Source organism: Mycetocola zhadangensis (genome assembly GCF_003668565.1).
In the GTDB taxonomy this organism is placed as follows: Bacteria; Actinomycetota; Actinomycetes; order Actinomycetales; family Microbacteriaceae; genus Mycetocola_A; species Mycetocola_A zhadangensis.
This window is the reverse complement of the sequence record NZ_RCWJ01000002.1, coordinates 399,218-456,888: the sequence shown is the minus strand read 5'-3', so window position 1 is coordinate 456,888 and position 57,671 is coordinate 399,218. Positions and strand designations below refer to the sequence as shown.

The following is a 57,671-nucleotide window of genomic DNA, read 5'->3' as shown; positions in this document are numbered from 1 at the left end:
GGGCGTCCCGCTCGAGCGTCGACAGAGGGTCAGCTGTGACGTGCCGCTCGGTGAGGCGGACGCAGCCAACGTCCATGGAGAACGCGGAGACCGGGCTCGTTCCGCCGAGCACCAGCTCGGTCGAACCGCCGCCGAGGTCAATAACGAGCCTCAGCTCCCTCTCTGTTGCGCTCGGGTCGAGCACACTGAGCGCGCCGCGGAACGACAGCTCGGCCTCCTCGCGCCCCTCGAGCACCTCGGGTTCGACACCGAGCATCTCGCGAACCGGACCGAGAAAGTCGCCGCGATTCGTGGCATCCCGCGTCGCACTTGTCGCCACGAATCGCAGCCGCTCAACTCCGTGTTCCGTGCAGAGGTCGGCGTAACGACGGGTCACCGCCAGGGTGCGGGCCAGCGCATCGGGTGCGAACCGGCCGGTGCGGTCGACGCCCTGCCCAAGCCGGACCACTTCGAGGGTGCGCACAACGTCCGTCAGCCGCCCCTCGGTCACATCGGCGATGAGCAGGCGGATCGAGTTCGTTCCACAGTCGATGGCGGCGACTCGGGTCATGGGCAGCTCCAGGGTTGGCGGAAGTACGAGGGTATCGCGGGCCCGTGCGAGAACCGTCGTGGCTGGAAAGGTCGGCGGTTAGGCTTAGCTGGATCTCCCATGACCGCCGCACACGCCCAGAACGCCCTCGATGACCAGACTCGACGCCTGGTCGGCGCGCTGCGTGGGCGCGTGCTCGAGATCGGGGCCGGGTATGGCGAAAACTTCGACCTGCTTCCGGCCGACATCGACTACGTGGGGCTTGAACCGAACCCGAAGCGCATCGACGAGCTCGCGTACGAGGCCGATCGCAACGGGCACCCGGCTCCTCCGCTCGCCGCGAAAGCCGAGAACATTCCGCTTGCGGATGCCAGTGTCGACGCCGTTCTCGGAACCCTCGTTCTCTGTTCGGTCACCGACATCAACCGCGTGATGGCCGAGCTCGCGCGCGTGCTGAAGCCCGGCGGGCAGTTCGTCTTCGTCGAACACGTCGGCGCACTGCGCGGAACCTGGCGCCGGGCCGCCCAGCGGATCGCGGCCCCGTTCATGAAAGTGACCGCTGGCGGCTGCGACCCCGTGCGCGACACCGAGTCGCACATCCGCGCCTCTGCGCTCACGATCGCCGAGATCGAGCACTACACCCTGCCTGGGGCGCTCGGGGTGTCCGTGCCGTTCATCGCCGGTGTCGCCATCAAATCGGCGCCGAGCGGCGAGGACCCTGTCGACCTTTAGCAGCCGGGCTGGCGTTTGTCTTGCCCTTTCTTCTGCAGTGCTCGGCCGTTAGCGTGAACTCATGACTGATAACGAGCACGCCAAGCCCAAGGACCGCTCCGCACACAGCGAGGGCGAACCAACGCAGCCCGCCGAGGACCTGCCAGACGGTTCAGGCTCGGACAACCCGAACAAGGACGACACCGACCGCGACACAGTTTCGGGCGGCCCCGCAGACTAGGTGCCGCTTGTTCCGGTCGCGCGATTACGTCGAATAACGCACCATTCGACGTAAATGCGCGACCGGAACGAGGAATTTACCCACCGACTAAGCGCGAGCGTCTTTCGGATGCCGCAAACTCGCGGGGAACGCGATGTTGCGGCACTGGAACGGTGAGATGAGGCGGCTGGTGGTCACCTCGGTTCCCCGCCGTCAGCGAACGGATGCTCCCTGGCACGCGCGCGGGCGGCTCGCTGTCAGTGGCGCGTGAGATCATTGGAATATGTCGTCGACCGCAACTCCCCTGGTCGATGTGACCGACATCATCCGTCTCGTCGGCAACTCCGCCTTCAACCGTGCGGCCGTGTATGCCCGCAACGGCGCCGTCCTCAAGGTCAACTGGAACTCAGACACGAGTCGCCTGACCGGCACCGTCCAGGGCACAGACTTTGAGCCGTACCTCTGCAAGGTGAACCTGACCCAGGGCACCAAGAACTACAGCCGCCCCACCTCGAGCACCTGCACCTGCCCCATCGGCGGTGCGTGCAAACACGTGGCTGCGATCCTCCTGGCAAGCAACGCCGCTCGAGTGAAGCAGCTCAACGCCGGCTCAGCGGCGAGCGCACGCACCAGTGATGAGACCTGGGCAGACGAGTCCGCCTCGGTCACCGACGCCTGGCTCGAACGCCAGATGCGACAGGCAGACGAGTGGGCGGGCATCGAACACCGACCATTACGGCCTGAGCCGAAAGCGCCGGTCGGTCCGCCGCAACCCGCGTGGAAGACCGCGGTGAGCGCGCTGACCGGCGACGCGACAGCATCCGCCCCCCTTGCCCACACGATGATGGGCCTGCAATTCGAACTGCGCGAGCAGACACCGCGCACGAAGCACCGGTGGAACGGCCCGACAGCGCGCACGGCGAAGTCGACGACTGAGCTCAGCGAATACCGGCTCGGAGTGCGACCGGTGATTCGCAACGGCAAGGGCAACTGGGTGCGCACCAATGTGGGCTGGAACACGTTCAGCTACCAGGTCAACCGGCTCGGGCTCCACCCAGACCAGCACCGCTGGTTCGGCCAGTTCTCGGCGCTGCACCGCGCCACCCGTGAGGTTTACGTCGGCGGGCAGGAGCTCGACTGGCTCTACCTCGACGACTTCCACAGCCCGCTGCTCTGGACCCTGCTTGCCGAGGGTCGGCGGCTCGGTATCGCGTTGCTCGGGTCGAAGAAGGACGCGACAGTCACGATCGGCAGCGAAGCCAGCGTCACCCTCGACGCGCGCACAGACAGCGACGACCTCCGGCTCGAGACCACTCTGGTCATCGACGGCAGCGAGCACTCCGCGACGGACGCCGGAAGCATCGGCAACCACGGCATCTACAGCTACGCGCTCGAACCCGTGCCGTCGTTCATCCTCGCACCGACGAAGTCTCCGCTGACCGACGAGCAGCGCCGCCTCATCGGCAAACCGTCGACCGTCGTCGTTCCAGCCGACGACATCGGCGAGTTCCTCACCGAGTTCTACCCGAAGCTGCGCCGCTCGATCGCGATCACCTCGTCCAACGACACTGTCGCGTTCCCTGAGGTATTGCCGCCGACACTCGTGCTCACCGCGAGCTTCGGTGCAAAGCACACCCTGAGCCTCGACTGGGGCTGGGAGTACGCCGAGGGAAGTTCGGTGAGACGGATGCCACTGGCCGCCTCGCCCGCCGACTCCAGCGTGCGCGATACGGAGGCCGAACTCGCTCTTGCTGCGACGGCCACCCGAATCCTGCGGCCGGCTCCGCTCGCTCCCGTCGCGCTGCAGGGTCTCGACGCCGCCGAATTCACCGACAAGGTGCTGCCAGAGATCGAGGCCGCCGACGGCACCCGGGTCGACGTCATCGGCGAACGTCCCGACTATCGTGAGCTCACCGAGACGCCCATGCTCAAGGTCACCACGGTGGAGACCGACCAGCGTGACTGGTTCGATCTCGGTGTTGTTGTCACGATCGACGGCAAGAACATCCCGTTCGGGCCGCTGTTCAAGGCGCTGTCGAAGGGGCAGAAGAAACTACTGCTCGTCGACAACAGCTACCTCTCGCTCGAACAGCCCGAATTCCAGCAACTGCACGACCTGATCGAGGAAGCGCGATCACTCGCCGAGTGGGACACCGGCCTCAGGATCAGCCGCTACCAGTCGAGCCTCTGGGAAGATCTCGAGGACCTCGCGGACGAGAGTGAACAGGCCGCGTCGTGGAAGGCATCCGTCACCGGGCTCCGCGAACTGACGAGTGTGGAGCAGACCCCGCTGCCGACCGGGCTGAACGCGACGCTGCGCCCGTACCAGCACGACGGGTTCAACTGGCTCGCGTTCCTCTGGAAGCACTCACTCGGCGGAGTGCTCGCCGACGACATGGGGCTCGGCAAGACCCTGCAGGCCCTCGCGCTCATCGCCCATGCCAAGGAGACCGCAGCTCCAGGCACACACCGGCCGTTCCTTGTTGTGGCCCCGACAAGTGTCGTGTCGAACTGGCACGCCGAGGCCCAGCGGTTCGCGCCAGGCCTCAAGGTCGCCACCGTCACGGCCACCCGGGCGAAACACCGCAAGAGCGTTCCGTTCGCCGACGTCGACATTGTGCTCACCTCGTACACCCTGATGCGGCTCGACTTTGAGGCGTACTCCGATCACGAGTGGGCCGGGCTCATCTTCGACGAGGCCCAGTTCGTCAAGAACCGCACCTCCCGGGTGCACCAGGCCGCCCGAGACCTCCGTGCCCCGTTCAAACTGGCGATCACCGGAACGCCGATGGAGAACAACCTCCTCGAACTCTGGAGCCTGTTCGCGATCGTCGCACCAGGCCTCTTCCCCTCCGCCAAGAAGTTCACCGATTCATACGCAAAACCGATCGAAAGTGGCTCAAACGCAGACCTCCTGCCTCGCTTGCGCCGTCGCATCCGCCCCCTGATGATGCGTCGCACGAAGGAACTCGTTGCGAGCGACCTGCCGGCGAAGCAGGAGCAGGTGCTCGCGATCGACCTCAACCCGAAACACCGCAAGCTCTACGACACCTTCCTGCAACGCGAACGGCAGAAACTGCTCGGGCTGCTCGGCGATATGGACAAGAACCGGTTCATCGTGTTCCGCTCGCTCACCCTGCTGCGCATGCTCTCGCTCGACGCGTCGCTGGTCGACGAGCAGTACGCGAACGTGCCGTCGTCAAAGCTTGACGCCCTATTCGAACAGCTCGAAGACGTCGTCGCCGAGGGCCATCGCTCGCTGATCTTCAGCCAGTTCACGTCGTTCCTGCAGAAAGCTGCAGCACGGCTCGATGCGCAGGGAATCCCCTATGCCTATCTCGACGGTTCAACCACAAAGCGAGCGGATGTCATCGCTCGCTTTAAGAACGGAGAGGCACCTGTCTTCCTGATCAGTTTGAAGGCCGGTGGTTTCGGCCTCAATCTCACCGAAGCTGACTACGTCTTCCTGCTTGACCCCTGGTGGAACCCGGCCAGTGAGGCGCAGGCCGTCGACCGCACCCACCGAATCGGGCAAACCAAGAACGTCATGGTCTACCGGATGGTCGCCAACGGCACCATCGAGGAGAAGGTCATGAAGCTCAAGGAGCAGAAGGCCAAGCTGTTCAGTTCGGTGATGGACGACGATGCTGTGTTCAGTTCGGCCCTCACCGCTGACGACATCCGTGGGCTGCTTGAAGAGCCCGAGGAACCGCCGACGGCGCTGGAGCGTGCCGCCGAGGAGTTCGCGGTCGCCGACGCTGAGCGTCGCTCCCGCTGGGTCACCGTCGACTGATCGAAGCTTCATGTCAGTGTCACCCTCTCGGGGGGATATGCGCTCGATACTTCGATGCCTAGAATTGCCCAATGTTGGACCCGGAACGGATGGGTTCGGTCTCAAAGACCGTTCGTGAACGCATCGTCGATGCGTCCTATCCCATGTTCGTTCGGTCGGGTATCCGCGAGGTGACGCCGGAGCAGGTGCAACAGGCAGCAGGAGTCACAGCCGAAGAGTTCGATCGGGAGTTCGCTTCCCGCGACGATCTCGGCGCCGCAGCCCTGGTGAAGCGCGAAACCGACTGGACATACGGCATCGTCGTGACCGGGGCCCGCGCCCGCGGGACGACGCCCGAAACCCAGCTGCTCGCCATCTTCGAGGTATTCGATGAGTGGTTCCAGCGCGACGACTACGAAGCGTGCACCTTCATCAACGTCCTCCTGGAAATGGGGCCAGAGCATCCGCTCGGCCGCGCAAGCATCGTGCACCTTGACCATATCCGCGCGTTCGTTCAGGATCTCGCGGTGCAGGCTGGGCTCGTCGATGTCGAGGAGTTCGCGCTGTCGTGGCACATCCTCATGAAGGGCGCCATCATCAACGCGGCTGAGGGCGACGCCAGAGCCGCGTCCCGTGCTGGTGACATGGCGCGCGACCTGATTGCTCGGTTCTCGCCGGATGCTGCGCGCAACGCTCAGCCAGACCCCACGGCATACGAGGACTTCGACTGGGAATACGACGACGCCGTGCAGAGGCGGGCACCGAACGTGGACTCGAGCCTGTCGTTCGACGACTACCACTGAGCGCAATCGGTTCAAAGCGCCGCGCGGACGCTGCCTCCCTACTTGCGGCAGGGCGCCGAGGGATCGTCCTCCCCCGGGTCTGCCGCATCTCCACGTGCGTGGTCGACGGGCGGCGTGCCGGTTCGCACGTCGAAGAGCGGCGTCGCCCCTTCGCACGGCACCGCGATCAGGTCGCCGGTTGTGAGGTCGTGCGGCAGTCGTACGAGCCCTCGGCTGTCGCCCGAGACGGGGTGCAGCAGCATCCGCGGGTGCCGATGCGCGCTCACGCGCCCGACCAGGCGTGCAGCGGCAAAGTTGGGGCGGCACTTGTCGAACCTGGCATCGACCCACACGTCCAATCGGGAACTGTGGGGGACCGTGTCGATGCGGACCACTCGCGTGAGGAGCACCGTGATGAACCGCTGCGGTGACCTGGTTTGTGCGGGCCACGCGGCGGATGCCTCTCCAATTCGGACGAGCGGCGTTGGTTCGACAAGCGCCGCGTGGGTCAGGAATGCGCCGTTGAGAATCACGTCCGTGTCGGTATGCACCGCGCCCGCTGGCCACAACTGAGCGGCGAAGCGTAACGCCAGGGCGTGGTGAGCCCAGAGACTGTGCACGAGGGTCACCGTTCTGGCCCGGTCATGCGAGGGACCCTAGCCAGACCGGCTCCGAACCCGTTGCCTCTGGGCCGTCAGCGAACGGACTGGTGCGTAGCGGCTGAGGCCGCACCTCGCGGAGGGTGACCATGCCGGCGCAGGGCACGACCAGCCGGTCTCCTTCACGGAGGTCAGCTGGCAGGGGCACAACGTGTCGGCCCGTGCACGGAACCTCGTGTGACTCACCGGAGAGGAGAACGGCCGTGGTCGCTTTGGCCGTGGAGGCACGACCAATCAACCGGGTTTCCTCCCACACGGCTGGCACGCTGTCGAGGCACGCATCGATGAGCACCACCCGCTCGGCGTCGAAGTACTGCAGAACTGCAGAAATGCGGACGACCACAACGGCGGCGTCCCTGGCGAGTGCCGGCGCCTGCCGCCACTCGGGCATCATGGCGTCTCCTGTGTGAACGCACGGTGTTCCGCACAGTTCCGCCAGGCGAAGCATAGAAATTCCGGCAACGGTGAGATCGGTCGTCGTAGCTTTCGTGTGCGCTGGCCACGAGCTGGCGCGCAGCGGATCGGGGATGCTTCGACGCAGGGTTGGGATTAGAGCGGTGAGTGTCAACGGAAGTTCCTCAGATCGAAGGAGGAGGGCTCAGGAGGCTCCGATGCTGAGGCGTAGGAATCTGTCATGGTTCAGTCCTAGTCCCGCGAGGGCCTACCGATCGGCAGCTCTAACGGAACGCATGCGGAAATGCTCCGGATCCCGACGGAATTCCCATGTGTGCGCGTGCTCGACCGGGTTCTTCGCGGGCGTCGGGAAGGGAACCCAAACCTGGCGCACGAAGCACTATCGACAACCACATCCCGGTGTGCCGTAGGAGTGTTGTTAGGTTTCCCCGCCGGACTGTTGGGATTCCGTTAGGACGAGGATTTGGCTCCGGTCGAGGGGTGTCTAATCAAATGTCGCGCCCACGGAGGGCGGCCGCATCGCCCACCCGGGGCGCTGCGCGAGACGTCTTGAGAAGGAACCAACGTGCTTGACTTCGTCTACGTGCTCGGCAGCATTGCCGTGTTCGTGCTTGTCGGTCTGATCGGCAAGGGGGTCGAGAAACTGTGATCGTTTTCTCCCTCCTGGCCGCAGGCCTCGGTATCGCCGCCATCGCGTACCTTGTGTACGCCCTCGTGAAGCCGGAGCGATTCTGACATGGACGTTCTTACAGCTGTCATCCAATTCGGCACTCTCGCGCTCATCCTCGCGCTGCTGTATCGCCCACTCGGTGAGTACATGGCTCGCATCTTCACCTCGAGAAAAGACCTGAAAATCGAGCGCGGCTTTTACCGGCTCATCGGCGTTGATTCCTCAACCGAGCAGTCCTGGCAGTCCTACCTTCGCGGTGTGCTGTGGTTCTCCGGCGTCGGACTGATCTTCGTTTACCTGCTCCAGCGTTTGCAGACAGTTCTGCCGTATTCGCTCGGGCTCCCCGCCGTCCCCGAAGGTCTCTCCTTTAACACGGCTGCATCGTTCGTCGGAAACACGAACTGGCAGTCATACTCGCCAGAACTGACCATGGGCTACACGGTTCAGATCGCCGGCCTCGCCGTGCAGAACTTCGTGTCGGCCGCGGTCGGCATCGCGGTTGCGATCGCCCTGGTTCGGGGTATCGCCCGCAGCCGGTCCGGCACAATCGGTAACTTCTGGGTGGACCTGACCCGAGGCACGCTCCGCCTGCTCCTCCCCATCTCGGCGCTTGGCGCGATCATCCTGATGGCGGGAGGTGTGATTCAGAACTTTAATGGTTTCACCGAAATCTCGACTCTGAGCGGTGGCACCCAGAACCTGCCGGGCGGCCCTGTCGCTTCGCAGGAGGCCATCAAGAACCTCGGCACCAACGGAGGCGGGTTCTTCAACGCTAACGCGGCGCACCCGTTTGAGAACCCCACAGCTTGGACCAGCCTGTTCCAGAACGTCCTGATGCTGATGATTCCGTTCGCTCTCCCCCGTACGTTCGGACGGATGGTCGGCGACAAACGCCAGGGGTACGCGATCCTCGCCGTCATGGCCACTTTCTACGTGGCTTCACTGGTGATTCTGTCCTCGCTCGAGCGAGCCGGCCGCGGCACGGCTCCCGAACTCGCTGGCGCTGCTTTGGAAGGCAAGGAGCAACGTTTCGGCATCTTCGGTTCGACCCTGTTCGGTTCGACGAGCACGCTGACGTCCACCGGCGCAGTGAACTCAATGCACGATTCGTACACAGCCCTCGGCGGCATGATGCCGATGCTCAACATGATGCTCGGTGAGGTCGCTCCCGGCGGTGTTGGCTCAGGTCTCTACGGACTCCTGATCCTGGCGATTATTGCCGTGTTTGTCGCCGGGCTCCTGGTCGGTCGCACACCTGAATACCTCGGTAAGAAAATCGGTCCGACACAGATCAAACTGGCCAGCCTGTACATCCTCGTGATGCCGACGCTCGTTCTCGTTGGAACCGCGTTGAGCTTCGCCATCCCCGGCATCAGGGACGACGTGACGAGCACCTCGATTTGGAACCCGGGAAATCACGGGCTCTCCGAAGTGCTCTATGCGTTCACCTCCGCGGCCAACAACAACGGCTCGGCTTTCGCGGGCCTGACCGCCAACACACCGTGGCTGAACACAACGCTCGGCCTGGCCATCCTCCTCGGTCGCTTCATTCCAATCGTTTTCGTGCTCGCACTGGCCGGGTCGCTCGCCGCCCAGGACAAAGTCCCGGCGACCGCTGGAACCATGCCAACCCACCGACCGTTGTTCGTCGGTCTCCTCATCGGTGTGACGCTCATCGTGACCGCTCTCACCTTTTTCCCGGTTCTCACACTGGGTCCGCTCGCAGAAGGGCTGCTGTAACCATGTCCACCATCACGACACCATCGCCGACCCAGCAGGCGCCCGCACCACAACCACCGAGCAAGCGTCGCTCGACTTTCACCCTGGCCGCGCTGGTTGAAGCCCTCCCAGGCGCTTTCCGCAAGCTCGACCCCCGGCTGATGTGGCGCAATCCCGTCATGTTCATCGTCGAGGTGGGGGCGGCTCTGACCACCGTCATTGCCATCGCTGAGCCGTTCCTCGGCGGCCCCGAGTCGTCCGGCGGCTCAGCCATCCCCTCCACCTTCACCTGGGGTATCGCGGTATGGCTGTGGCTGACCGTCCTCTTCGCGAACCTGGCCGAGTCCGTCGCTGAAGGTCGAGGTAAGGCACAAGCTGACAGCCTGAGAAAAACACGCACAAGCACAAAGGCATACCGCGTCACCAACTACGACGCGGCCGCAGACCCGGCAGCGACCCAATCGGAGATCACCGAGCTGTCATCGGCAGAACTCGAACTCGGAAACACAGTGGTGGTCACGGCCGGAGAACTCGTGCCGGGTGACGGCGATATCGTCTGGGGCATTGCGTCGATCGACGAGTCAGCCATCACCGGCGAATCTGCGCCGGTTGTTCGCGAATCCGGCGGAGACCGCAGCGCCGTTACCGGTGGAACCCGCGTGCTCTCGGACCGCATCGTCGTACGGATCACGTCGAAGCCAGGCGAAACCTTCGTCGACCGGATGATCAGCCTTGTTGAGGGAGCCTCGCGCCAGAAGACTCCGAACGAAATCGCGCTGAATGTCCTGCTGTCGAGCCTCTCGATCATCTTTGTTGTGGTCACCCTTACGATCAACCCGATCGCGTCATACGTCGGCGCTGAGGCAAGCGTGCCCGTCCTCATCGCGTTGCTGGTGTGCCTCATCCCGACGACCATCGGGGCCCTGCTGTCTGCGATTGGTATCGCCGGCATGGACAGGCTTGTCCAGCACAATGTTTTGGCGATGTCGGGGCGAGCGGTCGAAGCGGCTGGTGACGTCACCACACTGCTGCTCGACAAGACCGGCACCATCACCTACGGAAACCGCCAGGCGGCGGAGTTCGTGCGGTTGGCCGGAGTGTCCGAACAAGACCTCGTTCGCGCTGCGGCCCTGTCGTCCATGGCCGACCCAACGCCAGAGGGCAAGTCCATCGTTGACCTCGCTGCCGAGCAAGGCGTTCACGTCGGGGATTTCGCCGTTGGTGAGGTCGTCCCGTTCACCGCGCAAACCCGAATGTCCGGGCTCGACCAGCCGGACGGCACTCAGATTCGGAAGGGTGCAGGTTCGGCGGTCATCGCCTGGATCGAACAGGACGCTCGAGCGGCCAGTTCTGTGCTTGCCGATGTCGACGAACAGGTCGAACGGATCTCTCAAAGCGGCGGTACCCCCCTGGTGGTCGCTATGAAGTCGCCGGGGCAGGGCGGAGCGATTCTCGGTGTTGTTCACCTGAAGGACGTCGTCAAGGACGGGCTCAAGGAGCGGTTCGCTGAACTCCGGTCGATGGGTATTCGCACCGTCATGATCACCGGTGATAACCCGCTCACAGCCAAGGCAATCGCCGCGGAAGCGGGCGTCGATGACTTCCTGGCGGAAGCCACTCCGGAAGACAAGATGGAGCTGATCAAGAAAGAACAGTCAGGCGGCAACCTCGTGGCCATGACCGGTGACGGCACCAATGATGCCCCGGCGCTTGCGCAGGCAGACGTCGGCGTTGCTATGAACACGGGCACCTCGGCGGCGAAGGAAGCCGGGAACATGGTCGACCTCGACTCGGACCCGACCAAACTCATCGACATCGTTGCCATCGGCAAGCAGCTGCTGATCACTCGGGGCGCACTGACGACGTTCTCCATCGCGAACGACATCGCCAAGTACTTCGCCATCATTCCGGCGATGTTCGCCGGTGTGTTCCCGGGTTTGGCGGTGCTCAACGTGATGGGCCTGCAGTCACCGGCATCCGCAGTGCTCTCGGCGATCATCTTCAACGCGATCGTCATCATCGTGCTGATCCCGCTTGCTCTTCGTGGCGTGAAATACCGTCCACTGAGCGCCTCGAAGGTGCTGAGCAGGAATTTGCTCGTTTACGGCGTGGGCGGCGTCGTCGCTCCTTTCGTAGGAATCAAGCTGATCGACCTCGTCGTCAGCCTGATCCCCGGCTTCTGATCCGCTGATTTCACACGAGAAAGTAGACACACACCATGAGTGCATCACGCACCAACCTTCGCAGCGCGGGCGTCGCCCTCCGATCGATGCTCGTTCTCACAGCCGTGCTTGGCGTGGGCTATCCGCTTGTCATCACCGGTATCGGGCAGCTCGCTCTCCCCGGTCAAGCAAACGGCACCACCGTAAGCGTCGACGGTGAGACCGTTGGATCCGCTCTCATCGGCCAGTCGTTCGTCGACACGGAAGGAAATCCACTCCCTGAGTGGTTCCAACCGAGGCCATCGGCTGCCGGTGACGGTTATGACGCAGGCGCGTCAAGTGGGTCCAACCTCGGGCCGGAGAATCCTGATCTGATTGCGGCGATCGAAGAACGCCGGACCCAGGTCGCTGAGTTCAACGAAGTGGAAGAGACCGAGGTTCCCTCAGATGCGCTGACCGCCTCCTCGTCGGGTCTCGACCCTCACATCAGCCCGGAGTACGCCCTGTTGCAGGTGACGCGGGTCGCGGCTGAGCGCGGTCTTCCTGAGAACCAGGTCCGGTCGGTGGTTGAGGCTAACATCCAAGGCAGGGACATCGGTTTTCTGGGCGAGACAACCGTCAACGTGCTCCGACTGAACGTTGCGCTTGACGCACTGAAAGGCTAAATCATGAAGCGAGGGCGGCTGCGAGTCCTGCTCGGCGCCGCCCCAGGCGTTGGAAAGACCTACACGATGCTCGAGGAAGGCAAACGTCTTCAGAGCGAAGGTCAGGACGTGGTTGTCGCGGTCGTGGAAACCCACGGCCGCGCGGCCACGTCCGCCATGACGGATGGCCTGGAGATCCTGCCTCGCGCCACCGTGTCACATCGCGGGGTGGAGCTGACCGAGATGGATCTGGGCGCTGTGCTCGCGCGCAAGCCGGACGTGGCCCTCGTTGATGAGCTTGCTCATACGAACGCTCCCGGCTCCACGCACGAGAAACGATGGCAGGACGTCGAAGAGCTGCTGGCAGCGGGGATCAACGTGATGTCCACGGTCAATATTCAGCACATCGAATCTCTCAACGACGTCGTACAGCAAATCACTGGTGTCCCCCAGCGGGAAACGATCCCGGATGAAGTGCTCCGCTCCGCAGACCAGATCGAGGTCGTGGATCTCGCCCCGCAAGCGCTCCGCGACCGTTTAGCCACGGGGCGCGTCTATCCGGCCGAACGCATCGATGCGGCGCTGTCGAACTACTTTCGACTCGGAAACCTCACAGCGCTGCGTGAACTGGCGCTGTTGTGGCTGGCCGACGAGGTCGACAGCGCTCTCAAAAACTACCGAGCTGAACACGGCATCGACAGCAAGTGGGAAGCACGCGAGCGGGTGGTGGTCAGCCTCACCGGCGGTCCGGAAGGTGAAACACTGCTGCGACGTGGCGCCAGAATTGCCGCCCGATCCGCAGGCGGAGAACTGCTGGCCGTCCACATCACGAACCAGGACGGCTTGCGAGCGCCGAACCCCGAAGCGTTGGCCGCCCAGCGCGCATTGGTCGAAAAGCTCGGTGGCAGCTATCACCAGGTCGTCGGCGACGACATCCCCCGAGCGCTTGTGGAGTTTGCGCGCAGCGTCAACGCCACACAGCTTGTCATCGGCGTCAGCCGCCGGAGCCGTCTCATGGCTGCCCTCACTGGGCCCGGTATCGGGGCCACAGTTACGCGCGAGGCTGGCAGCATCGACGTTCACATAGTGAACCACGAGGCAGCCGGAGGGCGCTTTTCTCTGCCCCGGATCGGTGGAGCGCTCACCCACAGGCGGCGCCTGGCCGGGCTTGTTTTTGCCCTGGTTGGCGGACCTCTCCTCACGTGGCTGCTTGTGACCTTTCGAAGCGCTGACTCGATCACGAGTGACGTGCTCAGCTATCAACTGCTCGTCGTCGTCGTTGCCCTCATTGGCGGCATCTGGCCCGCCCTCTTCGCGGCCCTCCTCTCCGGTCTGACGCTTGACTTCTTTTTCGTCGAACCGTTGCACACAGTTTCCATAGACGACCCACTGCACCTGCTCGCGCTCGTCCTGTACGTCGTCAACGCGGTCCTCGTCAGCTACGTCGTCGACCAGGCAGCTCGGCGCACGCGTGCGGCCAAACGTGCCGCCGCCGAATCCGAGCTGCTCGCCACCGTCTCGGGAAGTGTCCTTCGCGGCGAGGGCGCACTGCAGGCGTTGGTCAGTCGCACCAGAGAGGCGTTTCACCTCACCGGTGTTCGCCTTCTTGTGGACGGCCAGATCGTGCGACGCGACGGCGAGCCGACCCCCGACGGGAAATTCGCCACGGTCCCGGTCGGAGCTCGCGCCATGCTCGAGCTGCACGGCCCAGATCTTCGCGCATCCGAGAGGCGCCTGCTCGCCGTCATCACCACGCAAATCGACGCGGCCCTGGAGCACTCCGCTCTCACTGAGACGGCGAACGAAGTCGGGCCGCTCACAGCCGCAGACAAGGTGCGGAGCGCATTGCTTTCAGCCGTTAGCCACGATTTGCGGCGGCCACTGGCCGCCGCAACGACGGCGGTAAGCGGACTGCGAGCGACCGATGTGATCCTGTCTGACGCGGACCGCGCAGAACTGCTCGCCACCGCGGACGAAAGCCTCGGCACCCTCGCCTCACTCGTGACCAACCTTCTGGACGTCAGCAGACTCGAGGCCGGCGTGCTCGCTGTGCAGCTGCTTTCTGTCGACGCCGAAGACGTGATCCTGCCCGCTTTCGACGAACTCAACCTCGGCCCGAGTGAGATCGAACTCGACCTGGATCCGACCCTCCCGTCGATGCTGGCCGACCCGGGGCTCCTCAAGCGCGTCGTGACCAACCTGCTCGACAATGCTCGCCGATTCGCGCCACCCGGAACCCGGGTACGAATCTCAACCAGTACGTTTGCGGGCACCGTGCAGATACGAATCGCCGACCATGGCCCAGGGATCGCCCCCGAACGCCGCGACCAGATATTCGTTCCGTTTCAGCGCCTCGGCGACACCGACAATCTGACCGGCCTCGGCCTTGGGCTGGCGCTCTCCAAAGGGTTTATTGAGGGAATGGGCGGAACCCTCGAGGCCGAGGACACTCCAGGCGGCGGCCTCACTATGGTCATTGCCCTCCCCACGGCGACCGCGTCGTCCTCCGTGAGCACGCCGGACATTCGATCGACCCGTGCCGCACGGTCAGAGCAGGACAACACATGAAGATACTTATCGCCGACGATGACACCCAGATTCTCCGTGCCCTTCGCGTCACATTGAGCGCGCGCGGCTACGAAGTCATCACCGCGGCCAATGGCGCCGAAGCCATCAACGCGGCGATCAAACATCACCCGGACATCTTCATGCTCGACCTCGGCATGCCAGAGCTCGACGGAATCGATGTGATTCAGGGGCTCCGAGGATGGACACAAGCGCCGATCCTCGTGGTCTCGGGGCGAACCGGGGCAGCGGATAAGGTCGAAGCCCTCGATGCGGGCGCGGACGATTACGTCACCAAACCGTTCTCCATCGACGAGCTCCTCGCGCGCATCCGTGCCCTGACGCGCCGGGTGCCCAGCGCCGAAGCACCACCGGTCACCCGGATCGGCGACCTGACAATCGACCTCGCGGCCAGGAGCATCACCCGCACGACCCAGGGCAATACCGAACGCGTGAGGCTCACGCCCACCGAGTGGGAAGTGCTTGACGTGCTTGTGCGCAACGCCGGCAAACTTGTCACTCGGCAGAGCCTGCTCAGCGACATCTGGGGCTCAGCGCACATCACGGACACCGGCTACCTCCGGCTCTACATCGCGCAACTCCGAAAGAAGCTGGAGCCTGATCCCTCCCACCCGCGTTACATCCTCACCGAGTCGGGCATGGGGTATCGATTCGAATTGGAAACCGACGAAGCGAAGACATCCCCTCAAGCGGTCCCGAACCAGGCAGAAACTGAGCCTGAGTCGGCGTGAACAACGCGTGCTCCACACGCACTGAAGCTCCCCACAGCACGCCGTGGGGAGCTTCAGTGTCTCAGGGTGTTAGACCGCGCTCGCCCTGCGGCGTGCGAGAACCAGAGTGAGTCCGGCGCTGAGGAGAAGAATCACTGCCGCGATTCCTCCAGCAACACCAGCGCCCGTCGAGGGCAGTCCGCTGCGGTTCTCCGCGTTAGTGACCTCGGCAGCGGCGGGCGCTGCGGCCGCAGGCGCCGTGGTGGGGTGCTCAGTGCACAGTGTGTTTTCGGTGACACACTCCGACGGCGGGGCGTCACCCGTTCCCGTGACGAAGTTGGCGAGGAGGTGATCGCCCTGCTCCGCATAGTTCTTCACGGTCACGGCATACGTCACTGTGAAGGATGTCCCGACCGGAATATCCCCGGTGATGCGGATCACATCACCTGAACGAACCACTGTGATTTCCGAAGCGGATGCCATCGGTTCAGTGGTGAGGTCAGCATCGTCGAGAACACTGCCGAGTGAGTCCGTGTAATCGAGCGACACCGCATCAGCGTTCGCGCTGGCGGACGAGTGGGTGAACGTGAGCGTGTAGTTCACCGTTTTCCCATCGGCGACAGCGGTTCCTGAGGCCGGGTCAGACGACTTGGTCACGGACAGGCTGGAAACCGGGTTCGAGGTGCACAGTGCATCGGTGTCGAGGCAGGTGGCTGGAGGGGTTGCCCCAGCCGGAACCACGAAGTTGTCAAGCTGGTCGTTGCCGCGCTCACCGTCGCCGTTCACCTCTACCGTGTAGCTGACCGTGACGGTCTGGCCTGCGGCCAGCGTGCCGTTCACCGTGAAGCGTCCGTTCTCGATGGACGAAGCAGTGAGCACGCTGCTCGACGCCACTGGCGCCGAAACCACGAAGGAGTCATCGAGGACATCGGTGAGGACGTCGTCGTAGGTGACCGGCGCGTCAGACACTCCGGTGTTCTCGAAGACCAGGGTGTACTCGAGTTCCTGCCCCTCGGTCACCGTCGTTCCGGATGCCGGATCAACTGACTTCGACACCCGGACATCGGGGTCGATGCACAGTTGGGCGGCGCTGACGTTGTTCGCGGGGTTCGCGTCCAGTTCGTTACCGGCAACACTCGCAACGTTGACGTAGCAGCGACCTGCCTCAGCCGTCAGGAGATTGCCCACGAATTCATAGGTGCGCGTCTCGCCGACCTGGAGCGGACCCGAGGAGCAGGTGAGGACGCGGGCATCGATGGTGCATGCAGGGTCCGACGCGGTGAACCCGCTGAAGTCGGCGCCAATCGGGTCGGAGAACGAGTGCCCGGTCGAAACGCCAGGGCCGTTGTTTGTCACGGTGACGGTGTAGGCGATCTGGTTCTGGCTGGCGTCGACGAACGCGGCGGTCTTCACGATGCCGAGGTCGACGGGGGGCGCCGGGATCGACGTTGCGTCGTTGTTGAACGAACCGGGACCGTCGATTCGGTTGATCAGCGTGAAGGTGGGGGTGGTCGCGATGTTGTCGACTTTCACCCGGTAGATGCCACCGCCGTTGAATGACAGTCCGATATTGCCGCTGCCGTACTTCCACACGCCGCCGTACACGCCGAGCGGCATGGAGTCGGGGGCCGGGAAGTAGTCGATCGAGGATGTGGCTGGATCGAACCGGACGAACCGCCCATCGGAACCAAGTCCGATCAGGTACCCGGACTCCCAGACGAAGTCGGGAGCACCGGTTGTTCCGCTTGCGGTGAGGTCGGTGCGCCCGAGTGACGAACCGGTGGCGATGTCAACCCGCTCGATGGTGACGCTGCGGCTCGCTGTGTCGCTCCGGTGCAGGTAGTAAATGCCGTCGTTGTCGATGTCACCGGCGTTGAGGAGGGTGGTTCCCTCCGCACTCAGGAAGGTGCTTGTGCCGATGCGTGCGTAGTCGCCGTTCTGTCCGATCGCGACGACCGAGCCGGCGGGGGTCGAAACATCCGTCGACCTCTGCACATATGCGTAGACGAACCGGTCGTCCGGGTTGAACGCAATCGCGTTGACACGCAGGCTGTCGACGCTGAACGCTGGCTCAAAGGTCGATCCACCCGAGTTGTTCTGAATGACTTCATAGAACTGGGTTGTTGATGCACCCTCAGGCGCCTGGGCGATGAAGATTTTGGGGGCGTTCCCGTCGAAGGCTGTCAGTTCGCCGATGTCGGCAACCGGCTGCGCATATGCTGCAGTCGGCACCAGTAACATCGTCAAAATGGCCAACACCGTTGCCCATACTTTGGTTTTCACACTGCTCCGTCTCAAGGAAAATCTCGCGTCACATGCTCCGGATTTGTGCGGCGTCTTGTAGCCGATCCGGAGGGTCGCGGGGGGGGAATTCCTTAAATTTCGCAGGCCGACCTCAATTTTCCCGAAGGAAACTTATAAGACTGGAGCGGGATCTGCGCGGCAATCAGTGCGGCGCGTGGTACTCCGCTTCGCCACGCTTCCAGTAGCCCTTGACGATCGCAATCGCCGGGTCGAGGTTCCACCGGTCGAAGAGCAGGGCACGACCCTGTCGAACGATCGACTGCTCCGCTGCGATGAAAGCGAATACCTCCCCGACCGGGCGATCGTTCCCGCTGAGGCTGTCGAGCGCCGCACCGAGAGCCGTGCTCTCCGAATCCTGGCCGCGGTGAACCCAGCGCACACGAATACCAGCCGGGGCGTCCAGATTTTGCTCGAAGGCAGCATCCGGAACTTCAACGAAAACAGAACCGATGGCATCCGCTCGCATCTGGGAAACGAAACGTTTGATGGCGGGCAGGGCTGTCTCGTCACCGGCGAGGAACCAGCTGTCGGGGTCACCGTGCAGCACAAGTGACCCGCGCGGGCCACCGACGCCGACCGTTGAGCCGATCGGAGCCGTCGCCGCCCACGGACCGGCCACACCGGAGTCGCCGTGAATCACGAACTCGAGATCCAGGATGCCTGCGTCCGCGTCCCACGCAAACGGCGTGTGCTCGCGGCTGACACCCGACCGGAGCACGGCGGGGTCCAACGTCGGTTCAGCGCCAGGCTCACGGAAGAAGACACGGATGTGGTCGTCCGAGCCGAGAGAGTCGAAGCCCCGGAGGTCGTCGCCCTCGAAGCGGAGCCTGGCGTAGTTCGGGGTCAGCCAGTCGCGGCGGGTGAGTGCGGCGGAACGGAAGACAAGCTCCCTCGGGGAACGGGCGAGCGTGAATGGCATGAAACTCCGGAGTTCGACAAACTGATTACTCTTAGGTTAGCCTAACCTTCGCCGCCTCCTTTTCCGGGAGTTCGCGCACCGGCCACTTCGGCCATTCCCTCCCAGAACTGGAGAATTCCGATGACCCCTGCCCGCACTCGCGCCCTCTCGCTCGGCGCACTCGCGCTCGCCAGCGCCCTCGCCGTCTCCGGTTGCGCCTCGACCCCGGCCGAATCGGCACCGAAAAAGGCCGCAGCCACCGAGATCGACGTGAAGCACGTGCAGGGAACCACCGAGGTTCCGGTGAACCCGGAGAAGGTCATCACCTTCGACATGGCGTCGCTCGACACCCTCGACGCGCTCGGCGTGAAGGTCGCCGGCCTGCCACAGCAGAACGTGCCCGAGTACCTGAGCGAGTACGCCGGCGAGGAATACCTCAACGCCGGCACGCTGTTCGAACCGGACTACGAGGCAGTGAACGCCGCGGAGCCCGACCTCATCATCGTCGCCAACCGCTCGGCCGCGGCGTACGAGGAGCTCAGCAAGATCGCTCCGACCATCGACCTCACCCTCGACTGGGAGGACTACCTGCCGAGCTTCCGCACCAACGTCGAGACCCTCGCCGGAATCTTCGAAAAGGAAGACGAGGCTGCCGAGGCCCTCGAGGAAATCGACGGCAAGATCGACGACGCGAAGGAACTGGCAGCGGATGCCGGAACCGGGCTGATCGTGATGACCAACGCCGGTGAGATCACCGCATACGGCACAGGCTCACGGTTCGCCTGGCTGCACGACGAACTCGACCTCACCCCTGCCATCGACGACGTCGAAGCAGCGACACACGGTGACCCTGTGTCGGCCGAGTTTATCCTCGAAACCAACCCGGACTGGCTGCTCGTCATCGACCGCGACGCGGCCATCGGTGAGAGCGGTTCGACCGCCCAGCAGGTCCTCGACAACGAGGTCATCGCCGGAACAACCGCATGGCAGAACGACCAGGTGCTCTACCTCGACAGCGTTCCGTTCTATGTCGTCATGAGCGGCATCGGCGCTGTGAACCAGATGGTCGACCAGATCACGGACGGCCTCGGCTAATTTCCGCTCTGACTCACACCGAAGCGCCCTCCTCGCCGGAGGGCGCTTCGGTGCACCGCAAACCGAAAAACAAGCGACACCGCCACCCCGCACTCCTGCTGACCGGAGCCGGGATCCTCGTCATCCTGCTTGCCGTGCTGAGCACGTTCATCGGCGTCAGCGATGTATCTCCGATGAGCCTCCTCGAGGGCGGCCCGAACGGCAAGGCCGCGCAGCTCCTCGTGGTGAGCCGGCTCCCCCGCACCCTCGCACTCGTACTCACCGGTGTGGCCATGTCGATCGTCGGCCTGATCATGCAGATGCTCGTGCGCAACAAGTTCGTCGAACCGTCGACCACAGGCACAGCCGAGTCCGCCGCCCTTGGCCTGCTCGTCGTCACAATCTTCGCGCCGACACTGCCACTGTTCGGCAAAATGGTCGTCGCCGCGATCTTCGCGCTCGCCGGCACCGGACTGTTCCTCCTTATCCTGCGCCGCATCCCGGTGCGCTCGATCGTGCTCGTCCCGCTCGTCGGCATCATGCTCGGCGGGGTCATCGGAGCCGTCACCACCTTCTTCGCGTACCGCCTCGACCTGCTGCAGACCCTCGGCACCTGGATGACCGGCGACTTCTCCGGCATCCTCCGCGGTCGCTACGAACTGCTCTGGATCGCGCTCGCCATGACGGTGATCGCGTGGATCGCCGCCGACCGGTTCACCGTTGTCGGCCTCGGCCAGGAGTTCACCACCAACCTCGGCCTGCACTACGGCCGGGTGCTCGCGCTCGGCCTCGCGATCGTCTCCGTCGTGACAGCGATCGTCGTTGTGACCGCCGGCGTCATCCCGTTCCTCGGCCTGATCGTGCCCAACATTGTGAGCATCGCGATGGGCGACAACGTACGCCGCTCGATCCCCTGGGTCGCCATCCTCGGCGCCGGTTTCGTGCTGATCTGCGACATTATCGGCCGGGTGCTCCGCTTCCCCTACGAGATCCCCCTCGGCATCGTCGTCGGCGTGATCGGCTCGATGCTGTTCCTCTACCTGTTGCTGAGGAGACCTGCGCGTGCCCACTGACACCCTCACCCTGACCCGGCCGGACTCGATCCTCGCCTACACCCGTCGCCCCGGCGTTCGACTGGCGATCCTTGCTGTCGTGGCCGTGGCATCCGTTCTCGTCTTCCTTACCGTCGGAATCGTGGGCAGCTGGGACTTCGCCGTCCCGTTCCGTGCGCGCAAGGTTTACGCCATGGTGCTCGTCGCGTTCGCGATCGGGGTGTCGACCGTGCTGTTCCAAACGATCACAGACAACCGAATCCTCACGCCGTCGATCATGGGCTTCGACTCGCTCTACCTGCTGATCCAGACCCTTGTGGTCTTCGTGTTCGGCGCCAGCGCGCTGGCCACCGCAGACGAACAGGTCAAATGGGTGGTCGAAGTGGCAGTGATGGTGGCGTTCTCGACGCTGCTCTTCCGCTGGATCTTCGCCGGTGCCAAACGCAGCATCTACCTGCTCGTCCTCGTCGGCATCGTGTTCGGAACACTGTTCCGCAGCCTGTCATCAATGATGCAACGGATGCTTGACCCAGCGTCATTCGCGGTGCTCACGGATGCTTCCTTCGCCAGTTTCAACGCCGTCGACGAAGAGCTCATGCTGCTGTCGGCGATCGCGATCCTCGTCGTCTCGCTCGTCGGGATGCGGATGCTGCGGGTGTTCGACGTGATCGGGCTCGGCGAAAGCCACGCGATCGGGCTTGGCGTGAACCACCGACGTGTCGTGACGCTCATGCTTGTGCTCATCGCCGTGCTCGTGTCGGTGTCGACAGCGCTGGTCGGCCCGATCACGTTCTTCGGACTCATCGTGTCGAACCTGGCCTATGCGCTGCTCGGTTCGTCGCGGCACCTGCTTGTGCTGCCTGCCACGGTGCTGCTTGGCGTGATTTGCCTCGTCGGCGGGCAGTTCATTCTTGAGCACGTCTTCGCGTTGGATACCGCGTTGAGCGTCGTGATCGAGTTTGCCGGCGGCATCCTGTTCATTGTTCTGCTGTTGAAAAGAGGGGCGCGATGATCTCGATCTCGCAAGTGACGAAACGATACGGCAGGCAGGCGGTCGTCGACGACGTGTCGCTCGAGCTTGGTGGCTGCGGAGTGACGTCGATCATCGGCCCGAACGGAGCGGGCAAGTCGACGCTGCTGTCGATGGTGGCGCGGCTGATGCCGCTCGACGGCGGAACCATCACGATCGACGGGCTCGACGTGAAGTCGACGCCGGGCTCGGTGCTGGCCACCAAGGTGGCCGTGCTTCGTCAGGACAATCACCTGGCCGCGCGGCTCACCGTGCAGGACCTGGTGTCGTTCGGGCGGTACCCGTATTCGAAGGGCCGGCTGACCACGGTTGACCGCGACGCGATAGCTCGTGCCATCGGTTACCTCGACCTGGAGCCGTTCGCGGATCGCTTCCTGGACGAGCTGTCCGGTGGGCAGCGGCAGCGCGCCTTCATTGCCATGGTGCTCGCGCAGGACACCGACTACGTCCTGCTCGACGAGCCGCTCAACAACCTCGACCTGCGCCATGCGGTGGAGATCATGAAGCTGCTGCGCGCGGCGGCAGACGACACCGGCAAGCGGATCGTGCTCGTGATGCACGACATCAACTTCGCGTCGGTGTACTCTGACGAAATCGTCGCTATGCGCGACGGCAGGGTTGTGCTGCACGGCCCGTCCGACGCGGTGATGCAGTCGGAGGTGCTCGGCTCGATCTACGATCTGCCGATCGACGTGCGCGAGGTGGACGGCGAGCGGATCGGGTACTACTACCGGTAGCTCGGATCGCCGGGCTTCGAGTGACAGTTGTTGTGGGTGGGTTGCCGCCGCACCCGCACGAAGTGTCACTCGGACTCAGGGCGCGGGCGGTTTTCGCCGCCGGGTGACCCCTCTGCCGCCCGCAAGCACCACTGCTGCAGCACGGTCACATGCCGTAACTGGGACACCTCGGATGGTTACCTGAGCATTGTTCGAGAATCGCCCCGGAGCCAGAATCACCGGCTTATGGTGAACGGCACGTGCCGCGACGGAGCGGCCAGAAGGCGAGTTTCTCATGACTGACAACATCGACACCGAGAGCGCGGCGAACGAGCGAAGCATCCGCGACTGGGCTGATCTTGGACAGGAAATGTGGTCGTACCTGACCGGCCGCAGCGCCGTCATCGACTACAACTTCATCGATATGACCGTTGAAGTTCCTCGCGATATCGGACCCGATGCACCGCGAGCGACGTGGAAGTTCAACGGGACCGTTCGGATCACCACCAGCGACAACTCGGCCAGCGGATCCACATCCGGTGCCTGACGTGGCCGGCACGCATCTTGATATTGACCTTCACTTCTCACTCGACGAGCCCGACCAGATCGGCGACGCCGACAGCCGCGCTGATCCAGACACCGACGGACGCACCGCCAGACGCACCAACGAAACAGGCCCGCGCATGCACGGGCGAGTGACCGCGAACGGCACAACCGTTGACGTGTACACCAGCAACCCGGAGCTTTTGCTCGCGGGGCGCAGGCCCCAACTGTCGAACCTGCGGTTCATCGCCGACGAGCTGGCCCGGCGTGGACTGACGGTCGCGCTCAGCGGTCCGTCGGGGCTGATCGCGCGAATCGGCGCGATCAAGAGTTCGGTCGCGCAGCGGGTGGTGACGCGGTCGCCACACATCGAGCTTGGAGCGCCAGCGGTACTGGCACCTCTCCTGATTCCCCGGCGGAGCGCGCCGCGAGCGGGGGCTGCCCTCGAACTGCCGCCATCGACCCTTTTCCCTCTCGCACCGACGTTCGACAGGACAGTGCGCCGCCGGGTCACCACGACGCACTACACGCCCGGATCGGGCCGCCCGCGGCTGATCTTCGTGGTCGGTTCGGAGAACTGGAACGGTCAGCGCCCTCGCGAGTTCGACCTGCTGCCGACGGTAACCCGCATCGGCTCGAGCGTGTCATCGGATCTTCAACTGGCGGGGCTTCGCGATCACCACGCCGAGATCGTGCACGACAAGAACGACGAGTACGTGTTCTACCCGTCGGTCGAGGCGGGCGCGTCAACCTCAAGTGGACGACGAACGGACGGGCAGATTCTCCGGACCGGGGCGCGGATCGAACTCGGCCCATGGCGGATGGGCTTCTTCCGTGAGGAATTCGCCGATCACGGCCGGCCCTATGGTGGTCGTGCCGGCGGCGAGTTCGCCGTCCAGAAGCCACAGCCACCACGGCACACTTACCCCGACGCACGCTGACGTCCCTCTTCCGCGACCGGGTTGTTCCCCGACACAATGGGGAGCGAACCGAACCCGCCCGAGAGGACCCCATGACGAGCATCGCGATTGTCGGAGCCGGGTACATGGGGCGCACCCACGCAGCGGCGTGGACCGAGCTCGACTGCGAGATCGTCTACGTCTGCAGCCCGTCCGGTGCCACGCTCACCGAGGCACCCGGGGCACAAGGGGTGACCGACATCACAACCGTGCTGGCCGACCCGGCCGTCGACATCGTCTCGATCTGCACACCGACACCCACCCACCGCGATCTCGCCGTTCGGGCACTCGCGGCCGGCAAACACGTGCTGCTGGAGAAACCGATCGCGTTGTCGATCGGCGACGCACTCGCGATCTCCGCGGCGGCGCTTGCGAGTGAGCGAACGCTCATGGTCGCCCACGTCGTCCGGTTCTTCGAGGGCTACCGCCGCGCTCGCGACGACGTCGACGCCGGCGCACTCGGCACCGTGCTGTCGGCCCGCGCCCGCCGCCTGATCACGAAGCCGGACACCGCCTGGTGGTACGACGAGTCCCAATCGGGCGGCGTCGCCGTTGATGTGGGCATTCACGACTTCGACCAGCTCAACCTGTTCCTCGGAACGCCAATCGCCGTCACGAGCCGTTCAAACGACGAACTCGGGCCGATCGAGACCACGGTCGACTATGCCTCCGGAGCGATCGGGCAGGTGCTGACCTTCGCCGACCTGCCCGTCGGCGCCCCATTCACCACCTCACTCGAACTGATCGGCACCGCTGGTCTGCTCGACTACGACTTCTCGGCGGATGCTCCCACAGCGAACGAAACGAACTCGGGGGTGAACTCGTATCGGCTGGCGACGGCGACCGGCAGCAGGAGCGAGACGCTCTCGGCCCTCGACCACTACACCCGGCAGGCGGCGTACTTCCTGGAGTGCGTGCGGGACGGAACCGATCCCGCATACTGCCCGACGGCATCCGCTGTTCTTGCGCTTGAAGTGGCGCTTGCCGCACGTCAGTCCCTCGTCACCGGCGAGACCGTGCTGCTCGAAGAACGCGCCTGAACACATTCACCACCGCCCGGAAGGACACCAGTGACCGCACTGCGACGAGGAACACTCACCCTGCCGACGTCGGTGTGGGGGCCATCGAACCCGCTGCCCAACATCTTCGGCACTGGCGACATTCATGCAGCGTCGGGCTTCGAGGATGCCGCCACAGAGGGCCCGACCGGCGAAATCGCCGAGGACGCGCGTGCCAGCCGCGGCCAGACCGCGCCGCCATACCTCGACCAGGACAATTACTCGGCGCACGAGGAGCCGCGGGAGCACGCCACCATCGTGCTCGAGAACGAGCACCTCACCGCGACGTTCCTGCCAGGGTTCGGTGGGCGGTTGTGGTCGCTGGTCGACCGCGATTCGGGCCGCGAACTGCTGCACCAGAACGACGCCATCCGCTTCCGCAATCTCGCGCTCCGCAACGCCTGGTTCGCCGGCGGCGTCGAGTGGAACATCGGCATGATCGGCCACTCACCCTTCACCTGCTCGCCCGTGCACACCGCGGCACTCAGCGGCCCGAACGGCGAGGTCGGACTGCGCTTCTTTGAGTACGAGCGCATCCGCAACGTTCCCTTCCGCGTCGACGCCTGGCTGCCAGACGACTCGCGCGAACTGTTCATCCGCGGCACGATCCTCAACCCGCGGTCCACGGCGACCCCGATGTACTGGTGGTCGAACATGGCGGTCCGTCAGCACGCCGAGACCCGGGTGCTCGCTCCGGCTCGCGAGGCCTGGCGGTACGGCCACGAGCGGGTTCTGAGCACGGTGCCCGTTCCGAACGTCGACGGCGTCGACATCACCTGGCCGGCGCGCACGCAGCAGACCGTCGACTACTTCTTTGATACAACAGGCGAGCGGATGCCATGGGTCACCGCGGTGGACGGCACCGGTTTCGGTCTGGTGCAGGCATCGACCGCGAAACTCAAGGGCCGCAAACTCTTTGTCTGGGGTCAGGACCCCGGCGGCAGGCACTGGCAGGAGTGGGTGTCGGGCGCCGACTCGTACTGCGAAATCCAGGCCGGGCTCGCGCGCACCCAGCTGGAGTACCTGACGATGCCGGCGAACACCGAATGGTCGTGGGTCGAGGCGTACGGTGCGCTGCAGCTCGACGTGTTGGCCGCGCAGTCCGACGACTGGGCCACGGCGACGGGCGCAGTCGCCGACGACCTGGCCTCCCGCAACATCGAGCACCGGCTCGCAGAGCTCGGCGCCCGCGACCAGTCCGAGGAGCTCATCGTCGAGCTGATCCCGGCCGGCAGCGGGTGGGGCGCACTCGAGAATGAGTTGCGCGCGCACTCCGGTGAGGATCCCCTCCCCGCAGAGTTCACCCCTTTTCCGACGGATGCTGTCGGTGACGACGAACGCTTCTGGTTGCGTCTGCTGCGTGGCGAGCCGGCCTCGCCCGAAGAGCTTGACCCTGTCGAACCGCCGCGGTCGTACCAGATCGACCCGCGCTGGGTTCCGCTGCTGCGGCAACGCTCCGACTGGCTCGCACTGCTCCACCTCGGGGTGATCGCCGCCGCAGCGGGATCGTATGCCGAAGCGGGCAGGCTGTGGCGGGCATCCGTCGACTCCACCCCAAACGCGTGGGCGCTTCGAAACCTCGGTGCCCTGGCCGACGACCACGGCAACTCAGCCGAGGCGGTCGAGCTGTATCGGGCCGCGCACGAGCTCGCGCCGAACCTGCTACCTCTCACCAGGGAGCTGCTCTCCGTGCTGGCGCGCGCCGGGCTCGCCAGCGAGGTGCTCAAACTCATCGACGGGCTCGACGGCGAGGAACGGCGGGACGGACGCGTGCTCGTCGCCGAAGCGCGTGCGTCGCTGGCCACCGGCGATGTGGCCCGCTGCCGGAACATCCTCGACCCGGGCCTCACCCTCGTCGACCTGCGCGAGGGCGATTCGCTGCTCGGCGACCTGTGGAACGACTACGCAGCAGCCGCCGGGCCTTCGGCCGGGCCTCTGCCGCAGACATACGACTTCCGGATGTGACCCACCCGCCGTTCCAGCGTTCCTCGCCACCGTGGTCAGGGTGTTGAATCCGCGGGCGTCTGTCACGGGTGCGCATAACGCCGCCAAATCGTCAGAGGCGCTGGCGGAGAACCGCGCGAACGTTAGCGAGCTCCGAATCCGGCGAACCGCCGAGGCTGAATTATGCACACGTGCCGACGGAGCCGAGCGGGGTTGTGACGTTCCCGCGCTCCCGGAAGGCACATGAGGGGTGCTGCGGGGTGTCAAAACACTTTCACCGAATACCCACCCACGAGTGACACGATGCACTATGACCGTCACGACGACATCTCGCCCACTGGCTTCTCAGCTTCGGAACTCCGGTCTCGGCTGGATCCCTGAATCGGGTGACCAGTTCTGCCTCGACGCCGCCGAGTTCGAGGGCGAGGTGTTCACGGTGAGCGACATGACGATCGAGCCGCACGACTATGACACCGGCACGATCCTCGGCTTCAACGGCACCACCGAGTGGGCGCTCGACTCGGTCGCCCTTGAGAACACGCTGTGGCTGCCACGCGAGGACCAGCTGCGCGAGCTCCTCGGTTCGACGTTCAGCTTTCTCTTGCGGGTCGACGACATGTACGTCGTCGAGATCGATCGCGGCGGCGAGAAGTTGCGCTTCGATGCGCCGTCGGTGCCCGACGCGTACGCACTCGCTGTCCTCGGAGTGTTGAGCGCGCAGACCGCCTGACCAAGAGCACCTGGCCCACCGCCCTCAGGACACGCAGAAGGCCGCCACCGCAAGTGAGCGGTGACGGCCTTCGGGGTTGGACGAATTACGCAGCCAGCTGTGGCTCCGCCGCGTTCGAGGAAACCACCAGTTCGCCGCCGACTAGCCCGACCTCGATCGTGGTCCCTGCGGCCAGTTCGCTCTCAACCATAAGGCCGGCGATACGGTCGTCGACCTCACGCTGAATCAGGCGGCGCAGCGGGCGAGCACCGAACTCGGGCTCGTACCCGTGCGTCGCGATCCAGTCGATGGCCTCGTCACTGACGTTGAGCGACATCAACTGGGCGTCGAGCCGCGCAGCGGTCTGGCGGAGCAGCAGGCGCACGATCTCGTGCAGCTGCTCGGCAGCGAGCTTGCGGAACAGCACGACCTCGTCGATCCGGTTGAGGAACTCCGGGCGCATGGCCTCGCGCAGTTTGCCCATCACTCGGTCGCGCAGCGCCTTCTCCGAACCGAAGCCAGTGCTGTCGTTCGCGGCGTCAGCGATGAAGCCGAGGGCTCCACTTCGGCTGGCCAGGAACTCCGAGCCGATGTTCGACGTCATGATGATCACTGTGTTGCGGAAGTCAACGGTGCGACCCTGCCCGTCGGTCAGGCGACCGTCGTCGAGCACCTGCAGCAGCAGGTTGAACACGTCGGGGTGCGCCTTCTCGATCTCGTCGAGCAGGATCACCGAGTACGGGTTACGGCGCACACGTTCGGTGAGCTGCCCGGCCTCGTCGTAACCGACGTATCCGGGAGGGGCACCGACGAGTCGGGACACCGTGTGCCGCTCACCGAACTCGCTCATGTCGAAGCGCAGCATGGCCGACTCATTCCCGAACAGCGAGAACGCGAGCGCCTTGGCCAACTCGGTCTTGCCCACACCGGTCGGCCCGAGGAACAGAAAGCTCCCAACCGGTCGGCTCGGGTCGCCCATGCCGGTGCGGTTGCGTCGAACGGCCTTCGCGATCGACGTGACCGCGTCGTCCTGCCCGATCACACGGGTGTGCAGGTCGGCTTCGAGGGAGCCGAGGCGCTGACGGTCGCTCTGAGTGATGCGATTCGCCGGGATCCCGGTCGCCCGCGAAATGATGTCGGCGATCTGGCTCTCGCCGATCACGTTTTTTCCAGCGGATGCCGTTCCTTGCGACTCAGCGGATGCGATCTGTGCGTTCAACGCCTCGATCTCGTCCCGAATGCGCGACGCGTCCTCGTACTTCTCCGCGGCGACCGCCGTGTTCTTCCCGGCTTCGAGTGTGGCGAGTTCGGCGCGCAGCTCGCTGGTATCGACGATGGGACCACGGTGCAGGCGCATGCGGGCACCGGCCTGGTCGATCAGGTCGATCGCCTTGTCCGGCAGGAACCGGTCGGTGACGTACCGGGCCGACAGATCGACAGCCGCGCGAATCGCCTCGTCGGTGTAGCTCACACCGTGAAACTCCTCGTAGCTGCCGCGCAGTCCCTGCAGGATGAGTTCGGCGTCGTCAACGCTCGGCTCGTCCACCTGCACCGGCTGGAACCGGCGCTCGAGCGCCGAGTCCTTTTCGATGCGCCGATACTCCTTGAGCGTCGTGGCGCCGATGATGTTGAGGTCGCCGCGGGCGAGCCGGGGCTTGAGGATGTTTCCGGCATCCATTCCGCCGCTCTCACCGCCACCTCCGGCACCGACAACCGTGTGCAGCTCGTCGATGAAGATCAGCAGCTCGTCCTTGCGAGCGGTGATCTCTCCCATCAGCTTGGTGAGTCGCTCCTCGAAGTCGCCACGATAGCGGGTGCCGCCGACCATCGACGCGAGGTCGAGCGAAATGACCCGCTTGTTCTCGAGCAGGCTGGGCACATCGCCCTCGACAATCGCTCGAGCGATGCCCTCAACAACAGCGGTCTTACCAACACCGGCTTCACCGATCAGCACCGGGTTGTTTTTGGTGCGGCGCGAAAGGATCTCGAGCGTCTGAGCGATCTCGTCCGCGCGTCCGATCACCGGGTCGAGCTTTCCGTCCCGGGCACGTTCGGTCAGGTCGGTGCCGAACTGGTCGAGCATCGGGGTCTCGCTTGAGGCCTTCGAACCAGCGGATGCCTGTTCCTGGCGAGCCGCCTCATGACCGGCCTGCAGGGACTGCGGAGTGACACCGAACGCGGCGAGCAACTGGCCGACGGGAGCCTCCTGGTTCACCACGAAGGCGAAGAAAAGGTGCTCAGGGTCGATATAGGTCGAGCCGAATGCTCGCGCCACCTGGTGTGCGTCGAGCAGGGCGCGTTGCGCAGCCGAGGTGAGAGCGGGCGAGACCACCATCTCGTCGTCGGTCTTACCCGGGAGTCGCTGCTCAGCGGCATCGGCGATCTGGGCGGAGTCACCGTCGCCGGCGCGGATGGCCTGGGCAATCGGTTCGGTTTCGACCAGGACGTGCAGGATGTGCAGCGCGTCGACCTCGGCGTGGCCGTGCTCGATGGCGTAGCGGGCTGCGTCAGCGAGCACCGCGTGCGAGCGGCGGCTGAGCAGCTTGGTCATGTCGATGGTGCGTCCCGACTGGGCGGAACGCTGTCCCTGCAGGTAACGGGCAAGGAACTCGTCGAACGATTCGCTGCCGGAGCCGGCTGGGCCGAAAAATGTTGGCAATGGGACCTCCAGGTACTTGAGTGCCTACGACTCAACTAAACGCTGGAGATAGTCTTCTATTCCCGGGCTGGGAGAAACCTGAGTCGGCCCTGCTCAAGTTTAGAAGTCAACGCGGCGACCGAAGCTGCGCTGCGCACGCGGGCGGGGCGAACAAAATGCCGCGTTGCGCAGCCGCACGATCTCGTGAGGCTGCAGTCCAACCGTCGAGGCGAAGTCCTCGAGTGAGGCGAACCCGCCGCGATTCGATCGTTCGGTGACCGCGGCCTTGGCGGTACCGCGGTCGAGGCCAGGAAGCTTCGCGAGCGCGCGCTGGTTCGCCGTGTTCACGTCAATGAGCTCGACGTCCGAGTCCTGCGCTGACCGCTCCGGCGCGAGAGCCGCCGCCGTGGCAGTGCCACGGGCGGAAGCGCCGTCCGAAAGAGCCGTCACCCGGGACTCGGAACGCGCTGCGGCCTCCTCGGCGCGGCGTTCAGCCCGTGTTTTCCGTTTTCGTCGAGCGGTTGGCGCCTGCGCCGGCTCGGCGAGATAGTCGGATCTCGCAATGCCCGGGCCGCCGAGCAGCCGATCCTCCTCCGGTGAGAGGGCTGCGGCCCGCTGCCTGGGGCCGGCAGCAGCCCGAACGGGAGTCCTGTTGCCGAGCAGGTTTTGACCGTTCTCCCTGCGACCCCAAAGCAGGTTCAGCCAGGTCGGGTTCGCGCCGATCGCGTGCACGAGCGAGACCAGAAACAGCACTCCCTGCGAGATATCGCCGAGAGGATAGTCGAGCTGCGCGAAGACGATGGCGGCAAGTCCGTACACGATGGCGGCGATCCACCAGGAGCGTCGCCTGCCGATCGCCGCCAGAATCGCGAAGCCAAGCCAGGCCAGGGCACCGGCCGGCACGAGCACGAGCAGGAGCCAGGAGCTCGCGCCGAGGAGCCACACGAGCGGTGGCCGCGGCGGCACCGCTCGGGGCTGGAACGAGGACTGTGACATGGTGACGCCTACGCCTCCGCGCGCACGTTGAGCACCATGGTGACGGTGTCGTCGACGTCGCGGGTCTCTGAGACCAGGTCGAAGCCGGAGTCCGCGGCCCTCAGTCGGATCTTCTCGGCGACCGCCTGCTGCACTCCGGCGGCGTATTCGGCGTCGAGCCGTGCAATGAGCTCGGCAGCCGTCGCTTCGGTGACGACCTGGCCGGTGAGGCTCTCGATGTGGGCTTCCCAGATGCCGTCGTCGCTGAGGGTCATGGTCAACAGCACATCGTCGACCTGTGCTGAGACCGTCGACCGGGTCACCGTGACGGCTGTGGCGCCGAGGTTGTTGAGCGCGTCGGCCAGCAGCGTGCTGTCTTTCATGCGCGTGCGCACCCGAACGGCCGGTGTCGGCCCAGCCTCGACGTCATCGGTGTTTTTGGCGGCGTGTACGGCGCCAGCCACTCCGACACCTCCGGCAGCGGCTGCGGCAGCGAGGGCTATGGGAAGAAGAACCAGTGTCACGCTCATGCGCGTCTCGCTTTCGTTGTCGGGCGGTCCTGGCGCGGGCCAAGGTCGTGCAGCAGTTCTTCGAGGGCGGCGGCGTCAGCCCAGCCATTTACGTCGACCTGCCCGTCGGGGTGGATTCGAATCTCGAGCCGGTCGAGCCCACCCTCGCGTTCGATCCGTGCGACCTCGTCCGCGTATGCCGGAGTGAGTGCGCGAATGCCCTGGTTCGTTGAGCCGAGCCACGGTCGAACGGCGTCGGGCTGCGCTCGCAGGTACGGCCCGTCGATCAACAGGTCGGTGGCCGCGAGCAGCCTGGCGATGTCCGGCCGGGTCGCCGCCCACTCGGTGAGAAGCTCGAGCCGATAGCCGGTGAAGGTCATCACGGTGAGCCCGGCCGCACGGAATGCGTCAGCGATCGTCGCGAGCGCGGCTGCCTGGTCGAAAGGTTCGCCGCCGAGAAGTGTGATTCCCTCGACGCCCGCTGTGACAGCATCCGTCACAAATCGGTCGGCCAGATCGGCTGTGCGATCGATGGTTCCACCGATCGCGGCCCAGAGGTGCGGGTTGAAACACCCGGGGCAGCGCACGCTGCAGCCCTGCACCCACAGTGCGGAGCGCAGCCCTGGACCCTCGGCCGCCGTCGACGGCAGAAACCGCGACCAGCGGAGGGTATCGCCCGGCCGCTCGACCGGTTCGACCGTGCCGAGTTCCACCGTGCCGAGTTCAGAAGTGCCGTGCTCGCCGCGCAGTCGCGGGGACGCGAGCAGTGTCATCGCACGCCGTCCCAGGTGGAAGTCGTCGTGTGCTGCTCGGCGGCGACCTGCGCGTAGGCCTCGGTGAACGACGATTCGGTGGCCTCGGCGTCGAGCAGGTTCTCGAGCACGGCGATGTAGTCGAGGCACTCCTCGCCGTACATCCCGATGGTTTCGGCGTGCACAGTGCCGTCAGGCCGCACCTGCACTATGAGCTGCTTGTCTGTCATGCGTGATCCTCGGTTGCTGATTTTTTCGAAAGCGGATGCTGTCGGCCGGTTTAGAAGTCCACGGTGCGTCCACCGCGGCGAGACGAGAGACCGGCACCGGCAGCGTCGGTCGGAGCGCCGACGCCCGCGAGTTCGGCGGCGTCCTCGGTCGGATCGATGTCTTCGCTGCCGGTTGCCCGGACCGCGCGAACCTCCGCCCAGTCACGAATGGCCTGCACTTCCTCCGCCTGCGTCACGGCGAGTGGAATCATGTTGGTGATCGCTTCGGTGAGGTCAGCCGCTGTGGCCGGTCGGCGTTCGGCGAAGGCCTCGTACAGGGCAACGATGACGGCCTGCTCGATCTCGGCGCCCGAGTAGTTGTCGCTGACCGCGACGAGTTTTTCAATGTCTGCGGCGTCGATGCCGGCGAGGCCGTTGCCCCCAGTGGCGTTCGACGCCAGCTGGATGCTCCAGATCGCTCGGCGTTCGACGGCGGTCGGCAGGTCGACGAAGAAGATCTCGTCGAAGCGGCCCTTGCGCATGAACTCGGGTGGAAGCGAGTCGATGTTGTTGGCCGTCGCGACCACGAACACCGGGTGCTTCTTCTCCTGCATCCAGGTGAGGAAGTAGCCGAAGACCCGAGCAGTGGTGCCGGAGTCGCCTGTGCCTGTCGTGTTCGAGAAACCCTTCTCGATCTCGTCGACCCAGAGGATGCACGGTGCAACGGCCTCGGCGGTGGCGAGCGCCGTGCGGAGGTTCTGTTCGGACGAACCGACGAGCCCGGAGAAGATCCGGCCGATGTCGAGGCGTAGCAGCGGCAGGCCCCATGAAGCGGCCATCGCCTTCGCGGTGAGCGACTTTCCACAGCCGGGCACACCGGTGATAAGCACGCCCTTGGGTGATGGCAGGCCGAACTGTTCAGCCTCGCCCAGCCAGGACCCGTCGCGGCGACTCAACCAGCGTTTGAGGTTGTTGAGCCCGCCAACACTGTCGAGGTCGAGGGTGTCAACGACAAAGTCGAGCAGGCCTGACTTGCTGACGATCTGGCGTTTCTCGTCGAGCACGACCGGGATGTCGTCTGCGGTCAGTTCGCCGTCGTTGACCATGGCGCGGGCGAACGCGTTTTCCGCTTCGCTCATGGTGAGGCCGCGGGCCGCCTGAACGAGGCTCTCGAGAGTTTTGGCGTCGGCGTTCACCCGGATCCGTCCGCCGTTTGACGTGTTGTTCTCGATCATGGTGTCGAGCATGGCGTGCAGTTCGGTGGTGTCCGGGAGAGGGAACTCGAGCAGGTGAGACAGTTTGTCCAGTTCAGGCGGAATGCATCGCACCGGAGCCGTCACTACCAGCGCACGGGCGGCATCCGCGTGTCGAAGTTCAAGCACCGCCTCGCGAACCTTGCGGATAATGACCGGGTCGCCTGGGCGTTGCTCTGAACCGAAGTAGGCGTGCAGGTCGCAGAAAACGAAGACGGCGTTTTCGGGGATGGTGACGATGTGGTCGAGGGCGCGCACCGGCGTGTTCGTGTTGCTGATCGTCTTGCCGTCTGGGCCGATCAGGCCTGTGGCGCTTGTCCAGGTCCAGACCCCGCGCGGGCGGCGAAGGCCCTGGGCTGCCTGGGTGATTTGCTCGAGCGCGCGCACCTCCTCGCTCGTCTCGATGTAGAGCAGCGGCAGCCGTGCTTTGAATGCCTGGTCGAGGGTGTCTGTGAAACTCATGGCGTTCCTTTCGTGGTGCCGGGAGCATCGGTTCGCGATGCGGGAGTTGCGGGTAACGCCGCTGGGTCTGCGGGTTCGGTCGACGCTGGGTCCGGTTCGGGCTCCGCCGGAGCATCCGTCGCCAGTTCATCGATATCGATCGACCACGCACCCTCGCCGTCGTCGGCCTCGATGGTGATGTACACGGCGTCGGTTGGGTCCCAGGACAAACGTTCGTTGACCTCGCCGGACTCGATGATCGGGCGGTCGCTCTCACCGTCGAGGGTCTGGATGGTCACGAAGAAAATGCCTTCACCCTTGTGCACAAACCGGGCGCTTGTGGCGTCGCCCTTGTAGACAAGCAGCGCGTTGGAGGTGCCGCTGGCAAACCCGTCGTCGATTTCGTCGACCTCGGCTTTCGTGAGTGTGAACTCCCAATCGCCGTCGTTTCGCACCCAGAGTTCGAGGTCGCCGTCGCGCGGGAGGACGAGCAACTGGTCCTCGGTGTCCCACAGGTCTCCGACGTCGGCCGGCCACGCCCGGTCGTTCGCCGGCTGCGCGAGCTCCTCTGGAGGGGTGATGCTCAGGTCGACGTACTCGCCTGCAACCAGTTGCGCCACGTACGGTTCCTGTTGGTGTTCCTCAAGCGGAATGCGGATGACGCCGCTGCCGGTGCCGGAGTAGGTGTTCCCGTTCGCCTCGAACACCGGCGGGTTCTCGATCTCCCACGGGTACTCGTTGTCGCCGATGATGCCGAACCCGTCGTCTCCGATACCGACGTTATCGAAGGTGTTGAGTGCGCTGACGAAGAGCACGATGGTTCCGAGCACCCACACCCAGACGGAGAACGAGCGGATGCTGCGGCGCGCGGTGCTCGACACGGTGACGTCGCTCAGACTCACGATCCGTTTCCTCCCCCTCGGTGCGGCATAACGCCCCCAGACTACTGGGCAACGAGACGGTTTCGCGGGAGCGGCGATGGGCAGCGCTGCCCATCGCGGTACCTCAGTCGACCGGGAGGAGAGTGGCGCGTTTCGGCTCTCGCCCGTCGCCGGAGGACCGCCCGGTGACACGGCGTCCGATCCACGGCAGCACGTGCTCGCGGTAGTACCTGGCCGTGTTGCGTGCGCGCTGGCCTGAGCTCGCCTCAGCGACATTCTCGACGCCCCATTCCTCTGGCACGGCGATGTCGAGCGCTGTCAGCACGTTCGAGGCGACGCGGGCATGGCCGAGCGCGTTGAGGTGCAGCTTGTCGGGAGACCAGTAACGGATGTCGGTGAGCGTCTCGTCGGCCCAGTTGTTCACCAGGGTGACAGGGGTTGAGCCGAGCGCGGTGAGGACGGCGTCAGCGAGCAGGTCCCCGCGTTTTTGCATGAGTCCACCCATCGGCAGGTGCCGGGACGGGTTCGCGCCGGCCAGCACGACGACGTGGAGCCCGTCCAGCTCGAGCGCACGATGAACGAGCTTGAGTGTCTCGTCGACCACCCAGGAGATCGCGACGCGGGGCCGCATGATGTCGTTGCCACCGCCGTTGAACGTCATCAGGTCGGGGCTCAGTGCGAGCGCCGGTTCAAGCTGTTCGCTGATGATCGGGCCGAGCTTGCGGCCGCGGATCGCGAGGTTCGCGTAACCGATCGGTTCATTCGACGCGGCCTGAAGGCCGAGTGCAACAAAGTCAGCCCAGCCACGCACCCGCCCGTCCGGGAGTTCGTCGCCGACACCCTCTGTGAAACTGTCGCCGAGCGCGACGTAGCGGGAAAACTGTGCGGTCATACGGGACAACTCCGAACGGATGCTCCGCCGCACCGAATGCGCGGACGGGCACCTTCCATTATCACCGCGCAAATTCCCGCAGGGCCCGAGTGTCGATTTCCGGTGCGCTCGACCGGCAGAGGGCACAGCCGAAGCGACCGGGTCAACCGCCAGACGTGACGCGCTCGAGCTCGGGGCCCAACCCGATGTCGACGATCACCAGCCGGCCCACATAGCCTGCGGCTGGCGGGAGCAGCAGCCCGGTCTTGCACGCGCCAAACGTCACGGTGACATCGGCGCGCAGCACTGTGGGCTCCGGCACCGAACCGTCGTCGGGGTGAATGCCGCTCGGCAGGTCGACAGCCACAACCCTCGGCCGTTTCTTCCTGCCGAGCACGGGCAGAATCGACGCGACGACCTCCCGTGCGCGACCGCGCAGCGCCGGGCTGGCACTGGTCCCGGTTCCGAGAATGCCGTCGACGACGAGGTCGCAGTCGTGAGCGACGGATGCCGCAACGTCCGTGTGCGTGTCGGCTGACAGCATCCGTGCCCCTGATTTTTCAATCGCAACGCGGCCTTCGTCGTGCATCCGGTCGGCGGTGGGAAGCACTGTGACGTGGACGCCAGCCGCGGCCAGTTCGGCTCCGGCGAAGAGCGCGTCGCCGCCGTTGTTGCCAGGGCCGACAAGCAGAAGCACCGAGCCAGGCCGGTCGGGAGGCAGCAGAAGCCAGAGTTCGCGGGCGAGCGCGGCCGCCGCGCGCTGCATCAGCGGAACGCCGGCGGCAAGCAAGGGCGCCTCGGCGGCCCGGATCTGCGCGGCCGTGTACGTGCGGACCGGCTGAGCGCTCACGGGGTTACCCTCAACAACGATCGCCAGTTCGCTGGCACCCGGGCGGCAGGACCCGGCGCGGGCTGATCCATCGGGCGACTGGTCGGTTCGGCGAGCGCCGGGCAGCGCACGTACCGCTCGGATGCGTAGTTCCAGCACCAGCTCTCTCCGGGCTCGAAACTCTGCATGATCGGGTGCCCGGTCTCGAGAAAGTGGGCTCGAGCGTGCGCCGCCGGCGAATTGTCACAGCAGCCGATGTGAGCGCACTGGGCGCAGCGGCGAAGGTGAAACCACCAGCCGTCGACGGCTTCGCAGTCGAGGCAGACCGTCCCAACAGGAGCAGCGCTCGGGTCGATGCCCGCGATGTCCGCCATGTTGCCCCCTCCCCGATGAGGAGGAGCCTACTCCGCGATGTGGGCGGGTGGAACTGTACGGTTCCCGATCCCGCCTAGAGCCGCGCGAACCGGGCCCGAGCGAAGCAATACACGCCGTAGGCAATCAGGCCGAGTGCAACAACGACCAACAGAACAACCCCAAAGGGCAGATCAGTCAGCGACTTCAGGGCGCCGTCGAGCCCGGTCGCCTCGCTTGGGTCCGACGTGGCAGCGGCGACGCAGAATAAAATGCCGACAATGCCGATGGCGATGCCCTTCGCGATGTAGCCGACCTGGCCGAGCACGGTCACCGTTCGACCCGCCTTGCCTGACGGCAGGGTGATGTCTTCGAGGAACTTCTTGCGCGCCCCCTTGATCACGAAGTACACGCCGACGGCGAGCACTCCGAGGCCGAGCAGCACAACAAGGAAAACGCCGCCTGGCGTGGCCAGCAACTGCGCGGTCAGGCTTTGGGTTTGTCCCGAGCTGCTGCTTCCGCCACCCATCGCAACGGTGAACGCCGAGAAACCGATCGCCAGATAGGCGATCGCCTTGCCGCCTTCCTTCGCGCGGTCCGCCCACGCATCCTTATCCGTGCCGCGAATCAGTACAACCTCGAGCACCTGGAAGAGGCCGAGCGCCCACAGACCGAGACTCACAACCCAGAGCAGGAAAGTTCCGCCCGGGGTGGCAGCGAGTCCGCTGAGCGCTCCGCCCTGGTCTGCTTCGCCGCCGGAACCGAACGCAACGCTGAGGGCAATGCCTCCAATGAGAAGGTGAAGGAGACCATTGACCGCGAAGCCGGTGCGTGCCATCAGCTGGAAGGCGTGGTTGTTTTGCACCCGAGATGCGGCCGAACGGGGTGAAGCGGAGATCGAGCGAGAAGACATGGCTTTTACCCTAGGGGCGCAGCCAATTTGGTGCCGGAAGCGCCTCTCCCCTTGCGCTCGAGCCCTCGGTTACTTCAGGAACGCCAGTGCCGCGGCGCGGAAGTCCTTCGACGTTGGCGCGTTGAAGTGGTTACGCCCCGGGATCTCGAAGAATTCACTGCGCGGGGCCGCGGTGGCGAGCGTCCGTGACTTCTCGAGGATCGCGTCTTCGGTCCCGGTCGCAAACAACACGGGCTGCTGCGGCGGGTTCGCCTGGTCGGGCTGCGCACCACCTCGCATCCCCTCGACAAGCGAGATCAGGGCCTCAAGATCATTGCCACGGATGCCACTGGCCATCTTCACGTATGCAGCGGTCAGCTTGTCCGTGGGTGCTGTCCCCGTCTCGAGGCATTCCCGTGCTTCGTCGACGCGGAACCGTGTGAGGGGGTCCCCGTCCGGGATGCCGCCGAGGACGGCGCGGGTGATCCGGTCGGGAAGGTCGAGGCACGCTTGCCAGCCGACACGTGCGCCGAGCGAGTAGCCGATGAAGAGGGCCTCATCGAGCAGGAAGGTGTCGAGCACGTCGAGCAGATCGTCCACAAGCAGCGGCATTGTGTATGCGTCCGGTGAGTGCGGTTTGCTACTCGCACCGTGCCCGCGCTGGTCGATCGCGATCACCCGGAACCCGGCGCGACCGAGCACGCGGGTCCATCCTGAGTGGTGCCAGTTGAGCAGGCCACCCGATGCAAAACCGTGCACCATCACGACGGGAGGGCCACCGGGGTCACCGAATTCGTATGTCGCGATGCGAATGTTGTCCCGCGCGAGAACGAAACGAGGGTCTGGCGATTCGGGCAGCAGGGGCATGCTCCCATTATCTGCCCGTCGCGCAGACAACACGTGACCCCGCCCAGGGAAGGACGGGGTCACGTGTGCGGTTCAACTAGGAGCGGCGGTCAGTCTGCGATCCGGACTCGGAGGTGTCCTGTGACTCCCCCTGCGTCTCGCGCAGTTTGCGCCCGGTCTCGATATCGTCCTGCTCCTTCTTCAGCTTCTTTTCGCTGGCCTTGGTGTCGCGCGGCGGAAGCTGGAGAGAATCTTCTGCTTCGATTCCGCCCTGCAGCTGACGGCCACGCTCCATCTCGGCGTCGAACTCAGCGCCGAACAGCAGCGACAGGTTCATCAACCAGAACCAGAGGAGCATGATGATCACTCCGGCGATGCTCCCGTAGGTCTTCTGGTAGTTCGAGAAGTTCGACACGTAGAAGAAGAACGCCACGGTTGCGATGCCCATCACCAGCAGCGCGATGAGCGCACCGAGCGTCATCCACTTGAACTTCGGCTGCTTCACGTTGGGTGTGCCGTAGTAGAGAACGGCGACCATGAGGATCGCGAGAAGCGCAATCACCGGCCACTTGGCGATGTTCCACACGGTCAGTGCGGCGTCGCCCAGCCCGATCGCTCCGCCGATGGCTTCGGCAATCGGTCCGGAGACGATGAGCAGCAGGATGATCAGCACCGCGATCACGAGCAGGATCACCGTGATGAGCAGCACCACAGGACGCAGCTTGTAGAAGGGGCGCCCCTCGTCCACCTCGTAGATCTGGTTCATGGCCTGGCTGAACGCGTTCACGTAGCCGGATGCCGACCAGATGGCGCCGAGAAGACCGATCGCGAGTGCGAGCCCCGCGCCAGGTGCACTGGCCAACTGTTCGATCGGCTCACGCAGAGTCTCGGCTGCCGAAGCGGATCCGGCGCTCTCGATGAGCTGCATGATCATTTGGGTGGTCTCTTCGGCCTCACCGAACAGGCCGATGAGCGAGAGCAGAGCCAGCAGCGCCGGGAAGATCGCCAGCACTGTGTAGTAGGTCAGCGCAGCCGCGAGGGTGGTGCACTTGTCGCGCCCGAACTCCCGCAGCGTGCGCTTGAGGACGTACCCCCACGACGGCTTCTTCACATCGGTCGGGTCGTCTGGCTTGCGCGAGTCATTCGGGTCAGGAGCGTGACGGTCCTTCGCGACGCTGTCTTCGCGCCCTTTGCTCGACTGTTGTTCCGTAGTCAATCGTCTACCCCTTTACGACGGTATTGTTTCTTGGCCGTATTCAAGGGTGACTGACGGCCGTTAGTGTGACGAGAGGCTCGACGGATGCCGCCGGTCCAGTTATAGTGCGGGTTGCGTCACGCTCGACCGGTATCTCGATCAACAGCGGCAACAAGCCGATCAAGTGTTGTTCCCCAGTTCTCGTCGATCCCTGCTTCGTTCCACGCGAGCACCTGCTGCTCGGTGAGATGGTCAGGAAGCGCGACCGCGAAGATCAGGTCTGTGGCCGGCCGGGAGTCGCCCTCCGCTTCGGCCGACGGGGTCGCGTCGAGGATGACAGTGATGAGCGGCACATCGTCGAGAGATGGCAGCTCGATTTCGGGCCACCCTCCCTCGGCGCCCCAGGAGAAAACGAGCTTCTCTCCCGGCGAGATCTCGCGGTAGATGCCGCCGGTGATGTAGCTCACCGACTCATCAATGATCATCTGTTGCCGCCAGGCCCCGCCTACCCGGAGGTCAACGTCGACCGGCTCTGACGGCGTCGGAGCCGACGGATTGAAAAACCAGCCCAACTGATCGGGCTCGGTCCATTTGCGAAACACCTCAGCCGGGGCAGCCCGCAGGGTTCGAAGCAGAGTGAACCCGCGATGGAGTTCATAGGTCGCTGTCATGTGAGTTCTCCTTTGCGCGGCGGCCGGCGTTCGACTCCTTCTTTAGGGAACCGTGGTGGAGACCTGAGCGTCAACCCTCTGCCTCGAATGCCGGGGGTGTGCATAATCAACCGTTTCCGCGAGGCGTGGAACAGCGCGCTCGACCGCGTCGAGGCGTATCTTCGTCATGAGGCTGCCTGACTCACACCGAAAGGACACGCCATGGTCACACCGAGCAGCGTGAATGAGTACATTGCCGGCTTCCCGCCGGAGCAGCAGGCCGTGCTGCAGGACATCCGTGAGGCGATCCGCCGGGGAGTTCCCGGTGGAGAGGAAAAGATTCGGTACGGTATGCCGGCCGTTATGCTCGGCGGTCGGTACGCGATCCATTTCGCCGGCTGGAAGAAGCACATCGGGCTGTATCCGGTGCCCCGTTTCGACGACGCCCTTGAGTCCGAGGTCGCGCTTCATCGCAGCGAGAAGGACTCGGTGACGTTCCCCTGGACTGATCCCGTTCCCATCGACCTCATAGAACGGGTGGCGGCGGCGATCGCCCGCGAGCGAGCACCATCGTCGGAGTAGGCGCGTTCAACGATCGTCGCCGTCAGTATCCGGTCCCGAGTTCGAGAAGAACGGCGTACCCGTCACACCGGCCCACGACGGACCCAACCGGCCAGCGATTGGCCGTGAAGCGGGAATCCCGCACCAACTGATCGGCGTAACCGTCGCGAGCGCATTCGCGACAGCATCCGCTCACCACAATCTCGCGGAACTCGCGGATGTCGAGATACGGGAGGTCAGCGACCACCGCCTGACACGTCAACCGGCCGGACGCAGCGCCGATGAACGAAAAGCCGCCAACACAGTCGGGCACCTCACACGAGCATGGGCCCGGATCGAGCACGAGTTCGCCCTCGACCGCCAGTGAGTTGATGCTGCCGTCGGCGTTCTCGACGACGGGTGGTGCCACGAGTACCTTCATGATGTCCTCCATTGGGTTGGATAGGTTCATCCGGCACAGTTCAGGTATAGATCGACCCTCCGACATCGGCACAACGCCCCCGTTTATTGCTCGGTGAGGCCGCCTCCCACGTCGAGTTCGAGGGTTGAGGTCAGGTCGAGCCGCTCGAGGAACGCGTCGTCATGGCTGACGAGTAGGAGCGCACCGCGGTAGGCACGCAGCGCGTCGACCAGCTGCTCGACGCTGGCCAGGTCGAGGTTGTTGGTCGGCTCATCGAGCACAAGCAGTTGCGGCGGCGGATCAGCCAGGAGCAGGCGCGCCAGGGCGACCCGGAAGCGCTCGCCGCCGGACAGTGTGCGCACCGGGCGCTCGACCGTTGCGCCGCGCAGGAGGAAGCGGGCGAGCCGGTTGCGGATGGTTCCAACCGGCACGGTCGGTGCAACGGCGCTCACATTCTGGAGCACCGAGGCGTGATCGTCGAGCCCGTCGAGGCGTTGAGGGAGGTAGCCGACCCGGTCGGTGAGTAAAACGCCGCGAGCGCGACCCGGCTCTGCGGCTGTGCCGCCCAGCAGGTTCTCGAGCAGTGTCGTCTTGCCGACACCGTTCGGCCCGACGATGGCGACCCGTTCGGGTCCCTGCACCACGAACGAACGGTTGGTTCCGATGAGTTCGGCGATGCGCCGCCCGCTCGACACATCGGGGTCGGGAAGGTCGACAACGATGTGGGCGTCGTTCCTCACCCGTGCGTCGGCGCTGTCGAGTACCGCTTGGGCGGATTGCACCTTGGACGTCGCTTCGGCGCGGAGCTTTCCTGCGGCGACCTGGGCGCTGGACGCCCAGGCGTTCATAACGATGGGCGCCGCACGTTTGTCCTCACGACTCTTTCTCGCGGTCCGGGCTCGGGTGGCCAATTTCAGTTCCGCTTCGATGCGCTGACGCTTCTCGATTCTCACCGCCTGCGCTGCCGAGCGGGCGGCCTGCACCGCGGCATCCTGTTCCAAATCGAGGGCTGCTTTCCACTCGGAGTACGGCCCTCCGAACAGGCTCAGGCGGCCGGCGTGCAGCTCGGCGGTGTCATCCATGAGTTCGAGCAGCGCGATGTCGTGGCTGACCACGACCAGTGTGCCCGGCCAGGTGCGGATGAGACCTGCGAGCCGTGCGCGTGCGTCGCGATCGAGGTTATTCGTCGGTTCGTCGAGGAGTGTGATCGGCGAACGGCGCAACCTCAGGCCCGCAATGGCGACGAGCATCGCCTCTCCTCCGGAGAGCGCGGCAACGCGGCGGTCGAATGCGGTATCGCCGAGGCCGATCGAGCGCAGTGCTTCCGCGGCGTCGGTTTCAAGATCCCAGTCGTCGGCGAGCGCATCGAATCGTTCCTCCGACACGTCACCGGCTTCGATGGCGTGAAGCGCCTCGAGCTTCGGCGTGATGCCGAGCAGATCGGCGACCGACGCATCGACGTCGAGGGTGAGCGTTTGCGGCAGGTAGTCAACGTCGCCTGCTGTGCTGATGCGGCCGGTGGTCGGCCTCATCTGACCGGCGATAAGGCGCAGCAGCGTGGACTTACCCGAGCCGTTGGTGCCGACGAGTCCGGTGCGGCCCGAGCCGAAGGTTCCGGTGATGCCGGTGAGTGCTTCGGACCCGTCTGGCCAGGTGAGGCCGACGTCGGTCAGCGTGATCGATGAGTTCTTGAGCGTAGACATGCGTCTCCCGAGGTTTCAGTGGATGCACTGACACCGGGGCCGAGAAACGGCGGATGAACGGATGTCAGCGCGTTAGTGGCGCGAAACCGTCGAAATCTTCACCGGAGGAAACCTCACACTGGGAAACAAGAACGCCTCAGTGTTCCACGGGACTATCGAATTTGGCAAGAGTGCGGATGCGACGCGTCGGTCGGTCACGCTTGCCCGCCTAGCTTCGCCACGAAGGGTGGGTGCGGCGCTGCTCGGTCACAGATGGCTGGTGCGGCGTTGCTCGGCCGCAAAGGGCTGGTGCGGCGTTGCTCGGCCGCAAAGGGCTGGTGCGGCGTTGCTCGGCCGCAAAGGGCTGGTGCGGCGTTGCTCGGCCGCAAAGGACTGGTGCGGCGTTGCTCGGCCGCAAAGGGCTGGTGCGGCGTCGCTTGGTCGCAAAGGGCTGGTGGGGCGCTGCTTGGTCGCAGATGGCTGGGTTTTTTCAATAAGTCCAGCCGTTGATGACCGAGCAAGCGCGGTACGGCCATCGCAGCGACCCTTCGTGACGACGCTAGAGCCCGCTGAGACAACGACCAACCCTTTGTGACCGAGCGCCTGCCGGGCGATGCTTCGAGCACGCTCGCGGCAGCGCGGCAGCGCGGCAGCGCGGCAGCGCGGCGCACGGCAGCGCGGCGCACGGCAGCGCGGCGCACGGCAGCGCGGCGCACGGCAGCGCGGCGCACGGCAGCGCGGCGCACGGCAGCGCGGCGCACGGCAGCGCGGCGCACGGCAATGCGACGCACGGGCCAACGCGCGGCGCGGCCTAAAACACGGGAAAGGGATCGACCCAACGACGACGGACCCCCGGAGGTTTTCCGAGGGCCTGTCGTTCGTAGTGCTTCCGTTGCGCGGCTCGACTACAGAGTGACGACGACGTGCTCGTTGGGCACGCAGTGGGTCATCACGAGTCCGGCGACGTCCCGCGGGCCGTTGTTACCCAGGTTGGCCAGTCGCGCAAGCTCGGCCTCATTGAGTGTCTGGCTCTGCAGCGGCGGCAGGTGGCGAACATCGTCGGCGCTGATGCCGAGGCCGGCACCGACCCGTGCACCGAGCTCGTCCTCGACCAGGAAGAAGTGCCAGACCATACGCTCCTGCACCTCGCGGCTCGCCTGCCCGATGAGCTCGACGAAGTTGGCGACGAGGTCGTCCTGCTCCCACGGCTCCATCAGCAGGAAGCGCTGACCGGCCTGCGTGTAGTCGTCGGTGCGGGGAATCCGCTTGCGCGTCAGGCGCCCGACGATCTCGGGACCCTGCTCGTCGTGCGTCGGGTACGCAGCCTCCCGCAGCGAACCGTCAGTGATGGACGGCTCGTAGTTGATGTGCGGGTTCTCTCCGCCGTCGACGTGGTAGGTCATCTGACCGTCGCGCTGGTTGGTGTGAACCTTGGCGTTCTTGGCCTGGTTGACCGGGAGCTGAAGGTAGTTCGGGCCGACCCGGTATCGCTGCGTGTCACTGTACGAGAACGTACGCCCGACGAGCATCTTGTCGTCGGAGAAGTCGAGCCCGTCAACGAGGACACCGGTGCCGAACGAGAGCTGCTCGTTCTCGGCGAAGAAGTTCGACTGGTTGCGGTTGAGCACCATCTTGCCGACGGTCTTCGGCGGGAAGTCGTTCTCCGGCCACAGCTTCGTGTCGTCGAGCGGGTCAAAGTCCAGCTCGTCGTGGGCGTCGTCGGACATGAGCTGAACCCGCAACTCCCACTCGGGGTAGTCGCCGTTCTCGATCGACTCGTAGAGATCCTTCGTCGCGTGGCCGAGGTCGCCGGCCTGGACTGCTGCTGCGTCCTTCTCGGTGAGGCTCTTGACGCCGACGCTCGGGATCCAGTGGTACTTGACCAGGTGGGTCAGGCCATCCGCGTTCACCCACTTGTAGGTGTTGACGCCGAAGCCCTGCATCGTGCGGTAGTTCGCCGGGATTCCTCGGGGGCTGAAGAGGTTGACCAGCATGTGCATCGACTCGGGGGTCTGCGACATGAAGTCGAAGATGCGAGCGGGTTCCTGGCGGAACGTCACCGGGTCGGGCTTCAGGGAGTGGATCACGTCGGGGAACTTGATCGCGTCACGGATGAAGAACACGCCGAGGTTGTTGCCGACGAGGTCCCAGTTGCCGTCTTCGGTGTAGAACTTCACAGCGAACCCGCGGGGGTCTCGCGCAGCCTCAGAGGAGTCGCGGCCGCCGATGACGGACGAGAACCGTACGACGAGGTCGGTGCGCTTGCCCGGCTCCTGGAAGAGTTTCGCGCGGGTGTACTTGGAAATGGGTTCGTCGCCCCACATGCCCGTCGCTTCGAAGTAACCGAACCCGACGGCACCGCGCGCGTGCACGACCCGCTCGGGAATGCGCTCTCGGTCGAAGTGGCTGATCTTCTCGAGGAACTGGTAGTTCTCCAGCGTCGCCGGACCGCGTGCGCCGACGGTTCGCTGATTCTGGTTGTCGTACACCGGGTGACCCTGTCGGTTGGTCAGGACCTCGCGGTTATCGTCCTCGGCTGGTTTCTGGCTGGCGACATCAGTCATCTGGTTCTCCTTCACAAATTTCCTCCCGCAGGTGGACGTTCCACGAGGGAGGCGCTTCCAGCCTAGGTATCTTGAATAATTCAAAACACCCGTGGCGTTACGGCGCAGACTCTGATACCGGGACCAAGCCCCTCGAGCTGAGCGCTTGCACCACACCCAGGTTTTACAGGGTGTCCTGACCGGAGGTGACCCTCACCAGGTCGCCCACCACGTCGGTGAGGGAGCCCGTCCGCGCGAGGACCGCCCGCTGCCGGATCGCGCCGTTCCCCCGCCGCAGCACGGCGGCGATCCCACACTGAACCCGCTCTTCATCGTCAGTTCCGGCAAGCACAGGGCTCACGTGCCTGAGCAGGTCGGCGACAACCTCCCTTGCCGGGCGCGGGCGGAGCGTCAGCGGATCGAGCAGGTCGCCCGACAACCCGTAACGACCGGCTTGCCAGCTCGCCAGCCTCAACATCGACGCTGGCGCAGACGGCGCTGTGTCACCCATCGACCACGAGCGCGCCGCGGTCTCAACCAGCCCGCGAACCAGCGATGCGATCAGCACAGCATCCGTGACATCCGCGCACACGTCCGACACCCGAATCTCGACGGTCGGAAGATGGTGCGACAACCGCGCATCGAAATACACCATGCCCTCATCGAGCATGACACCCGAGTCGAGCATGGCCGCCAGGGTGGCCCGATACCGGTCGACAGAACCGAACACCTCGGTTGGTCCGGCCGTCGGCCAACGCAGCATCGCCTGAGACCGGTAGCTGGCGTAGCGGCTGTCCCGGCCGTGCCAGAACGGCGAATTCGCACTCAGCGCGATGAGCACAGGCAGCCAGCATCGGATGCGGTCGAGGACGGCGACACCCTCCTCGGCCGATTCCACTTCCACATGCACGTGGCAGGCACAGGTGAGCTGTTCGCTCGCCGTGATGCCGTACACCTCAGCAAGTCGTTCATAGCGGGGGTCACGGAACAGGCGCGGCTCCACCCGAATGGGCGATGACCCAGACGCGATGACGCGTGCACCAACACCGTGCGCCGCGATATTGGCGCGATTTCTACACTGGCGGATGTCATCGGCCAGGTCATTGAGGTCGGCATGCGGTGCCGTGTTGGTCTCGAGCATCTGCTGCTGCACCTCGTGCTCGATCGACCCGCCGAGGTGACCTGGTGGCGGTTTGACCGCAACGCCGCCGGCCATCTTGAGGATCCGGGGAGCGGCCGACCGGGCGCGCCCGGTCGCCGGGTCCACCAGCAGCAGCTCTTCTTCGACGCCAACCGTGCGCATGGCTACAGTGTCGCAGTCAAGCCCCTTTCTCACCAGCGCCAGAGAGGTGAAAGCTGGAGCCGAGAGAAAGGGGCACCGTCGTGTGCCGGTTGTTGGGATATGTTGCCTCCCGTCCTCTCGCGCCTGTCGATGTGCTCGGCGAGCCAGCGTTCGACACATTCACCTCCCTCGCCGCCCTGCACGGAGACGGCTGGGGGCTCGCGTGGAGAGGTGCTGACGAGCACACTCACGCTGTGTCCAGCCCGGACTCGGCGGCTCGTGACCCGCACTACGCGGAGCTCACTCGGCAACCGCTCGGTGCTGCTGGGCTTGTGCACTTGCGTTGGGCGACAGGAGGACTTCCTGTGGTGCAGGAGAACACGCATCCGTTCACCGATGATCAGTACGCGTTCGCGCACAACGGCCACGTCTCACCGATCTCACGGATCGAAGAGATGCTCACCACCGAGTCGAAGGCCAAGCTCAAAGGTGCGACGGACACCGAACGGTACTTCCGTTTCGTGATGCAGTGCATTCGCGAGGACGCGTCGGAGCGGGCCGGAGTGACCCGGGCGCTGCACACCATGATGGACGAGTTTCCGCACGCGAGTTTGAACGCCATCCTGCTCACGCCGACGACGCTGTTCGCTATCCACATCAACAGCAGGGCGGCGTCACCACCGAAGGCGCTCAGCGCGTTGTACGAGACCGACGCGGACATGCCGCACCGGCACGCGACCGAGTACTACGCGATGGACTACCGCGTCACGCCCGAGGCGGTGCACGTGATTTCGAGCGGGCTGGACGAGCCGGGCTGGTTGCGCGTTCCGGCGGATGCTGCCGCGATGGTCGACCTCGAAACCCGGCAGATCACGGGGCTCGACCTGCTTCCGGTTGATCGGACAGATCGAGGCTGAATCAGTTGCGCGGCGCGATGCTGACGAAGGGGCGACCGCTCTGTACCCGCAGCCGCAGCTGGCCGCGCCGGGCCAGGACGATGGCGACGACGCCGGCGGCGAGCGCGGGCACTCCGCCAGAGACCACCATGCCGGCGTGCGCGCCGAACTTCTCGATGACGACACCCATGAGCGGCCCGCCGATGGCCTGGCCACCGAGCAGCACGAGGACGTACAGCGACATCACCCGCCCGCGGATGCTGATGTTGCTCGACATCTGCACGAGGGTGTTCGACGCGGTGAGGAAGAGGAGGGACGCAAGGCCGACCGTCACGAGGCAGGCCGAGAACAGCGTGATCGACGGCATCAGCCCGGCAACCACCTGCAGCAGGCCGGTGACCCCGACACCGATCACGATGGTGCGCAGCCGAATCGATGCGCGGCGGGTCGACAAGAGCGCACCGGTCAGGGCGCCTGCTGCGACCATCGAGTTGAACAGGCCGTAGCCGCCAGGCCCGACTTGAAACACGTCGTCGGCGTACGACGCGAGGATCACGGGCATGGTCAACCCGAACACCGCAAACACGGCGATGAGGATCACCGGGAAGATGATGGTCGGCTTCGCGACCGCGTAACGCAGACCCTCACGAAGCTGACCTCTGGCCCGAGGCGACGGGGCGACCCGTGACATCCGGTCGGTGCGCAGCATGCCGAGCATGACAATGACGATGAGGCAGGCAAGACCGTTGATGGCGAACGCTGGCCCGGCTCCGACGGTCAGCAGCAACACGCCGGCGATCGCTGGTCCGATCATCCCGGCCAGCTGGAACACCGACGAGTTGATGCTGATGGCGTTGCGCAGGTTGCGTTGTCCGACCAGCTCGGTCACGATGACCTGGCGCGCCGGGTTGTCCACCACGGTGACGAGGCCGGTGGCGAACGCGATAGCGAAGACGTGCCAGGCCTCAACAATTCCGAGCAGCGCGAGAGCGGCAAGCCCGAGGCTCAACACAGCGAACAGCGATTGGGTGATGACCATGAGCATTCGTTTGCTGTATCGATCGGCGATCACGCCGCCGAACAGTCCAAAGAACAGCATCGGTGCGAACTGCATGGCGACCGTGATGCCGACGGCTGTCGCGCTGCCGGTCAACTCGAGGACGAGCCAGTCCTGGGCGATGCGCTGGGTCCAGCCGGCGGTCATGGCGAGCAGGTTGCCGATCGTCCACAAGCGGAAGTTTGGCACGCTCAGCGCGATGAAGGTTTTGCGCCATGGCAGGCGTCCGGTCTGGAGGGAGAGGGGTTCAGTGGGAGGGAATGCGGTTGAGTGCGCCGAAGCCACTGATGTTCTCCTGAAATTCTTTATGGAAAGCGGATGCCACGCTTAACGCTAGAGACAGCATCCGTATTCGGTCCCTCAATGCATAGAATTACTGCCATTGGTCTTTTCAATACCGCTGTCAGAGAGGACACGGATGTACGACCCCATTCTGCTCAGGACGTTTCTGGTCGTCGCCGAGACACACAGCTTCACGAACGCGGCGCTGAGGCTGGGCATCAGCCAGCCGACGGTGAGCCAGCAGATGAGCAAACTCGAGCGGGCGGCCGGTCGAATGCTGCTCGCACGCGACACCCGTGAGGTGCGATTGACCGACAATGGCGACGCCATGGCGGGGTTCGCTCGCACCATCCTGGCCGCGCACGCAGCGGCGGAGAGTTACTTCAACGGGTCGGCCATGAAGGGTCGGTTGCGCTTCGGCGCGGCTGACGACCTCGCCATCACGCAGCTGCCGCAGATGCTGAGGCACTTCCGGCAGCTGTACCCAGAGATCAACCTCGAGCTCACCGTGAACCAGAGCGCACCACTTCGGCGCCGCCTTGAGCAGGGACACCTCGACCTGATCTTCGTAAAGCAGAGCGCTGGCGAGGCAACGGCGAGTACCCGGGTGGCCAAGGACACGCTGGTCTGGATGGCGCAGGACACCCTGACACTGGCCGCGGGCAACCCGGTGCCGCTCATCGCGTACCAGGCGCCGAGCCTGAGCAGAAAGATCGCGATCGACGCGCTCGAGGCGGCCGGACGTACCTGGCGAATCACCTGCAACACCCGCGACGTCAACGGGATGCTCGCCGCGGTGCGTGCGGGCATCGGTGTTGCGCCGTTTCCGCACTCGCTCATTCCGTCAGACCTGGTGAAGGTGAGCAACCGGTTCAGCCTGCCAGAACTCGTCGACGTCGACTATGTGCTGATGGCGAATCCGACGGCGGCGAAGGAACCGGTGCAGGCGTTGATGTCGGCGATCATGAGCCGCGGGGTGCGGCGGGAGGCGTAGCACGCGAGTGTCCCCCGAATGGAGGGGGCAGCATCCGCTTTTTGGGACTAATCAGGGAAATTTTGCGGGTATTCTTGCCTGTCGGGCGCACGATATGCGACTCTGTGCATTCGACAACCCCCACTTTCTACCCCACAAACACTTTCGGAGGATCGGATGCCGTCCGAAACCCTGCACATCAGTCTTGATGTGCTCGCGAACTCGGTTCGAGGCGCACTCGAGATTGAACCCGTCGTCGGCGGTTTCAGCCCGAGGCGACTGCCGTCGTGGACGCGGGCGCAGCAGGCCGATTCTGACATCGAGCGGATGGCGAGCCACACCTCCGGAGTCTCGCTTCGCCTGGTGACAGCAGCGACGGCGCTCGGGCTCGACATCACCTTCTCCCGCACAGCGATTCGTGGGCAGCGACCGGCTCAGGCCGCATCGGTGATGTGCGAGGTGGACGGCAGGCTCGTCGGGCACCTCGAGGCCGACGAGGGCACAGTGATCGTCACCACACGCGACAAGACCTCGACAACGCTGCCGGGGCATCCGTCACTTGTCCTCCTCGAACTTGGCGGTGATGGCACTCGGGAACGCGAGGTCATCGTGTGGTTGCCTCAGGCGGCGTCGGTCACGATTCACGGCGGAGCGGCGGATGCGCCGGTTCGGGCCGCTAAGCCGACCGACGCGTTGCGCTGGACTCACTACGGCAGTGCGATCAGTCACGGTTGGGTGGCCGCGAACGCTCGCGGCCCGTGGCCCATCGAGGCGTCACGCAGGCTCGGTTGGGATTTGACCAACCTGTCCTTCGCGGGCAACGCCATGCTCGACCCGTTTGTCGCGCGCGTGATCGCCGGGCAGCCGTCCGACCTCATCACGCTCAAGGTGGGGCTCGACCTGGTCATCGACGATGTGATGCGGAGGCGGACGTTCATCCCGGCGCTGCACAACTTCCTCGACCTGATTCGGGAGGGACAATTGGATACCCCGATCGCGCTGATCACCGCACTGGCGTGCCCGATTCTCGAGCACGCCACCGGACCGATGCGTGACGTGTCACCCGGGCACTGGGAAGCGCATCCGCGCGAGGTGCTCGAGGGAGACGGGTCGCTCACGCTGAGCGGCACGCGCGACCTGGTTGCCGAGGTTGCCGCGGCCCGAAACGATGACATGCTCGACGTCGTCAACGGCTTGTCACTCTTCACCCTCGACGACGCGCCGCGCCTCACCGACAACCTGCACCCTGACCAGGAGGGGCACGACCTGATCGCCGGACGATTCGTCGGGCAGGCGAGCGATCCCGCTGCCACGCTCGGCAACCTCGTCGGACGACTGGCGGCGCGAGAGTCGTCTCGATCGGAATTCACACCCTCGACCGGACGGTCCTAGCCCCTAGGTTAGAACACCTCAGTAGGCGGTTCGTCCGACGTCGAGTTTCGCTTGCGGCGCCGGAAGATCGCCCGGCGGCCTGCTGGAACGGTGGCGTCGTCCGATTGATCGGGGTCGAGCCCGTAGTGTGAGCCGATCGAGGCGAGGAACGCGGCCCGACGAGCCTTCTCGAACGCCCGGTGTTCGTTACCGAACGCGATCGCCACAGCCCAACACATCAGCAGCATGACGACGCTGAATGGCAACGCGATGATGATCGCCGCCGTCTGCAGTGCCTGAAGTCCGCCTGCGAGCAGGAGCGCGATGGCGAGCGCCGAGGTGACGCAGGCGAAGAACGCCCGAATCCACCGCTTCGGTTCGACCTGGCCTCCGCTCGCGATCATGCTCATCACGAGCGCCCCGGAATCCGCAGAGGTGACGAAGAAGACGGCGATGAGGATAATCGCGCCGATAGTGAGGATCGAGCCTGCTGGCAACTGGTTGAGCATGGCGAACAGCGCACCCTCAACGTTCACAGACCCGTCTCGGCCAACCAGCCCACCTGGGCCGTTGAGTTCGGAGTAGAGGGCGGTTCCGCCGAGAACACTGAACCAGAGGAAGGTGATCAACGTCGGGACGAGCAGTACCCCAGTGACGAACTGGCGAACGGTGCGACCACGGGAGATGCGGGCGATGAAGATGCCGACGAAAGGCGCCCACGAAATCCACCAGCCCCAGTAGAACGTGGTCCATGTGGCCTGCCACGCCTCGCCCGCTTCACCGCTGAAGGCAGCGGCGTTGAAGGAGAGGCCGACGAAGCCCTGCAGGTACGCACCGATCGACTGAACGAAGTCGCGCAGCAGGAATTGTGTTGGGCCGACGATCAGGATGAAAAGAACGATCATGCCCGCGAGGACGAGGTTGATGTTCGACAGCCACTTCATGCCCTTCGCGACACCGGAGAGCACGGAGAACAGGACCGCGCCCGTGATCACGAGGATCAGGATGATGTTGACGAAATCGGATGCCGCGATGATTCCGGCGCTTTCCAGCCCGGCGCTGATCTGTACAACTCCGAGACCGAGCGAGGTCGCGACCCCGAAGAGTGTGCCGACGAGGGCGACGACGTCGATGAGGTTGCCCCAGCCGCCGCGAACGCGGTCACCGAGGAGCGGTTCCAAAGCCCAGCGAATCGACACCGGTCGACCCCGGCGGTGGATGGCGTAGGCCAGGGCGAGGCCCACAACAACGTAGATCGCCCAGGCGTGAACACCCCAGTGCAGGTACGTCTGCGACAGCGCCTGCTGAGCGAGCTGACTCGGGGTTCCTTCGACACCCGGACGCGGGTTGGCGAAGTGGCTGAGCGGTTCACCCACCCCGTAAAAAACCAAACCGATGCCCATACCCGCGGCAAACAGGAGGGAGAACCAGGAACCGAGCGAGAACTCGGGCTCGTCGTCGTCCTTACCGAGCTTGATGTCGCCGTACCGACTGAAGCCGACCCACAGGCTGAAGACCACGAAGAATGCGGCGATCAACACGTAGTACCAGTTGAAGTTGCTGACGATGCCGGCCTGGATTCCTGCGAAAAGCGACTCAGCAGCATCCGGGAAGAAAATGGCGAATGCCACGAAGACGAGGATGACAATCGCGGCGGGCCAGAACACCCAGCGTGCGACCTCGGGCAGCTTGCTACTCGTACTACTAGGGGAGGGCATGCGGTCAGCCTAGGTCGGAGCTGGTGTCCCCACAATGAGGGGCATGCTTATATGCGCGCCGCGAATAAGCCGTGGTAGCGCTCACGGTGTGAGACGTGCTGGCTACCGGATCACCATCGCGCCGCGAAGGTATGGAAAGAGTTCATCACAGAGACCGGCTGACCCCGACGGGTGGTGCGGCGTGCGTCAGCCGATGTAGGAGAACCCGAGCGAGGCGAGCACTCCGAAGATCGTGCCCCACGCGGTGATGGAGATGACCATCCAGAGGATCACGGCGTTGCGTGAGGCACCGAACGACACCATGGCGGCCGAGGTGAACTGGTTAGGCAGGATCAGCCAACCAAGCATGCTGACACCGGCGACGCCGTACTTGTCGAAGGCCTGGCGCACGCGCTGCCGGCGAGCCGTCTCGACCTTTGGCTCGCGGCGGCCGGTGACCTTGGAGCGCAGTCCGTGCGCGGTGAGAACAAAGATGAGCATCGACAGGATGTTGCCGACGATGGCGGCGACGATCGCGACAACCGGGTTGATTCCGGTGAGCACTCCGAGTGCGGCACCGAAGTGCGACTCGATGAACGGAATCGCTGCGGCGAGGATGACGCCCACCCACTGCAAAAGCTCGGGGAGGCCAGCGGTGAAGGTCTGGAGCGATTCGATCATGGGAGTGCCTTTCGTTTGGAGCTGTGAAGCTGTGGTTCGGGGATGCCGCCTCGCGGTCGGAAGTTTCCGGTTACCTGCGGCGGCGATAACTCCATAGTTCCTGTGATGCTCGAGCGTGCGTAGTGTCGCCGCGTCATGGCATCCGGAGCGGTTTCGCACCGCGAATAGTGACAAATGTCACTGCTCTACGCTTGGGGACATGTTCCCCTCAGCACTGACCGAACGGCGTTCGTCGTGAGCCGGTACTCCGCTCCGATCGACTCGCTCGACGAATCACAACCAGCCGGACAAGCACGCAGCGTGCAGACCACCTGGATGTACACCCTGGGTGCAATCGTGTTCTTTTTCGTGGTGCTCGACGCGATACTGCTGCTGACAGCGTTGGCGAACTTTTCGGCGTCGCGGTCACTTCTCGACGGAATGCTTGTTGCCCTCGTGCTGCTCTCGTCGGTCGTGCAGGTGAGGTACTGCTGGTTCCTCCGCGTTGGCCGTGGGGGCGGGATGCCACGCCTCGCCTGGACGGTGACGCTTGCGGCTCCGGCACTGGTGGCCTGGGTGCTCGGACTGTTTGCCGAGGGTGCTGGCCTGTTCGCCGCGCTCCCTCTGTGGCTGGCCGCGAACGTCGTTGCGCCACTGCTGCCGAAGCGGCAGCGCTGGACGCTGATTCTGCTCGCGGCGATCGTCACGATCGCGCACCCGCTGCTTGCGGCTGGACTTCTCAATAACCCGTTCGACCTAGACAGCGCTGGGCGGGCCTGGCTGCTGCTCAGCTACGGCGCGCTCCTGCCTGCCATGATCCTGTCGAGCCTCTGGTGGTGGGAAATCGTCGTGACGCTCGACCGCCACCGGTCTGTCGCGGCCGATCTCGCCGTTGCACAGGAGCGGCTGCGGTTCGCCTCCGACCTGCACGATATTCAGGGCCACCACCTGCAGGTCATCGCGCTCAAGAGCGAACTGGCCGAGCGGATGCTCGCCATCGACCCTGACGCCGCGCGCGAGCACGTGCACGAGACCCGGCTCATCGCGAAACAGGCACTCGAGGAGACCCGCGCGCTCGTCGCCGGGCTGCGCGACGTCGACCTGGCTTCCGAGCTCGAGAACGCTCGCGAGGTGCTCACCGCCGCCGGCGCCGACTGCGAGTTGCAGCTCGGTGCCCTGCCGACCGGTGCCGACGTGCGGCGCGTGCTCGCGCTCGTCGTTCGTGAGGCGACCACGAACATCCTCAGGCACAGTTCAGCAACCCGTGCCTCGATTCGCCTCGAAACCACCGCCGACGGGAGCACCCTTGAGATCGACAACAACGCCCTGAATTCGGCGACGGATGCCACGGGGCAAGTCGACAGCAGCGGTCTCGCCGGGCTCCGGAACCGGGTGTCAGCACTGAACGGGCAGTTGGTGACCGAGGTTTCGGATGACCGTTTCGCGTTGCGGGTGTCTGTTCCGGCGAAGGTGAGGGCTGAAGCGTGAGCGAATCCGTGCCACGTGGCATCCGTTTGTTAATTGCTGACGATGAACACCTGATTCGTGGGGCGCTGAGTGCGCTGCTCAACCTGGAGCCGGATATCGAGGTTGTTGCGAGTGTCGACAACGGTGTTGCTGCCGCCGAAATGGCGCTGCAGACGAAGCCCGATGTCTGCCTGCTTGACCTCGAAATGCCGCAGGCCGATGGGCTCGAGGCGGCCGCGCGGATTCTGTCGACGGTGGCCACAAAGGTTGTCATCGTGACGCGGCACGCCCGCCCGGGTGTGCTGCGACGTGCGCTCGCCGCTCGGGTGTCTGGGTTTGTGCCGAAGTCGACCCCCGCCGAGGAACTGGCCGATGTGATTCGCGATGTGGCTGCGGGCAAACGCTATATCGACCCGGAAATCGCGGCGACCGCGCTCACGGCTGAACGCTGCCCGCTCACCGACCGTGAGCTGGATGCGCTGCGGTTCAGCCGGTCGACCATGAGCGTGCAGGAGATCGCCGATCGGCTGCACCTGGCCCCGGGGACCGTACGCAACTACCTGTCGTCGGCGATGACCAAGCTCGATGCGAGGTCGCGGCACGAGGCGGCGGAGATCGCGTGGCAGCAGGGGTGGATCTAGCGGGGGCTACGCTCGTTCTCGCTGGTCGGCCGGTAGCGCTCGGTACGCACGCCAGGCATCGAGCAGCTCGGCTCGCGCGCCGCCAGGGTGGCTCTCGTGCCACCGCCGGGTGAACCGGTTGAACTCGAACTGGCTGCCGATCTCGGTTGGTTCGGCGTTCCGGGTGGCATGCCAGTGGGCGACCGCGTCGGCCAGAGTGGCCGTGCCATGTGAGGTCGCGACGAAATCACGCATCGGCGCATCGAAGGTGAACGAGGGCCCGATCTCGGTCTCGAACCACGCCCGCAACACCTGGCTGCAGCGTTGCCCAGCCGGAATCACGGTGTGCGGGGTGAGGGGTTCCGCGAGCTGTCGGGCCGCCCGGGCGGGGCGCGTCGACGCGGGCGATGCGGGCGATGCGACTCCATCGAGCGAGGCGCGGATGCGGGCGGCCAGTTCGTCTTTCCCACCAGATGTGCGAATGCCGCGCGAGCGAGCGAACGTGAGCAGTTCGTCCTTCAACCAGTACCACCGCTCAAACTCGACGCCGGTAAGCGCATCGGTCAACGGCGGCCGCTGCTCGGGGATCTGCATTGCTCGATCTTCTCAGATCGAGCTTCGACGGCATCACTTGTTTGCAATGACGAAAGTTGCAGGCACCGAATGTCGCAGGTCAGTTATTCTGATGCCAGTGATATTTCATTTTTCTCTGTGACCCAGTGTCCTTGTAGCGATACCAGCACGCTCCCCGATGCAGGAGCGATGATTCCGTGCGCCCGAAAGGGGAGCTCCACGTGGAGTTCCCCCGCATACCGGCCGCCAACTGAACTCATTACTGGAAGATCACTCTCACATGACATCACCGAACTCTCTCGAGCCTTTTTCGCCGACCCTCGACCGGTCAGCCCTGCGCCCTGACTGCGGCAATTGCTTCGCTCTCTGCTGCACGGCCTTCGGATTCACCCGCTCAGCAGACTTCTCTGTCGACAAACCCGCAGGCTCCCCGTGCCACAATCTGGCATC

General features: G+C 64.8%; 53 protein-coding genes and 1 pseudogene (2 of these 54 running past the window's edge). 26 read left to right on the top strand and 28 right to left on the bottom strand.

The features are described 5' to 3' along the window. On the bottom strand, positions 1-550 hold the 5' portion of the coding sequence (locus D9V28_RS08720) for a Ppx/GppA phosphatase family protein (protein ID WP_121659322.1). It extends 398 nt beyond the left edge of the window; the window shows 550 of its 948 coding nt (coding positions 1-550); it begins with the start codon at positions 548-550; the stop codon falls past the left edge of the window. Positions 551-649: 99 nt separating this feature from the next. Between D9V28_RS08720 and D9V28_RS08715 the strand changes: the two genes are divergently transcribed. The 4 genes from D9V28_RS08715 (at position 650) to D9V28_RS08705 (ending at position 6,035) form a co-directional block, all read left to right on the top strand. Beyond that, the gene (locus D9V28_RS08715) at positions 650-1,261 is read left to right on the top strand and encodes a class I SAM-dependent methyltransferase (protein ID WP_121659321.1); all 612 of its coding nucleotides are present in this window, start codon (positions 650-652) and stop codon (positions 1,259-1,261) included. Positions 1,262-1,322: 61 nt separating this feature from the next. After that, positions 1,323-1,481, top strand: coding sequence for a hypothetical protein (locus D9V28_RS16100; RefSeq protein WP_183086478.1), 159 nt, complete (start codon positions 1,323-1,325; stop codon positions 1,479-1,481). Positions 1,482-1,743: 262 nt separating this feature from the next. Next, positions 1,744-5,253 carry a DEAD/DEAH box helicase gene (locus D9V28_RS08710; RefSeq protein WP_121659320.1) on the top strand — a complete coding sequence of 1,170 codons (3,510 nt, stop codon included), beginning with the start codon at positions 1,744-1,746 and terminating at the stop codon, positions 5,251-5,253. A 71-nt stretch (positions 5,254-5,324) separates the two neighbouring features. Continuing rightward, complete coding sequence (locus tag D9V28_RS08705; protein ID WP_220700476.1) at positions 5,325-6,035, top strand: TetR/AcrR family transcriptional regulator; 711 nt, start codon at positions 5,325-5,327, stop codon at positions 6,033-6,035. A 38-nt stretch (positions 6,036-6,073) separates the two neighbouring features. Here the strand turns inward: D9V28_RS08705 and D9V28_RS08700 are convergent, their stop codons facing one another. Beyond that, the gene (locus D9V28_RS08700; RefSeq protein ID WP_147440951.1) at positions 6,074-6,634 is read right to left on the bottom strand and encodes a hypothetical protein; all 561 of its coding nucleotides are present in this window, start codon (positions 6,632-6,634) and stop codon (positions 6,074-6,076) included. 22 nt (positions 6,635-6,656) lie between these two features. Then, a complete protein-coding gene (locus D9V28_RS08695; protein WP_183086477.1) occupies positions 6,657-7,241 on the bottom strand; it encodes a hypothetical protein in 585 nt (194 codons plus the stop codon). A 491-nt stretch (positions 7,242-7,732) separates the two neighbouring features. On the opposite strand from D9V28_RS08695, the gene D9V28_RS08690 reads away from it, so the two are divergent. The 6 genes from D9V28_RS08690 to D9V28_RS08665 are packed head-to-tail and all read left to right on the top strand — an operon-like array spanning position 7,733 to position 15,599. Beyond that, positions 7,733-7,822 carry a potassium-transporting ATPase subunit F gene (locus D9V28_RS08690; RefSeq protein ID WP_121659318.1) on the top strand — a complete coding sequence of 30 codons (90 nt, stop codon included), beginning with the start codon at positions 7,733-7,735 and terminating at the stop codon, positions 7,820-7,822. A gap of 1 nt (position 7,823) precedes the next feature. Then, entirely contained in the window at positions 7,824-9,497 is a 1,674-nt protein-coding gene (gene kdpA, locus D9V28_RS08685; RefSeq protein ID WP_121659317.1) for a potassium-transporting ATPase subunit KdpA, read from the top strand. 2 nt (positions 9,498-9,499) lie between these two features. Continuing rightward, positions 9,500-11,659 (top strand): potassium-transporting ATPase subunit KdpB, encoded by a 2,160-nt coding sequence (kdpB, locus tag D9V28_RS08680; protein ID WP_121659316.1) that lies wholly within the window; start codon positions 9,500-9,502, stop codon positions 11,657-11,659. 35 nt (positions 11,660-11,694) lie between these two features. Continuing rightward, a complete protein-coding gene (kdpC, locus tag D9V28_RS08675) occupies positions 11,695-12,303 on the top strand; it encodes a potassium-transporting ATPase subunit KdpC (RefSeq protein WP_121659315.1) in 609 nt (202 codons plus the stop codon). A 3-nt stretch (positions 12,304-12,306) separates the two neighbouring features. After that, complete coding sequence (locus D9V28_RS08670; protein ID WP_121659314.1) at positions 12,307-14,850, top strand: DUF4118 domain-containing protein; 2,544 nt, start codon at positions 12,307-12,309, stop codon at positions 14,848-14,850. Beyond that, positions 14,847-15,599, top strand: coding sequence for a response regulator (locus tag D9V28_RS08665; RefSeq protein ID WP_121659313.1), 753 nt, complete (start codon positions 14,847-14,849; stop codon positions 15,597-15,599). The genes D9V28_RS08670 and D9V28_RS08665 overlap by 4 nt, the downstream gene beginning before the upstream one ends. A gap of 69 nt (positions 15,600-15,668) precedes the next feature. On the opposite strand, the gene D9V28_RS08660 is transcribed toward D9V28_RS08665, so the two are convergent. Beyond that, a complete protein-coding gene (locus D9V28_RS08660; protein WP_183086476.1) occupies positions 15,669-17,810 on the bottom strand; it encodes a DUF7927 domain-containing protein in 2,142 nt (713 codons plus the stop codon). Between the two features lie 214 nt (positions 17,811-18,024). Next, positions 18,025-18,801, bottom strand: a complete 777-nt coding sequence (locus D9V28_RS08655; RefSeq protein ID WP_121659311.1) for a siderophore-interacting protein — start codon at positions 18,799-18,801, stop codon at positions 18,025-18,027. 120 nt (positions 18,802-18,921) lie between these two features. On the opposite strand from D9V28_RS08655, the gene D9V28_RS08650 reads away from it, so the two are divergent. The 9 genes from D9V28_RS08650 to D9V28_RS08610 all read left to right on the top strand — a co-directional run bounded on the left by D9V28_RS08650 (position 18,922) and on the right by D9V28_RS08610 (position 27,886). Continuing rightward, complete coding sequence (locus tag D9V28_RS08650) at positions 18,922-19,875, top strand: siderophore ABC transporter substrate-binding protein (protein ID WP_121659310.1); 954 nt, start codon at positions 18,922-18,924, stop codon at positions 19,873-19,875. Positions 19,876-19,925: 50 nt separating this feature from the next. Next, on the top strand, positions 19,926-20,927 hold the full coding sequence (locus tag D9V28_RS08645; protein WP_280524734.1) for an ABC transporter permease: 1,002 nt from the start codon (positions 19,926-19,928) through the stop codon (positions 20,925-20,927). Continuing rightward, positions 20,917-21,918 (top strand): iron chelate uptake ABC transporter family permease subunit, encoded by a 1,002-nt coding sequence (locus D9V28_RS08640; protein ID WP_229727862.1) that lies wholly within the window; start codon positions 20,917-20,919, stop codon positions 21,916-21,918. Before D9V28_RS08645 ends, D9V28_RS08640 begins: the two co-directional genes overlap by 11 nt. Further along, on the top strand, positions 21,915-22,673 hold the full coding sequence (locus D9V28_RS08635; protein WP_121659308.1) for an iron ABC transporter ATP-binding protein: 759 nt from the start codon (positions 21,915-21,917) through the stop codon (positions 22,671-22,673). Before D9V28_RS08640 ends, D9V28_RS08635 begins: the two co-directional genes overlap by 4 nt. A gap of 274 nt (positions 22,674-22,947) precedes the next feature. After that, positions 22,948-23,199, top strand: a complete 252-nt coding sequence (locus D9V28_RS08630) for a hypothetical protein (RefSeq protein ID WP_121659307.1) — start codon at positions 22,948-22,950, stop codon at positions 23,197-23,199. After that, a complete protein-coding gene (locus D9V28_RS08625) occupies positions 23,192-24,136 on the top strand; it encodes an FHA domain-containing protein (RefSeq protein ID WP_229727864.1) in 945 nt (314 codons plus the stop codon). The genes D9V28_RS08630 and D9V28_RS08625 overlap by 8 nt, the downstream gene beginning before the upstream one ends. A 71-nt stretch (positions 24,137-24,207) precedes the next feature. Continuing rightward, the gene (locus D9V28_RS08620; protein WP_121659306.1) at positions 24,208-25,194 is read left to right on the top strand and encodes a Gfo/Idh/MocA family protein; all 987 of its coding nucleotides are present in this window, start codon (positions 24,208-24,210) and stop codon (positions 25,192-25,194) included. A gap of 30 nt (positions 25,195-25,224) precedes the next feature. Beyond that, positions 25,225-27,177 (top strand): DUF5107 domain-containing protein, encoded by a 1,953-nt coding sequence (locus D9V28_RS08615; RefSeq protein ID WP_121659305.1) that lies wholly within the window; start codon positions 25,225-25,227, stop codon positions 27,175-27,177. A gap of 289 nt (positions 27,178-27,466) precedes the next feature. Next, on the top strand, positions 27,467-27,886 hold the full coding sequence (locus tag D9V28_RS08610) for a hypothetical protein (RefSeq protein ID WP_121659304.1): 420 nt from the start codon (positions 27,467-27,469) through the stop codon (positions 27,884-27,886). 85 nt (positions 27,887-27,971) lie between these two features. On the opposite strand, the gene D9V28_RS08605 is transcribed toward D9V28_RS08610, so the two are convergent. The 14 genes from D9V28_RS08605 to D9V28_RS08540 all read right to left on the bottom strand — a co-directional run bounded on the left by D9V28_RS08605 (position 27,972) and on the right by D9V28_RS08540 (position 41,178). After that, positions 27,972-30,524 carry an ATP-dependent Clp protease ATP-binding subunit gene (locus D9V28_RS08605; protein WP_121659303.1) on the bottom strand — a complete coding sequence of 851 codons (2,553 nt, stop codon included), beginning with the start codon at positions 30,522-30,524 and terminating at the stop codon, positions 27,972-27,974. A 99-nt stretch (positions 30,525-30,623) separates the two neighbouring features. Further along, positions 30,624-31,499 (bottom strand): ComEA family DNA-binding protein, encoded by an 876-nt coding sequence (locus D9V28_RS08600; protein WP_121659302.1) that lies wholly within the window; start codon positions 31,497-31,499, stop codon positions 30,624-30,626. An 8-nt stretch (positions 31,500-31,507) separates the two neighbouring features. Then, a complete protein-coding gene (locus D9V28_RS08595; RefSeq protein WP_121659301.1) occupies positions 31,508-32,008 on the bottom strand; it encodes a hypothetical protein in 501 nt (166 codons plus the stop codon). After that, entirely contained in the window at positions 32,005-32,760 is a 756-nt protein-coding gene (locus D9V28_RS08590) for a 4Fe-4S single cluster domain-containing protein (RefSeq protein WP_121659300.1), read from the bottom strand. Before D9V28_RS08590 ends, D9V28_RS08595 begins: the two co-directional genes overlap by 4 nt. Further along, the gene (locus tag D9V28_RS08585) at positions 32,757-32,969 is read right to left on the bottom strand and encodes a DUF2997 domain-containing protein (RefSeq protein ID WP_121659299.1); all 213 of its coding nucleotides are present in this window, start codon (positions 32,967-32,969) and stop codon (positions 32,757-32,759) included. The genes D9V28_RS08590 and D9V28_RS08585 overlap by 4 nt, the downstream gene beginning before the upstream one ends. Positions 32,970-33,019: 50 nt before the next feature. Continuing rightward, positions 33,020-34,663, bottom strand: a complete 1,644-nt coding sequence (locus D9V28_RS08580) for an AAA family ATPase (RefSeq protein ID WP_121659298.1) — start codon at positions 34,661-34,663, stop codon at positions 33,020-33,022. Beyond that, on the bottom strand, positions 34,660-35,544 hold the full coding sequence (locus D9V28_RS08575; RefSeq protein ID WP_121659297.1) for a hypothetical protein: 885 nt from the start codon (positions 35,542-35,544) through the stop codon (positions 34,660-34,662). The genes D9V28_RS08580 and D9V28_RS08575 overlap by 4 nt, the downstream gene beginning before the upstream one ends. Positions 35,545-35,647: 103 nt before the next feature. Beyond that, entirely contained in the window at positions 35,648-36,415 is a 768-nt protein-coding gene (locus D9V28_RS08570) for an SGNH/GDSL hydrolase family protein (RefSeq protein ID WP_121659296.1), read from the bottom strand. Between the two features lie 142 nt (positions 36,416-36,557). Continuing rightward, positions 36,558-37,244: an NAD(P)H-hydrate epimerase gene (locus D9V28_RS08565; protein WP_229727866.1), complete on the bottom strand. Its 687-nt coding sequence runs from the start codon at positions 37,242-37,244 to the stop codon at positions 36,558-36,560. Then, positions 37,241-37,597, bottom strand: coding sequence for a UBP-type zinc finger domain-containing protein (locus D9V28_RS08560; RefSeq protein ID WP_121659295.1), 357 nt, complete (start codon positions 37,595-37,597; stop codon positions 37,241-37,243). Before D9V28_RS08560 ends, D9V28_RS08565 begins: the two co-directional genes overlap by 4 nt. Positions 37,598-37,671: 74 nt before the next feature. Continuing rightward, a complete protein-coding gene (locus D9V28_RS08555) occupies positions 37,672-38,487 on the bottom strand; it encodes a DUF1206 domain-containing protein (RefSeq protein ID WP_121659294.1) in 816 nt (271 codons plus the stop codon). 69 nt (positions 38,488-38,556) lie between these two features. Then, positions 38,557-39,333 (bottom strand): alpha/beta fold hydrolase, encoded by a 777-nt coding sequence (locus tag D9V28_RS08550; protein WP_121659293.1) that lies wholly within the window; start codon positions 39,331-39,333, stop codon positions 38,557-38,559. Positions 39,334-39,409: 76 nt separating this feature from the next. Continuing rightward, entirely contained in the window at positions 39,410-40,528 is a 1,119-nt protein-coding gene (locus D9V28_RS08545; RefSeq protein ID WP_121659292.1) for a YihY/virulence factor BrkB family protein, read from the bottom strand. Positions 40,529-40,644: 116 nt separating this feature from the next. Further along, entirely contained in the window at positions 40,645-41,178 is a 534-nt protein-coding gene (locus D9V28_RS08540; protein WP_121659291.1) for an SRPBCC family protein, read from the bottom strand. A gap of 201 nt (positions 41,179-41,379) precedes the next feature. Between D9V28_RS08540 and D9V28_RS08535 the strand changes: the two genes are divergently transcribed. Continuing rightward, positions 41,380-41,739 carry an iron chaperone gene (locus tag D9V28_RS08535; RefSeq protein ID WP_121659290.1) on the top strand — a complete coding sequence of 120 codons (360 nt, stop codon included), beginning with the start codon at positions 41,380-41,382 and terminating at the stop codon, positions 41,737-41,739. 22 nt (positions 41,740-41,761) lie between these two features. Here D9V28_RS08535 and D9V28_RS08530 read toward each other — a convergent pair whose 3' ends face one another. The 5 genes and pseudogenes from D9V28_RS08530 to D9V28_RS08510 all read right to left on the bottom strand — a co-directional run bounded on the left by D9V28_RS08530 (position 41,762) and on the right by D9V28_RS08510 (position 47,646). Beyond that, on the bottom strand, positions 41,762-42,139 hold the full coding sequence (locus tag D9V28_RS08530; RefSeq protein ID WP_147440950.1) for a DUF7715 family protein: 378 nt from the start codon (positions 42,137-42,139) through the stop codon (positions 41,762-41,764). Between the two features lie 83 nt (positions 42,140-42,222). Beyond that, positions 42,223-42,966, bottom strand: a complete 744-nt coding sequence (locus D9V28_RS16530) for an ATP-binding cassette domain-containing protein (RefSeq protein ID WP_483403578.1) — start codon at positions 42,964-42,966, stop codon at positions 42,223-42,225. 393 nt (positions 42,967-43,359) lie between these two features. Beyond that, a pseudogene (locus tag D9V28_RS16505) lies at positions 43,360-43,725 on the bottom strand (ATP-binding cassette domain-containing protein); the annotation flags it as partial. A gap of 980 nt (positions 43,726-44,705) precedes the next feature. Next, complete coding sequence (locus D9V28_RS08515) at positions 44,706-46,364, bottom strand: catalase (protein WP_121659708.1); 1,659 nt, start codon at positions 46,362-46,364, stop codon at positions 44,706-44,708. 163 nt (positions 46,365-46,527) lie between these two features. After that, positions 46,528-47,646 (bottom strand): carboxylate-amine ligase, encoded by a 1,119-nt coding sequence (locus tag D9V28_RS08510; RefSeq protein ID WP_121659286.1) that lies wholly within the window; start codon positions 47,644-47,646, stop codon positions 46,528-46,530. Between the two features lie 80 nt (positions 47,647-47,726). Between D9V28_RS08510 and D9V28_RS08505 the strand changes: the two genes are divergently transcribed. Continuing rightward, entirely contained in the window at positions 47,727-48,542 is an 816-nt protein-coding gene (locus D9V28_RS08505) for a class II glutamine amidotransferase (protein ID WP_183086475.1), read from the top strand. Between the two features lies 1 nt (position 48,543). On the opposite strand, the gene D9V28_RS08500 is transcribed toward D9V28_RS08505, so the two are convergent. Continuing rightward, complete coding sequence (locus D9V28_RS08500) at positions 48,544-49,863, bottom strand: MFS transporter (RefSeq protein ID WP_121659284.1); 1,320 nt, start codon at positions 49,861-49,863, stop codon at positions 48,544-48,546. 133 nt (positions 49,864-49,996) lie between these two features. Here D9V28_RS08500 and D9V28_RS08495 point away from each other — a divergent pair, with 133 nt between their 5' ends. Both D9V28_RS08495 and D9V28_RS08490 read left to right on the top strand, forming a co-directional pair. Next, positions 49,997-50,854 carry a LysR substrate-binding domain-containing protein gene (locus D9V28_RS08495; RefSeq protein WP_121659283.1) on the top strand — a complete coding sequence of 286 codons (858 nt, stop codon included), beginning with the start codon at positions 49,997-49,999 and terminating at the stop codon, positions 50,852-50,854. 156 nt (positions 50,855-51,010) lie between these two features. Then, positions 51,011-52,225 carry an SGNH/GDSL hydrolase family protein gene (locus tag D9V28_RS08490; RefSeq protein WP_121659282.1) on the top strand — a complete coding sequence of 405 codons (1,215 nt, stop codon included), beginning with the start codon at positions 51,011-51,013 and terminating at the stop codon, positions 52,223-52,225. Positions 52,226-52,233: 8 nt separating this feature from the next. On the opposite strand, the gene D9V28_RS08485 is transcribed toward D9V28_RS08490, so the two are convergent. Together D9V28_RS08485 and D9V28_RS08480 are read right to left on the bottom strand one after the other, a co-directional pair. After that, positions 52,234-53,922 (bottom strand): BCCT family transporter, encoded by a 1,689-nt coding sequence (locus D9V28_RS08485; RefSeq protein WP_121659281.1) that lies wholly within the window; start codon positions 53,920-53,922, stop codon positions 52,234-52,236. A 186-nt stretch (positions 53,923-54,108) separates the two neighbouring features. After that, a complete protein-coding gene (locus D9V28_RS08480) occupies positions 54,109-54,582 on the bottom strand; it encodes a hypothetical protein (RefSeq protein WP_121659280.1) in 474 nt (157 codons plus the stop codon). 234 nt (positions 54,583-54,816) lie between these two features. On the opposite strand from D9V28_RS08480, the gene D9V28_RS08475 reads away from it, so the two are divergent. Then, the gene (locus tag D9V28_RS08475; RefSeq protein ID WP_229727868.1) at positions 54,817-56,049 is read left to right on the top strand and encodes a sensor histidine kinase; all 1,233 of its coding nucleotides are present in this window, start codon (positions 54,817-54,819) and stop codon (positions 56,047-56,049) included. Then, positions 56,046-56,669 (top strand): response regulator transcription factor, encoded by a 624-nt coding sequence (locus D9V28_RS08470; protein WP_183086474.1) that lies wholly within the window; start codon positions 56,046-56,048, stop codon positions 56,667-56,669. The genes D9V28_RS08475 and D9V28_RS08470 overlap by 4 nt, the downstream gene beginning before the upstream one ends. A 6-nt stretch (positions 56,670-56,675) precedes the next feature. On the opposite strand, the gene D9V28_RS08465 is transcribed toward D9V28_RS08470, so the two are convergent. Then, positions 56,676-57,242, bottom strand: coding sequence for a DUF6434 domain-containing protein (locus tag D9V28_RS08465; protein ID WP_121659278.1), 567 nt, complete (start codon positions 57,240-57,242; stop codon positions 56,676-56,678). Positions 57,243-57,501: 259 nt separating this feature from the next. Here D9V28_RS08465 and D9V28_RS08460 point away from each other — a divergent pair, with 259 nt between their 5' ends. After that, positions 57,502-57,671, top strand: the 5' portion of a protein-coding gene (locus tag D9V28_RS08460) for a pentapeptide repeat-containing protein (RefSeq protein ID WP_121659277.1). The gene runs 697 nt beyond the window's last position; only the first 170 of its 867 coding nucleotides appear in the window; the start codon lies at positions 57,502-57,504; its stop codon lies beyond the right edge, outside the window.

Excerpts from the sequence above, each read along its gene's own strand:
- D9V28_RS08715 (WP_121659321.1), top strand. The coding sequence starts at position 650 with ATGACCGCCGCACACGCCCAGAACGCCCTCGATGACCAGACTCGACGC.
- D9V28_RS16100 (WP_183086478.1), top strand. The coding sequence starts at position 1,323 with ATGACTGATAACGAGCACGCCAAGCCCAAGGACCGCTCCGCACACAGC.
- D9V28_RS08710 (WP_121659320.1), top strand. The coding sequence starts at position 1,744 with ATGTCGTCGACCGCAACTCCCCTGGTCGATGTGACCGACATCATCCGT.
- D9V28_RS08705 (WP_220700476.1), top strand. The coding sequence starts at position 5,325 with ATGTTGGACCCGGAACGGATGGGTTCGGTCTCAAAGACCGTTCGTGAA.
- kdpA (WP_121659317.1), top strand. The coding sequence starts at position 7,824 with ATGGACGTTCTTACAGCTGTCATCCAATTCGGCACTCTCGCGCTCATC.
- kdpB (WP_121659316.1), top strand. The coding sequence starts at position 9,500 with ATGTCCACCATCACGACACCATCGCCGACCCAGCAGGCGCCCGCACCA.
- kdpC (WP_121659315.1), top strand. The coding sequence starts at position 11,695 with ATGAGTGCATCACGCACCAACCTTCGCAGCGCGGGCGTCGCCCTCCGA.
- D9V28_RS08670 (WP_121659314.1), top strand. The coding sequence starts at position 12,307 with ATGAAGCGAGGGCGGCTGCGAGTCCTGCTCGGCGCCGCCCCAGGCGTT.
- D9V28_RS08665 (WP_121659313.1), top strand. The coding sequence starts at position 14,847 with ATGAAGATACTTATCGCCGACGATGACACCCAGATTCTCCGTGCCCTT.
- D9V28_RS08655 (WP_121659311.1), bottom strand. The coding sequence starts at position 18,801 with ATGCCATTCACGCTCGCCCGTTCCCCGAGGGAGCTTGTCTTCCGTTCC.
- D9V28_RS08650 (WP_121659310.1), top strand. The coding sequence starts at position 18,922 with ATGACCCCTGCCCGCACTCGCGCCCTCTCGCTCGGCGCACTCGCGCTC.
- D9V28_RS08635 (WP_121659308.1), top strand. The coding sequence starts at position 21,915 with ATGATCTCGATCTCGCAAGTGACGAAACGATACGGCAGGCAGGCGGTC.
- D9V28_RS08630 (WP_121659307.1), top strand. The coding sequence starts at position 22,948 with ATGACTGACAACATCGACACCGAGAGCGCGGCGAACGAGCGAAGCATC.
- D9V28_RS08620 (WP_121659306.1), top strand. The coding sequence starts at position 24,208 with ATGACGAGCATCGCGATTGTCGGAGCCGGGTACATGGGGCGCACCCAC.
- D9V28_RS08610 (WP_121659304.1), top strand. The coding sequence starts at position 27,467 with ATGACCGTCACGACGACATCTCGCCCACTGGCTTCTCAGCTTCGGAAC.
- D9V28_RS08600 (WP_121659302.1), bottom strand. The coding sequence starts at position 31,499 with ATGTCACAGTCCTCGTTCCAGCCCCGAGCGGTGCCGCCGCGGCCACCG.
- D9V28_RS08595 (WP_121659301.1), bottom strand. The coding sequence starts at position 32,008 with ATGAGCGTGACACTGGTTCTTCTTCCCATAGCCCTCGCTGCCGCAGCC.
- D9V28_RS08590 (WP_121659300.1), bottom strand. The coding sequence starts at position 32,760 with ATGACACTGCTCGCGTCCCCGCGACTGCGCGGCGAGCACGGCACTTCT.
- D9V28_RS08585 (WP_121659299.1), bottom strand. The coding sequence starts at position 32,969 with ATGACAGACAAGCAGCTCATAGTGCAGGTGCGGCCTGACGGCACTGTG.
- D9V28_RS08580 (WP_121659298.1), bottom strand. The coding sequence starts at position 34,663 with ATGAGTTTCACAGACACCCTCGACCAGGCATTCAAAGCACGGCTGCCG.
- D9V28_RS08570 (WP_121659296.1), bottom strand. The coding sequence starts at position 36,415 with ATGACCGCACAGTTTTCCCGCTACGTCGCGCTCGGCGACAGTTTCACA.
- D9V28_RS08560 (WP_121659295.1), bottom strand. The coding sequence starts at position 37,597 with ATGGCGGACATCGCGGGCATCGACCCGAGCGCTGCTCCTGTTGGGACG.
- D9V28_RS08555 (WP_121659294.1), bottom strand. The coding sequence starts at position 38,487 with ATGTCTTCTCGCTCGATCTCCGCTTCACCCCGTTCGGCCGCATCTCGG.
- D9V28_RS08550 (WP_121659293.1), bottom strand. The coding sequence starts at position 39,333 with ATGCCCCTGCTGCCCGAATCGCCAGACCCTCGTTTCGTTCTCGCGCGG.
- D9V28_RS08540 (WP_121659291.1), bottom strand. The coding sequence starts at position 41,178 with ATGACAGCGACCTATGAACTCCATCGCGGGTTCACTCTGCTTCGAACC.
- D9V28_RS08535 (WP_121659290.1), top strand. The coding sequence starts at position 41,380 with ATGGTCACACCGAGCAGCGTGAATGAGTACATTGCCGGCTTCCCGCCG.
- D9V28_RS08530 (WP_147440950.1), bottom strand. The coding sequence starts at position 42,139 with ATGAAGGTACTCGTGGCACCACCCGTCGTCGAGAACGCCGACGGCAGC.
- D9V28_RS16530 (WP_483403578.1), bottom strand. The coding sequence starts at position 42,966 with ATGAACGCCTGGGCGTCCAGCGCCCAGGTCGCCGCAGGAAAGCTCCGC.
- D9V28_RS08515 (WP_121659708.1), bottom strand. The coding sequence starts at position 46,364 with ATGACTGATGTCGCCAGCCAGAAACCAGCCGAGGACGATAACCGCGAG.
- D9V28_RS08510 (WP_121659286.1), bottom strand. The coding sequence starts at position 47,646 with ATGCGCACGGTTGGCGTCGAAGAAGAGCTGCTGCTGGTGGACCCGGCG.
- D9V28_RS08495 (WP_121659283.1), top strand. The coding sequence starts at position 49,997 with ATGTACGACCCCATTCTGCTCAGGACGTTTCTGGTCGTCGCCGAGACA.
- D9V28_RS08490 (WP_121659282.1), top strand. The coding sequence starts at position 51,011 with ATGCCGTCCGAAACCCTGCACATCAGTCTTGATGTGCTCGCGAACTCG.
- D9V28_RS08485 (WP_121659281.1), bottom strand. The coding sequence starts at position 53,922 with ATGCCCTCCCCTAGTAGTACGAGTAGCAAGCTGCCCGAGGTCGCACGC.
- D9V28_RS08480 (WP_121659280.1), bottom strand. The coding sequence starts at position 54,582 with ATGATCGAATCGCTCCAGACCTTCACCGCTGGCCTCCCCGAGCTTTTG.
- D9V28_RS08465 (WP_121659278.1), bottom strand. The coding sequence starts at position 57,242 with ATGCAGATCCCCGAGCAGCGGCCGCCGTTGACCGATGCGCTTACCGGC.